The 57,671-nt window shown below is 50.0% G+C and carries 49 protein-coding genes and 1 tRNA gene (1 of these 50 running past the window's edge); 18 read left to right on the plus strand and 32 right to left on the minus strand.

The annotated features are described in order from the left end of the window. Window positions 1–181: 181 nt before the first annotated feature. A complete protein-coding gene (locus tag HAV38_RS06445) occupies window positions 182–958 on the minus strand; it encodes an enoyl-CoA hydratase (protein WP_168053643.1) in 777 nt (258 codons plus the stop codon). A gap of 242 nt (window positions 959–1,200) precedes the next feature. On the opposite strand from HAV38_RS06445, the gene HAV38_RS06450 reads away from it, so the two are divergent. Continuing rightward, window positions 1,201–1,638 carry a universal stress protein gene (locus HAV38_RS06450; protein WP_168053645.1) on the plus strand — a complete coding sequence of 146 codons (438 nt, stop codon included), beginning with the start codon at window positions 1,201–1,203 and terminating at the stop codon, window positions 1,636–1,638. Between the two features lie 94 nt (window positions 1,639–1,732). On the opposite strand, the gene mltA is transcribed toward HAV38_RS06450, so the two are convergent. Together mltA and apaG are read right to left on the minus strand one after the other, a co-directional pair. Next, on the minus strand, window positions 1,733–2,926 hold the full coding sequence (gene mltA, locus HAV38_RS06455; protein ID WP_375791690.1) for a murein transglycosylase A: 1,194 nt from the start codon (window positions 2,924–2,926) through the stop codon (window positions 1,733–1,735). A 280-nt stretch (window positions 2,927–3,206) separates the two neighbouring features. After that, window positions 3,207–3,581, minus strand: a complete 375-nt coding sequence (apaG, locus tag HAV38_RS06460; RefSeq protein ID WP_168053649.1) for a Co2+/Mg2+ efflux protein ApaG — start codon at window positions 3,579–3,581, stop codon at window positions 3,207–3,209. A 223-nt stretch (window positions 3,582–3,804) separates the two neighbouring features. Between apaG and rpe the strand changes: the two genes are divergently transcribed. From rpe to trpC, 6 genes are all read left to right on the plus strand, one after another. Then, entirely contained in the window at window positions 3,805–4,479 is a 675-nt protein-coding gene (gene rpe / locus HAV38_RS06465) for a ribulose-phosphate 3-epimerase (protein ID WP_168053651.1), read from the plus strand. After that, window positions 4,476–5,207: a phosphoglycolate phosphatase gene (locus tag HAV38_RS06470; protein WP_168053653.1), complete on the plus strand. Its 732-nt coding sequence runs from the start codon at window positions 4,476–4,478 to the stop codon at window positions 5,205–5,207. Before rpe ends, HAV38_RS06470 begins: the two co-directional genes overlap by 4 nt. A gap of 265 nt (window positions 5,208–5,472) precedes the next feature. Continuing rightward, a complete protein-coding gene (gene trpE / locus HAV38_RS06475; RefSeq protein WP_168053655.1) occupies window positions 5,473–6,987 on the plus strand; it encodes an anthranilate synthase component I in 1,515 nt (504 codons plus the stop codon). Beyond that, entirely contained in the window at window positions 6,987–7,550 is a 564-nt protein-coding gene (locus HAV38_RS06480; RefSeq protein ID WP_168053657.1) for an aminodeoxychorismate/anthranilate synthase component II, read from the plus strand. The genes trpE and HAV38_RS06480 overlap by 1 nt, the downstream gene beginning before the upstream one ends. A gap of 263 nt (window positions 7,551–7,813) precedes the next feature. Next, on the plus strand, window positions 7,814–8,851 hold the full coding sequence (gene trpD / locus HAV38_RS06485; RefSeq protein ID WP_168053659.1) for an anthranilate phosphoribosyltransferase: 1,038 nt from the start codon (window positions 7,814–7,816) through the stop codon (window positions 8,849–8,851). 205 nt (window positions 8,852–9,056) lie between these two features. Continuing rightward, window positions 9,057–9,860, plus strand: a complete 804-nt coding sequence (gene trpC, locus HAV38_RS06490; protein ID WP_168053661.1) for an indole-3-glycerol phosphate synthase TrpC — start codon at window positions 9,057–9,059, stop codon at window positions 9,858–9,860. Between the two features lie 176 nt (window positions 9,861–10,036). Here the strand turns inward: trpC and HAV38_RS06495 are convergent, their stop codons facing one another. Further along, on the minus strand, window positions 10,037–10,915 hold the full coding sequence (locus HAV38_RS06495; protein ID WP_168053663.1) for a DMT family transporter: 879 nt from the start codon (window positions 10,913–10,915) through the stop codon (window positions 10,037–10,039). 1,991 nt (window positions 10,916–12,906) lie between these two features. Between HAV38_RS06495 and HAV38_RS06500 the strand changes: the two genes are divergently transcribed. Both HAV38_RS06500 and HAV38_RS06505 read left to right on the plus strand, forming a co-directional pair. After that, the gene (locus HAV38_RS06500; RefSeq protein ID WP_245182239.1) at window positions 12,907–13,572 is read left to right on the plus strand and encodes a nucleotidyltransferase domain-containing protein; all 666 of its coding nucleotides are present in this window, start codon (window positions 12,907–12,909) and stop codon (window positions 13,570–13,572) included. Continuing rightward, complete coding sequence (locus tag HAV38_RS06505) at window positions 13,541–13,972, plus strand: hypothetical protein (RefSeq protein ID WP_168053665.1); 432 nt, start codon at window positions 13,541–13,543, stop codon at window positions 13,970–13,972. Before HAV38_RS06500 ends, HAV38_RS06505 begins: the two co-directional genes overlap by 32 nt. A 98-nt stretch (window positions 13,973–14,070) precedes the next feature. Here HAV38_RS06505 and HAV38_RS06510 read toward each other — a convergent pair whose 3' ends face one another. Beyond that, window positions 14,071–14,268: a hypothetical protein gene (locus tag HAV38_RS06510; RefSeq protein WP_168053667.1), complete on the minus strand. Its 198-nt coding sequence runs from the start codon at window positions 14,266–14,268 to the stop codon at window positions 14,071–14,073. Here HAV38_RS06510 and HAV38_RS06515 point away from each other — a divergent pair. The 4 genes from HAV38_RS06515 to HAV38_RS06530 all read left to right on the plus strand — a co-directional run bounded on the left by HAV38_RS06515 (window position 14,267) and on the right by HAV38_RS06530 (window position 24,613). Beyond that, window positions 14,267–16,195, plus strand: a complete 1,929-nt coding sequence (locus tag HAV38_RS06515) for a type I restriction-modification system subunit M (RefSeq protein ID WP_168053669.1) — start codon at window positions 14,267–14,269, stop codon at window positions 16,193–16,195. The genes HAV38_RS06510 and HAV38_RS06515 overlap by 2 nt on opposite strands. Next, window positions 16,192–17,460 carry a restriction endonuclease subunit S gene (locus tag HAV38_RS06520; protein WP_168053671.1) on the plus strand — a complete coding sequence of 423 codons (1,269 nt, stop codon included), beginning with the start codon at window positions 16,192–16,194 and terminating at the stop codon, window positions 17,458–17,460. Before HAV38_RS06515 ends, HAV38_RS06520 begins: the two co-directional genes overlap by 4 nt. Window positions 17,461–17,548: 88 nt before the next feature. Continuing rightward, window positions 17,549–20,737 carry a type I restriction endonuclease subunit R gene (locus HAV38_RS06525; protein WP_168053673.1) on the plus strand — a complete coding sequence of 1,063 codons (3,189 nt, stop codon included), beginning with the start codon at window positions 17,549–17,551 and terminating at the stop codon, window positions 20,735–20,737. A gap of 129 nt (window positions 20,738–20,866) precedes the next feature. After that, window positions 20,867–24,613 (plus strand): TniB family NTP-binding protein, encoded by a 3,747-nt coding sequence (locus tag HAV38_RS06530; RefSeq protein WP_168053675.1) that lies wholly within the window; start codon window positions 20,867–20,869, stop codon window positions 24,611–24,613. An 899-nt stretch (window positions 24,614–25,512) separates the two neighbouring features. Here the strand turns inward: HAV38_RS06530 and HAV38_RS06535 are convergent. Beyond that, window positions 25,513–28,641 (minus strand): NACHT domain-containing protein, encoded by a 3,129-nt coding sequence (locus tag HAV38_RS06535; protein WP_168053677.1) that lies wholly within the window; start codon window positions 28,639–28,641, stop codon window positions 25,513–25,515. Window positions 28,642–29,196: 555 nt separating this feature from the next. Between HAV38_RS06535 and HAV38_RS06540 the strand changes: the two genes are divergently transcribed. After that, window positions 29,197–29,949, plus strand: coding sequence for a hypothetical protein (locus HAV38_RS06540; RefSeq protein WP_168053679.1), 753 nt, complete (start codon window positions 29,197–29,199; stop codon window positions 29,947–29,949). Window positions 29,950–30,154: 205 nt separating this feature from the next. After that, window positions 30,155–31,903: a retron Ec67 family RNA-directed DNA polymerase/endonuclease gene (locus tag HAV38_RS06545; protein ID WP_168053681.1), complete on the plus strand. Its 1,749-nt coding sequence runs from the start codon at window positions 30,155–30,157 to the stop codon at window positions 31,901–31,903. A gap of 715 nt (window positions 31,904–32,618) precedes the next feature. On the opposite strand, the gene HAV38_RS06550 is transcribed toward HAV38_RS06545, so the two are convergent. The 12 genes from HAV38_RS06550 to petA all read right to left on the minus strand — a co-directional run bounded on the left by HAV38_RS06550 (window position 32,619) and on the right by petA (window position 41,158). Continuing rightward, window positions 32,619–32,891, minus strand: a complete 273-nt coding sequence (locus tag HAV38_RS06550) for a hypothetical protein (RefSeq protein ID WP_168053683.1) — start codon at window positions 32,889–32,891, stop codon at window positions 32,619–32,621. A 13-nt stretch (window positions 32,892–32,904) separates the two neighbouring features. Continuing rightward, window positions 32,905–33,915 (minus strand): TrbL/VirB6 family protein, encoded by a 1,011-nt coding sequence (locus HAV38_RS06555; RefSeq protein ID WP_168053685.1) that lies wholly within the window; start codon window positions 33,913–33,915, stop codon window positions 32,905–32,907. A gap of 44 nt (window positions 33,916–33,959) precedes the next feature. Next, window positions 33,960–34,238 carry a hypothetical protein gene (locus tag HAV38_RS06560; protein WP_168053687.1) on the minus strand — a complete coding sequence of 93 codons (279 nt, stop codon included), beginning with the start codon at window positions 34,236–34,238 and terminating at the stop codon, window positions 33,960–33,962. Window positions 34,239–34,435: 197 nt separating this feature from the next. Then, window positions 34,436–35,062: a helix-turn-helix domain-containing protein gene (locus HAV38_RS06565; RefSeq protein WP_168053689.1), complete on the minus strand. Its 627-nt coding sequence runs from the start codon at window positions 35,060–35,062 to the stop codon at window positions 34,436–34,438. Then, on the minus strand, window positions 35,059–35,295 hold the full coding sequence (locus tag HAV38_RS06570) for a plasmid-related protein (RefSeq protein WP_168053691.1): 237 nt from the start codon (window positions 35,293–35,295) through the stop codon (window positions 35,059–35,061). The genes HAV38_RS06565 and HAV38_RS06570 overlap by 4 nt, the downstream gene beginning before the upstream one ends. A gap of 287 nt (window positions 35,296–35,582) precedes the next feature. Further along, a complete protein-coding gene (locus tag HAV38_RS06575; protein ID WP_168053693.1) occupies window positions 35,583–36,626 on the minus strand; it encodes a tyrosine-type recombinase/integrase in 1,044 nt (347 codons plus the stop codon). Window positions 36,627–36,723: 97 nt separating this feature from the next. Beyond that, window positions 36,724–36,799 (minus strand) — tRNA-Thr (locus HAV38_RS06580). Window positions 36,800–36,824: 25 nt separating this feature from the next. Next, window positions 36,825–37,334: a ClpXP protease specificity-enhancing factor gene (locus HAV38_RS06585; RefSeq protein ID WP_168053695.1), complete on the minus strand. Its 510-nt coding sequence runs from the start codon at window positions 37,332–37,334 to the stop codon at window positions 36,825–36,827. A gap of 317 nt (window positions 37,335–37,651) precedes the next feature. Then, window positions 37,652–38,263, minus strand: a complete 612-nt coding sequence (locus HAV38_RS06590) for a glutathione S-transferase N-terminal domain-containing protein (RefSeq protein ID WP_168053697.1) — start codon at window positions 38,261–38,263, stop codon at window positions 37,652–37,654. A gap of 84 nt (window positions 38,264–38,347) precedes the next feature. Continuing rightward, window positions 38,348–39,112 carry a cytochrome c1 gene (locus HAV38_RS06595; protein ID WP_168053699.1) on the minus strand — a complete coding sequence of 255 codons (765 nt, stop codon included), beginning with the start codon at window positions 39,110–39,112 and terminating at the stop codon, window positions 38,348–38,350. 19 nt (window positions 39,113–39,131) lie between these two features. Beyond that, window positions 39,132–40,538 carry a cytochrome b gene (locus HAV38_RS06600; protein WP_168054180.1) on the minus strand — a complete coding sequence of 469 codons (1,407 nt, stop codon included), beginning with the start codon at window positions 40,536–40,538 and terminating at the stop codon, window positions 39,132–39,134. Next, entirely contained in the window at window positions 40,538–41,158 is a 621-nt protein-coding gene (petA, locus tag HAV38_RS06605; RefSeq protein WP_168053701.1) for a ubiquinol-cytochrome c reductase iron-sulfur subunit, read from the minus strand. The genes HAV38_RS06600 and petA overlap by 1 nt, the downstream gene beginning before the upstream one ends. Window positions 41,159–41,470: 312 nt before the next feature. On the opposite strand from petA, the gene mscL reads away from it, so the two are divergent. The 3 genes from mscL (at window position 41,471) to HAV38_RS06620 (ending at window position 43,518) form a co-directional block, all read left to right on the plus strand. Further along, window positions 41,471–41,875: a large conductance mechanosensitive channel protein MscL gene (mscL, locus tag HAV38_RS06610; protein ID WP_168053703.1), complete on the plus strand. Its 405-nt coding sequence runs from the start codon at window positions 41,471–41,473 to the stop codon at window positions 41,873–41,875. A 333-nt stretch (window positions 41,876–42,208) separates the two neighbouring features. Continuing rightward, window positions 42,209–42,796: an RNA polymerase sigma factor gene (locus HAV38_RS06615; protein WP_221313847.1), complete on the plus strand. Its 588-nt coding sequence runs from the start codon at window positions 42,209–42,211 to the stop codon at window positions 42,794–42,796. Next, window positions 42,793–43,518, plus strand: coding sequence for an anti-sigma factor (locus HAV38_RS06620; RefSeq protein WP_168053705.1), 726 nt, complete (start codon window positions 42,793–42,795; stop codon window positions 43,516–43,518). Before HAV38_RS06615 ends, HAV38_RS06620 begins: the two co-directional genes overlap by 4 nt. Before the next feature lie 87 nt (window positions 43,519–43,605). On the opposite strand, the gene HAV38_RS06625 is transcribed toward HAV38_RS06620, so the two are convergent. From HAV38_RS06625 to HAV38_RS06695, 14 genes are all read right to left on the minus strand, one after another. Beyond that, complete coding sequence (locus tag HAV38_RS06625; protein ID WP_168053707.1) at window positions 43,606–44,769, minus strand: phospholipase D-like domain-containing protein; 1,164 nt, start codon at window positions 44,767–44,769, stop codon at window positions 43,606–43,608. 183 nt (window positions 44,770–44,952) lie between these two features. Further along, a complete protein-coding gene (locus HAV38_RS06630) occupies window positions 44,953–45,771 on the minus strand; it encodes an endonuclease/exonuclease/phosphatase family protein (protein WP_168053709.1) in 819 nt (272 codons plus the stop codon). Window positions 45,772–45,894: 123 nt separating this feature from the next. Continuing rightward, window positions 45,895–46,350: a dihydroneopterin triphosphate diphosphatase gene (nudB, locus tag HAV38_RS06635; RefSeq protein ID WP_168053711.1), complete on the minus strand. Its 456-nt coding sequence runs from the start codon at window positions 46,348–46,350 to the stop codon at window positions 45,895–45,897. Window positions 46,351–46,612: 262 nt separating this feature from the next. Further along, entirely contained in the window at window positions 46,613–48,418 is a 1,806-nt protein-coding gene (gene aspS, locus HAV38_RS06640) for an aspartate--tRNA ligase (protein ID WP_168053713.1), read from the minus strand. Window positions 48,419–48,577: 159 nt separating this feature from the next. Further along, window positions 48,578–49,201, minus strand: coding sequence for a DUF502 domain-containing protein (locus tag HAV38_RS06645; RefSeq protein WP_168053715.1), 624 nt, complete (start codon window positions 49,199–49,201; stop codon window positions 48,578–48,580). Window positions 49,202–49,280: 79 nt separating this feature from the next. Further along, entirely contained in the window at window positions 49,281–49,670 is a 390-nt protein-coding gene (locus tag HAV38_RS06650) for an FmdB family zinc ribbon protein (RefSeq protein ID WP_168053717.1), read from the minus strand. A gap of 203 nt (window positions 49,671–49,873) precedes the next feature. After that, window positions 49,874–50,953 carry an ABC transporter substrate-binding protein gene (locus HAV38_RS06655; RefSeq protein ID WP_168053719.1) on the minus strand — a complete coding sequence of 360 codons (1,080 nt, stop codon included), beginning with the start codon at window positions 50,951–50,953 and terminating at the stop codon, window positions 49,874–49,876. Between the two features lie 88 nt (window positions 50,954–51,041). Next, window positions 51,042–51,854 carry an ABC transporter permease gene (locus HAV38_RS06660; RefSeq protein WP_245182241.1) on the minus strand — a complete coding sequence of 271 codons (813 nt, stop codon included), beginning with the start codon at window positions 51,852–51,854 and terminating at the stop codon, window positions 51,042–51,044. Between the two features lie 25 nt (window positions 51,855–51,879). Beyond that, window positions 51,880–52,824 (minus strand): ABC transporter permease, encoded by a 945-nt coding sequence (locus tag HAV38_RS06665; protein WP_168053721.1) that lies wholly within the window; start codon window positions 52,822–52,824, stop codon window positions 51,880–51,882. After that, the gene (locus HAV38_RS21855; protein WP_245182243.1) at window positions 52,817–54,034 is read right to left on the minus strand and encodes an ABC transporter ATP-binding protein; all 1,218 of its coding nucleotides are present in this window, start codon (window positions 54,032–54,034) and stop codon (window positions 52,817–52,819) included. The genes HAV38_RS06665 and HAV38_RS21855 overlap by 8 nt, the downstream gene beginning before the upstream one ends. 64 nt (window positions 54,035–54,098) lie before the next feature. Beyond that, entirely contained in the window at window positions 54,099–54,740 is a 642-nt protein-coding gene (locus tag HAV38_RS06680) for a methyltransferase domain-containing protein (protein ID WP_168053723.1), read from the minus strand. Between the two features lie 217 nt (window positions 54,741–54,957). Continuing rightward, complete coding sequence (gene ubiB / locus HAV38_RS06685) at window positions 54,958–56,538, minus strand: ubiquinone biosynthesis regulatory protein kinase UbiB (RefSeq protein WP_168053725.1); 1,581 nt, start codon at window positions 56,536–56,538, stop codon at window positions 54,958–54,960. 174 nt (window positions 56,539–56,712) lie between these two features. After that, complete coding sequence (locus HAV38_RS06690; protein ID WP_245182244.1) at window positions 56,713–57,378, minus strand: ubiquinone biosynthesis accessory factor UbiJ; 666 nt, start codon at window positions 57,376–57,378, stop codon at window positions 56,713–56,715. A gap of 183 nt (window positions 57,379–57,561) precedes the next feature. Then, window positions 57,562–57,671, minus strand: partial view of a Tim44 domain-containing protein gene (locus HAV38_RS06695; protein WP_168053727.1) — the final stretch only. The gene runs 826 nt beyond the window's last position; only the last 110 of its 936 coding nucleotides appear in the window; the start codon falls outside the window, past its right edge — the gene reads right to left on this strand; its stop codon occupies window positions 57,562–57,564.

Consider the following 57,671-nt stretch of genomic DNA (forward strand, 5'->3'; position numbering starts at 1 on the left):
ACAATTTAAAACCAAATTAACGCTGACTACCTGCGTAAAACACCGCATTTACCACCTCGTTTCCGCCTCCAATTTCGCCCGCAACACCGCTTGCACCGTGTCGTTTATTGCGCGTCCTTTTCAACAGAGGCCGAACTATAGCAAGGCAGTTCACCAATGGCAAGCGGTTTTGTAACAATTTTTAAAGATTTTTGAAAACGGCTGGACGCTTCTCTAAAAACGCCTGCATTCCCTCTTTCTGGTCTTCAGTAGCGAAGGTGCTATGAAACAATCGGCGCTCGAAATGGACGCCTTCCGTCAAGGTGCTTTCATACGCCAGATTGACGGACTCTTTAATCATCATTATCGCTGGCAGGGACATATTGGCGATCACTGTGGCGGCAGTCAACGCTTCGGCCATCAATTGATCCAGTGGCACTACACGCGACACGAGTCCTGCGCGTTCTGCTTCAACCGCGTCCATCATGCGCGCGGTCAGGCACATGTCCATCGCTTTGGATTTTGATATTGCACGCGGCAAACGCTGGGTTCCACCAGCACCGGGAATCACGCCCAATTTAATTTCTGGCTGACCGAATTTGGCGTTGTCGGCGGCAATGATAAAATCGCACATCATAGCCAGTTCACAGCCCCCGCCCAGCGCAAACCCGGCGACTGCGGCGATGACCGGCTTCCGGATGCGGCGGATTTCTTCCCAGTTGCGCGTAATGTAATCGCCTTTGAATGCGTCCATATACGAGTAATTGGCCATTGCGCCAATGTCTGCACCTGCTGCAAAAGCTTTTTCGCTACCGGTGAGAACGATGCATCCAATCGCTTCGTCTGCGTCGAACGCTTTAAGAGCATCACCCAACTCAGTCATCAACTGATCGTTAAGCGCGTTCAACGCCTTTGGACGATTTAAGCGAATCAAACCGACTTTTCCTTGCGTTTCAACCAATATAGCTTCGTATGACATTGCGTCTCCTAATAATAAATAGTAAGTTTGAACAATACTTGATTGTAGCGCCTTAAAAGAACAGGCACGATTGTTATCGCCTACGAAGTGGCTAGAAAGGAGATATCGACCGCCCGCTACCAGCGACGGAATTTATCCATTCATGTAGTGTCTAAGTAATGCCGGAGAAGAATCTATTTTTTTCGGCAAGAGTTGCGAGATTAAAAGCGTCATATTTCTTGAAAACCAAAAAAGAGGACACGATGTTCAAAACTATACTGGTGCCAACAGACGGATCAATTCTGTCGGATAAAGCAATCGTCGCCGCGATTGAATTTGCAAAATTTGCTAACGGTAAAGTTATTGGATTGTCAGTCGCCGAGCCTTATCCATTTTCCCCCATGGCGGAAAGCACGATGGCGGCAGATCCCGGCACCTATGAAGAAAATATGTTGGCGCTGGCGCAACTCCACGTTCAAAAAGTTGCCGATGCAGCTAAAGCGGCGGGTGTTCCATGCGAAATACTTACCGCGCAAGCATTTAATCCCGATGAAGAAATTATCACCGCAGCAGAAAAATACGGCTGCGATGTCATTTTCATGGCTTCCCATGGCCGAAGCGGGCTAAGTCGCCTATTTTTGGGGAGTAAAACGCAAAGGGTGCTCGCGCATTCGACTATTCCGGTGCTGGTGTTGCGATAATTGCACTTTTTGTCGAAAGCACGAGTCATATATGTAGAGTCATATATAGAGAGCTATATATGAGCAAAATCTCGCGCAGCGACTCAACCCAAAATTAGCGCGTTGCAACGGGAAACAACTTCGGCAGCAAAACCCACATTGCGCCCCGTTGCTTCATTCTTCCAGCTTTATCTCCGGCCTCGTCCCCATAGCCCCAAAACAAATCGGCCCGCACGGCACCTTTAATGGCGCCGCCAGTATCCTGCGCCACCACTAACTGCTGCAGGGCTTTGGCGCTATTCGGCTGGGTCGTGGCAAGAAACACCGGTACACCCAAAGGAACAAAATGTGGATCAATCGCAATCGAACGTTGCGCCGTCAAGGGGACGCCTTGTGCACCTTTGGGTCCCTGACTCGGGTCGAGTACTTTCTCCTCTTTAAAGAAGACGTAACTAGGATTGGAATTCAGCAATTCTTGTTGACGGGCAGGATTAGCTACCAGCCATGCTTTGATTCCTTGTGCGGAGGCTTGCGCTAATGTCAACTCACCCTTATCAATCAAATAACGCCCAATCGATTTGTAGGGATAGCCGTTTTGATCAGAATAGGCGACCCGCAATATTTGCCCATCGGTCAACTGAACCCGCCCAGAACCTTGAACTTGCAGAAAAAAAGCATCTACGGGATCGTCCACCCACACGATTTCCTTACCACTCAAACTTCCCGATTTATCCAATTCAGCTCGGTTTGGATAGGGCACCACCTTATTTCCTACCAACCGACCGCGCAAGCGCAGTCCTTTTAGTTCAGGATAAACAGCTGCCAAATCTATTGTCAGCAAGTCGTCCGGCGCATGATAAAGCGGCGTTTGATACGCACCGCCGCGCTTACGGGCACCACGCAACAGTGGCTCGTAATACCCGGTCACCAGGCCGTTGTCGGTTCCGTCTGCATTTATTACTTGGTACGGGGTAAAAAATGCCTCGAAAAATGACCTCACGGCACTTTCACTCGTCGCGTCCAAACCCCGCGCAATAGCACATGGCTCAGCCCAACTTGGCCTTCTGCCCATGGCTGAGCAAGAGGTGAGGAAAGCGGGCATCGCCTGGCGCACGTCGTCATTTTTCCAACCTGGCAAGGCCGAAAACGTACTCAAGCGCAATGTGCCGGCAGGCACTTTAATATCTGGCAACGCGCCGGTATAAGGTGGCGCCGGTATGGGATTTTCGATGGCAGACGGCGAAATTGAGACAGTCGGTTTGACCAAAGAAGGCGCCGTCGAACATGCTGCTAAACTGAGGGCTAACATTAAAGTTGAAGCGCGCGCTGCAACGCGAGAAGAAACACGAGCAGGAACGGTTAAACTTATGCACTTGAATGACATTGAGGGTTCTTTATGTGGTTAATAATACTTGAGGCGAGTTTTGCCTTCTTCTTATTTGTTTTTATTGTCTGGTGGACTATGTCGGGCAGAAAACCGGATCAACCGCCGCCCCGTAAACCCACACCACGAAAAAAATAGCGGGGAACGAGACATTACATAATGTAGCGCCTTACGCTTATTTAACGCTTATTTAACGCTTAATGCATCAATGTAACGTTCGTGGCAGCGATAAAACAAACTCCGGCACCCGCGCCTCGAATTGTTCGCCGTCTTCGGCTACACAAAAGAATTCCCCAAACATCGACCCTTGCGGGGTCGTCAGCGAGGTGCCGCTGGTGTACTCGAAATTTTCACCTGGCTGCAGCAAGGGCTGGTGACCAATCACACCAAGCCCCCGCACTTCCTGAACTTCGTTCTTCGCATTAGTAATCACCCAATGACGTGAAATTAGTTGCGCTGCGACCTGACCGGTATTCTTGATCGTTATCCCATAGGCAAAAACATAGTGATTACGATCCGGATCCGATTGTTCTTCCAGATATTGGGTTTTTACAGTGACAGTAAATTCATAAGCGGGCATTCAAATTCCTCTAATTTCAAGCAATGGTTTAGTGTACTCACAGAATAAGTCATCCTCAACCCCAAGGCGACCACAAGTCAATCTGGTGTTTCCACACCAATTCAGCAAGAACGCAATACGAAGACAACGAAAACTATGGGCATGCGGCAATCCTGACCATCCCAAGGCGCCTCTCAGAGTAAAATAGCGCATCTTTTATGCATCATCTCACTGAGTGCCCGTCATGCCAAATAAACCTACCTACCGAATAGCTCCCAGTATTCTTTCCGCCGATTTCTCCCGCCTGGGCGAAGAAGTCCGCAATGTGGTCAGCGCTGGTGCCGACATGATCCACTTTGACGTCATGGACAACCATTACGTTCCCAACCTGACGATCGGACCACTCGTCTGCGAAGCCATCCGCCCTCACGTGCAGGTCCCTATCGACGTTCATTTGATGGTAAAACCAGTAGATCGCATTATTCCTGATTTTGCTAAAGCTGGCGCAAATATCATCACCTTCCATCCTGAGGCATCGGAACATATTGATCGTTCCCTGCAATTGATTCGCGACCATGGCTGTAAAGCCGGCCTGGTGTTCAACCCGGCAACACCTCTGGATTATCTTGAGCATGTTATGGATAAGCTCGACATCATCCTCATCATGTCGGTCAACCCTGGCTTTGGCGGACAGTCGTTTATCCATGAAGCGCTCAGAAAAATTGCTATCGTCCGCCGTCTCATTGATGATTCCGGTCGCAATATCATGCTGGAAGTTGACGGCGGCATCAAAATAGAAAACATCGCACAAGCAGCTGCAGCTGGTGCCGATACTTTTGTCGCTGGTTCCGCCATTTTTGGTAAGCCGGATTATAAGTTGGTCATTGACGCCATGCGCGGCGAGCTAGCAAAGGTATGACCCTGCGCGCCGCCGGGTTGCCCCCTCATGCAGAGGAGCAAGCACGAGAATTAAAGCCGTTGACAGGCATCGCGGCCGTCATTATCGATTTGGACGGCACGATGCTGGACACCGCACCGGATTTTCATGTAGCGATCAATCGCATGCGTGCAGATTTTGAATGGGCGCCATTATCGTTGCAAACGATTAGCAGTTTTGTCGGAAAAGGCTCGGAAAACCTGATTCGTCGGGTCCTTAGCGTCGATTATGCCGATGCAAAGGTCGAGTTGCATTTCGACGCTGCACTTGCCGCCTATCAACGTCACTACCTATCCATCAATGGACATTACGCAACTTTGTATCCAGACGTGATTACCGGACTTCAGCAAATGCAGGAGATGGGATTACGGATGGCCTGCGTGACGAATAAGCCGGTCGCATTTGCGCTACCCTTAATGGAAGCCACCGGTTTGAGCCGTTTTTTTGAAGTCATCTATGGAGGCGACTCTTTCTCAAGAAAGAAACCCGATCCATTGCCGTTTCTCGAGGTATGCAGGCTATTTAACCTGCAACCGGCGCAGATTGTCGCTATTGGTGACTCATCCAACGACTCTGAAGCCGGTCGCGCTGCTGGTTGCAAAGTGTTGAATGTCCCTTATGGCTACAATCACGGACAGCCTATACAAAATGTCGATTCGGATGGTATAGTACCTACGCTACTCTGTGCGGCTAATCTTATATCGCTCTAACCGAGACTAAATCAAGACACGATCGTCTTGGTCAAATGTATTGACCATATTCTTAATTACAAATATTCTTAATGATGTTTCTCCAAGAAAAACGTACTGTCCCACTAGCCGCCCCTGAGGCCTGGCTCTGGCGACGCTGGCAATCCTGGGCAAAGTGACCCGTTGATCGCCGCTGTCTGTCGCTTTGCTTTCTTAAGCACATTGCAGACAACGTTTTTTTGCAATAAACCGCCGCTGTTCTACAATAGCGGTCTGGAGAGAAACAATGACCGAACTCGAATTCAAATCGCTGGCCGCACAAGGCTACAACCGCATTCCACTGATCGCTGAAGCGTTGGCTGATCTTGAAACGCCTTTGACGCTCTATCTTAAGCTGGCGCAAACCCAACAAGCAGGCAAAAATACGTTTTTGCTTGAATCTGTCGTGGGTGGCGAACGCTTCGGGCGGTACTCGTTTATTGGACTGCCCGCGACAACGTTAATGCGCAGTTTTGGTACTCGTATTGAGGTCGTCAAGAACGACAAGGTCATCGAGAGCAAAGAAGGCAATCCGCTAGATTTCATCGGCGAATTTCAGTCCCGCTTTAAAGTAGCAATACGTCCAGGTATGCCGCGTTTTTGCGGGGGTCTGGCCGGTTATTTTGGTTATGATACCGTCCGCCATATCGAAAAGCGTCTGGCGCACTCCACGCCTAAAGATGATCTGGGCTTGCCCGATATCCAATTGCTGCTGACTGAAGAATTGGCGGTCATCGACAATCTTTCCGGCAAGCTATACCTAATCGTCTATACCGACCCCACCCAGTCAGAAGCATTTTCCAAAGGCCGTCAACGCCTGAAAGACTTGCGAACGATGTTACGCCGTCCGGCAGACGCGCCGGTAACTTCTGCATCGGTACGAACTGAAACCATCCGCGATTTTAAAAAAGAAGAATACCTAAAAGCCGTGGCCAAGGCCAAGGAATATGTGATGGCAGGCGACTTGATGCAGGTACAAATTGGCCAGCGCATCAAAAAACCTTACGTTGATTCGCCGCTAATGCTGTATCGCGCATTGCGCTCGCTCAATCCGTCCCCTTACATGTACTTTTATAATTTCGGCGACATGCAAATTGTCGGTTCATCGCCAGAAATTTTGGTACGAAATGAACAAACGGCTGCGCCCACAGCTACCGCCGAAGGCAAACGCAAAGTCACCATCCGACCACTGGCCGGAACCCGTCCGCGCGGCTCAACCCCGGAACGCGACGAACAACTGGCAATAGAATTACTCGCAGATCCAAAAGAAATCGCAGAACACGTCATGCTGATTGATCTGGCGCGTAACGACATCGGACGCATCGCAGAAACCGGCAGCGTCAAAGTGACAGATCAGATGGTGATCGAAAAATACTCGCATGTTCAGCACATCGTTTCAAATGTCGAAGGCGTCCTGAAATCAGGACTGTCTAACCTGGACGTCCTAAAAGCCACCTTCCCTGCCGGCACACTTTCCGGCGCGCCCAAAGTACGGGCAATGGAAGTCATCGACGAACTGGAACTGACCAAGCGCGGCATTTATGGCGGTGCATGCGGATACCTGTCGTTCGGCGGCGAGATGGATGTCGCCATTGCGATTCGCACCGGCGTCATTAAAGACGGCATGTTATATGTGCAAGCCGCCGCCGGTATCGTTGCCGACTCGGTCCCAGAAACCGAATGGGAAGAAACTGAAAATAAAGCCCGCGCAGTACTACGCGCAGCCGAACAAGTGCAAGATGGTCTGGATGGAGAAATCTGATGCTACTGATGATCGACAATTATGATTCCTTCACCTATAACCTCGTCCAATATTTTGGCGAGCTCGGCGAAGATGTCCGCACCTTCCGCAATGATGAAATTACATTTGACGAAATCGCTGCGTTAAATCCCGAGCGTATTTGCATATCGCCTGGCCCATGTAGCCCCAAAGAAGCTGGTATTTGTGTTGAGTTGCTGCAAAAACTGGGCGGTACGCTGCCGATCCTTGGCGTTTGTCTCGGTCATCAGGCCATAGGTGAAGCCTTCGGTGGAAAAGTCATACGCGCGCAACAAGTCATGCATGGCAAAACGTCGCCAATCCACCATACCGGTGTCGGCGTCTTCGCGGACCTGCCAGATCCTTTTACTGTCATTCGCTACCACTCGCTGGCGATTGAGCGCGCATCGTTGCCGGATTGCCTGGAAATCACGGCGTGGACCGATGACGGTGAAATCATGGGCGTGCGTCATAAAACAATGGATATCGAGGGTGTGCAATTTCATCCCGAGTCAATTTTGTCCGAACATGGCCATGCGTTATTAAAAAACTTTTTGCAACGTTAATTGTTACGGCTGGATTTATTGCTGACTCTATCGGACTCTATTGGACTCCACCGGCTTATATCGTTCAGAGATGATGGTGAGTCCGGCGTATTTTGTCCCGCTATTTTGCGCGTGTAAATTTCAACTTTTAATCAGATGCGACGTTGTAGAGTGGCAATATTTAATGCATTGCTTTCTCAATGCCGATCCTGCCGTCGTCTTACGTTCAGCATCCAAGCGTTACGTTTTCCACTACTTATTACGAACCGCTTCAAGAGGAATCCATGCCGATTACTGACCAGGAAGCACTCTTGCGGTGCATCGAACATCGTGAAATTTTCCACGATGAAATGTTATATCTGTTCCGCAAAATCATGAGAGGCGAAATGTCGCCCGTGATGATCGCCGCCCTCACCATGGGACTGCGCGTCAAAAAAGAAACCATCGGTGAAATCGCCGCTGCCGCGCAAGTAATGCGTGAATTTGCCACGCCGGTCCCCACCACTAATACAAGTAACCTGCTCGATATTGTAGGCACCGGCGGTGACGGTGCGCAAACATTCAACATATCAACAGCAACCATGTTTGTGGCCGCTGCCGGTGGAGCGCGCATTGCAAAACATGGCGGCCGCAGCGTCTCTTCGTCATCCGGCAGTGCCGACGTACTGGAATCGTTGGGCGTCAATATCAACCTCACGCCAACGCAAGTTTCCCGTTCAATTGATCAGACGGGGATTGGCTTCATGTTCGCCCCTAATCATCACGCAGCGATGAAATATGCTGCGCCAGTGCGCAAGGAGCTTGGGGTGCGCACCATATTCAACATTCTGGGACCACTTACCAATCCGGCCGGCGCACCCAACATTTTGATGGGCGTGTTTCATCCCGACCTAGTAGGAATTCAAGTCCGCGTGTTGCAACGGCTGGGAGCACAGCGCGCAGTGGTTGTTTGGGGGCGCGACAATATGGATGAGGTGTCCCTCGGTGCAGCCACGCTGGTCGGGGAACTGATCGATGGCGAAATCCGCGAATACGAAATCCATCCGGAAGATTTTGGCATGCCAATGATTGCCAGCCGCAATCTTAAGGTCGCCAATTCAGGCGAATCGAAGGCAAAAATTTTTGAAGCACTCGACAACGTGCCCGGCCCTGCGCGTGACATCGTCGCCCTCAATGCTGGCACCGCACTGTATGCCGCGGGTGTGTGCAATTCAATTGCCGACGGTTTGATCAAAGCGCGGGAAGTCCTGGCTTCCGGCACCGCGCGTTTGAAATTAGAACAATTCATTACAGCCACGCAAACGTTGGGCGCTGAAACCTAAAGAAAAGCCTTCCAGCATGGCGCCGGGGATCGGTACCACTCTGCGTTGACGATGCCGCTCCGACGACCCGGACAAAAATGGAATCTTCAGAAGCTTTAACGATTATGTGCAAGCACATATTATTAGCTGTCCGCATACCTATGCAAATACGAGCGCACAAACAGCGCACATGCGGGTACCAGAATTAAAGAAAAGGAACATCAGCATGTCCGATATTTTAGATAAAATTCTCGATGTCAAAGCCGATGAAATCGCCGCGGCAAAAAAGCGGCAGGATCTGGCGAGCATTCGACGTGAAGTCGAAACCGACACCGGCGCCAAAGTAGCCATCCGCGGCTTTGAGGCTGCACTGCGGGCAAAAGTAGATGCTGGCAAAGCAGGCATTATCGCTGAAATCAAAAAGGCGTCGCCATCCAAAGGCGTGATTCGCCCCGATTTCCATCCTGCAGATATCGCCGTCAATTATGCGCTGCACGGTGGCGCCTGCTTATCGGTGTTAACGGATGAGAAGTTCTTTCAAGGTTCGCCAGAATACATGCAGCAAGCGCGCGCCGCCTGCGCCCTGCCCGTATTGCGCAAAGACTTCATGATCGACCCGTACCAAATCTATCAGGCCCGTCATTGGGGTGCGGATGCTATTTTGCTCATCGTCGCCGCACTGGACCATGGCTTGATGGCAGAGATGGAAGCGCTCGCACTCGACCTGGGCATGAGCGTATTGGTCGAAGTCCACAACGCCGAGGAGCTCACTGCCGCCCTCAAACTAAAGACGCCGCTGCTGGGAATTAATAATCGCAATCTGCGCACGTTTGAGACATCGCTGGAAAATACGCTGCTCTTATTACCCCATATTTCATCAGACAAACTGGTTGTTACCGAATCCGGTATTCGTACGCCAGATGATGTAAAACGCATGCGCGACGCCAACGTTAACGCCTTTTTGATCGGCGAAACATTTATGCGTGCGCCAGAACCTGGGGTTGAGCTGGCACGTTTGTTCAATGACTAATCCGAAGTTAAAAATTATATAAATAATATAAAAATCGGCATGAAGTATTCCAGCGGGTACGCATTACGAACGGCAGCACCGCACGCTGAGCGTGTGTTAAGAAACGATGCTTAAAGCCGCTAAGCACTCGTTAACAATCCATCGCTCAGCGCATTCAAGATCAATGCGCAGCAACTTTACGGCCCGCTAACACGAACGCTCGAAAATTTTACTTTTCCGCTTCCTAATGCAGTCCCGAGCAAGATCACAACGCTCCCTACTATCATGTTCAGACTGACGGCTTCGCTAAGAAAAAGTGCACCCCACAGCACACCAAAGATAGGAATCAAAAAGGTCACGGACGTAGCATAAGCGGCGCTGACATTTTCGATCAATCTGAAATATATGACGAACGCAAAACCTGTACACACCACACCCAACGCGAGCAAAGCTGACCACGCCGATAATGAAATGCTCCCCGCCGGCCAATAGAAAAGAGCAAACGGCAACAGCACGACCGTTGCAAAGAATTGGCTACCCAGAGCAACCACAAACGGAGGAATACCCGCCAAGCGCTGCTTGGAATAATTGGCTGCGAACCCATAAGACAATGTGGCCAAAAGCACCGCACCGATAGCCAGCCAGACTTCCGGCAAACCATCCCCGATTTTGTCCCACACTAAAATTATTACGCCTACCAATCCCACCAGCAAACCCAACACTTGCGATCTATCTAACGGAATTTTTAGCCAAATCATCGCTATCAAAGCAGTCCATAATGGCGTCGTCGCGTTCAAGATGGAGTCGAATCCCGCATTGATATAAAGGGTCGAGTACGCAAACAAACAAAACGGTATTGCCGAACCAAAAACGCCGACCACCAGTAAAGGCCAAGCCCTGCTTCGCAATTGTTGACGCGCAACCTTCGAACGAACAACCGGCAGCAGCACTAGCGTGGCAATCCCCACTCGCAAAAAAATTAATGCAATCGGACCAAATTCCGGCGCGCCTATACGCATAAATAGAAAGGAGGCGCCCCAGATGGCGGCCAGCAATATGAGTTCGACAATTTGCATTTTTTGGGTTGGGTTTGGTCTGATTCAGTTTTAGTGATTTAATGCGCTTGTGAGAAGGACACTACGCTCTCTTCTCGTAACAAAGATTTTAACGAAATTAACCGCACGCGTCTGGCCAAATTCGGACATAGATTCCGGTTGCGTGAGCGTAATACGCAGGCGATTGCTATCTTCTTGGCTTGGCTTGGCTTGGCTCGGCTAGGTAGCTGGTTGGGTTTGAATGTTATGAAGGGGATATTTACAGCAGGCCTACGATAAGTTTTACGTACATCATCTTCTAAAGAACAGTGCTGAAGAAATCATAGTGACTTTCCTATTCCACAAAAGCAAATGCCTCCCGTAAAATCTACGGGAGGCATTGTGTGTATTGGTGCTGGCTGCAGGACTTGAACCCGCCACCCCCTGATTACAAGTTAGCAACTATTATAGTAAGTCTTTGATATTTAAGGAAAACCTACCGTAAGCTGAAGTAATCAAAAAGAGTTTAGAATCAGTAACTTAGCGTAATTTGGCGGAGACAAGAAAAACGTATGGATGTACTGCAATCGTACTGAATTTCAATTTGCCGATGCCGAGATTGACGTCGATTTCTCAAGTAATGAAGATGAAATCGACGTTGTGCATATGCAACACCTCGAAAAGACTTCCACAAATTATTCGCAAAGATCGCCTTAAAACGTGCACCGCGCCGAACTCGATTCCTTGAAGATAGTGCTGCCAAGAAGACCGTTCGGATTGGTGAAAATAAATAATAACGTATCTGCTAAATCGTTGATTTAAAAAGTATTTGACGATTTTTAATATTTATTATCTTCTGCGTCAAATAACAAAATTAACCGTTCATCCGCCTTATGTCGCTTGCTATCGGGCAAATGTTTCTGGCGTCGTCGAGCCAAGCGGGTAGTTGCGATCAGTGGGATAAACCAAAGTTTTTTCAAGGAAAAACCGATGCCCTCGGGGGCATGCTCACGCAGAGGTCGCACCGAGGGCTTGCGATACTCGCATGGTACGTCAAAAGACGTTAGCCTGCGTGTGCCACGGTGTGCCAACCTATCTCTTGTTCTCCCTGCGCGTCCATGGCTACCGAAGCGAAAACTGCTCTATCTGGTATTTGAGCATCCGCCCCCTACACTGGGACTTAGGCCCTTAATCACAGGTCGTTGCGTTGCCCCCCTCCCACCAGTTAGCCCATATCATTGAAGTGATTCGCAATGATCGTCTTAATGTAGGTACATTTTCTTTCAATTGCGCTTTGTTTCGCTTGGTTGAGCAATGACAGTCAGGGGAAAATGGGTCCAAGCTGTATGGAAAAAAATGCTCCCCGCGCACGGCGTAGGGGTGGAGCACGGTGTAGCGCTCCCGATTCTCTTCGTCAACCACCACGCGAGCGGCTCAGAAACAAATAAAGTTTCCCCAGCCATGCATACAGCTCAAAAGAGGGTCACGGGGTAGCGATCCCGGCCCTCTTCGTCAAACGCCACTTGCGCGGCTTAGAAGCTTCTGCGAATTGCATTGAAAATCAAACAACCCCATTTCCTGGTGTACACGACAAGCGACTGCTGCTAAGGAATCGGAATCACCGATAATAGTTTGGATAGGAAAGTCATGTCCTTAATTTGAACATCAAATGAATGTCTTTTTTGGAGACGCGATGGAAACTTACTATTTATAAACACTAGCGCGGCTGGAAGCGTCGGCCTTGGTGACCGTGCGGCGAGTGGGAAATCAAAAGCATTACCAGGCAAACCACGAAGCACCAATATTTGAAGAGCTACGCAGTATTGTTCTAAAAACGTTCGGTGCGGCGGATGGGGAGAAATTTTTCCCAATTGCCCAACAAGTTGTGCAGGTTACCCACATTCATATTCATACAACCGTGTGCGATAACCCGAAGTTAATCGTATTTTTTTGGTTTCTTTGGCAAGCGCACTCTAGGGCATGTTAGGAGACCCGCACCGGAAGCTGTTGTGTTTTGAGGTGCGGGCGCACACATGCCGTTCACGCCATGCATGATTGGTTTGACAATACCTATATTGGGTATTAATATGCCCATTATGGGTATTTACGCAGACGCACTATTTACGAAGACGCAACAGCGAGTGCTGGCAGTTATATACGGCCAGTCACAGCGGTCGTTTTATGCCAATGAAATTATCGGATTAGCGGCGATTGGTTCTGGCGCCGTGCAACGCGAGCTAGCGCGGTTGGAGGCCTCAGCCCTAGTGACCGTGCGGCGCGTAGGAAACCAAAAGCATTATCAGGCCAACCACGAAGCCCCAATATTTGAAGAACTGCGCGGTATAGTTTTGAAAACGTTCGGCGTGGCCGATGTATTACGCGCAGCGCTTCATTCAGTGTGGCCGCTAGTGGATTTTGCGTTTGTCTACGGTTCATTAGCCAAGGGTACAGAGCATGCCAACAGTGACGTCGATTTGATGGTGATTGGAGCAGTGCCGTCAAATGCAGAGTTACTTGAAGCGCTATTGCCCGCTCAAGCGCAGCTGGGACGCGTTGTGAACCCGACTCTCTACACACCGGACGAGTTTGCCCAACGCGTGCGCGATGGTCGGTCATTCATTGTCCGGGTACTGGAGCAACCTAAAATCTTTGTCAAAGGGTCCGAACATGATATTACCCGCCTCGGCAGCGCTGGCTAATTTAGCGCGCATTGGTAAGCTCAAAGCGGAACCGCCCGATGCTCGGGAGCGGGCTGGCTTGTTGCGTTCTGCCAGCGTGCGCTTGTTGGATGCCAGACAACCTATGCTTTCATTGGAAAGCCGTTTTGATCTTGCCTACAATGCCGCCCATGCTGCTGCATTGTCCGCCCTGCGGGCCCATGGCTACCGTAGCGAAAATCGTTACCTAGTATTTCAATGTCTAGAGCATACGCTTGGATATAAACCGGAACAGTGGCTGTTGCTTAACCACGCTCACAAAAAACGCAACTTAGCCGAATATGAAGGTGACCTCGATGTTACCGTGGGCTTTGTCGAAGAGCTGATTGAACATGTCTCAAACTTGATTGCTGCTGCCCAGGCGCTTGAGTCTGCATCATGATAACGAAAGTATTCTCCCAATCGGCATTGGTGTCGACGCTGCAGGTTGGCGAGCAGTGTAAATTAAGACGGTAATCCGGTGACATATGACACATGTAATTAATCGCGACGGTCGCTCACGATGGACCAGAATGAGCGGTCACGATGCGCAAGAATATCCATCGGCTTAGCATCACGGCATTGACGGAAAAGGACGCATTGCAACACCATATCAATGAACTCAAACAGCGTCAGGCGTCGCTCGCCGCGCATTGTTGGTCGCTGGAACATAACGAAGAAAATGGACAATAACATCATGAACCAACAAAACCTTGCCGATTTCATCTGGAGCGTTGCCGACACCCTGCGCGGCGATTTCAAGCAGTCTGAGTTTGGCCGCATCATCCTGCCCTTTACCGTCTTGCGCCGTTTGGAGTGCGTACTGGAACCCACCCGCAAACAGGTGCTGCAACAATACGCCGGCTTAAAAGGATCGCAGGTTGATCTGGATCTGGTCTTGCCAAGTACCGCCAAGGCGAGTTTCTACAATACTTCCGAATTCAGTCTGGCCACGGTCGGTTCCACCAGCACCCGTGCCAACCTGGAAGACTTCATCGCCAAATTCTCGGCTAACGCGCGCCAGGTGTTTGAGCACTTCGCTTTTGACGGCTGGCTTACCAAGCTGGAAAATGCCAATCTGCTGTATCTGGTCACACAAAAGTTTGCCACCATCGACCTGCATCCGAACGTCATTAGCAATCACGAGATGGGCTTGGTGTTCGAACATCTGATTCGCAAGTTTGCCGAATCGGCCAACGACACTGCAGGGGAGTTTTTTACCCCGCGCGATGTGGTGCGGCTGGTGACGACCCTGGTGTTTTCCAGTGACCACGAAGCGCTCAATGGTGAAGGCGTGGTGCGTACCGTGTACGACTGCGCCGCCGGTACCGGTGGCTTCCTATCCTCGGCTATCGAGCAGGTTGCCGAGTGGAACCCTAGCGCTAGGCTGATCCCGTACGCTCAGGAACTGAACCCCGAGACCTACGCGATCTCGGTGGCGGACAAGCTGATCCAGGGTTACGACACCAAAAATATCAAGCTCGGCAATACCCTCTCCAACGACCTGCTGCCACAGGAGCAGTTCGACTACTGCCTGGCCAATCCGCCGTTTGGGGTGAAATGGGAAAAGGTACAAAAGCAGGTGCAGGATGAGCAAAAGAATCTCGGCTTTGGCGGTCGCTTCGGCGCGGGCTTGCCGCGTGTCGGCGATGGTTCTCTGCTGTTCCTGATGCATTTGCTGTCCAAGCGCAAACCGGTAGCACAGGGTGGCAGCCGCATCGGCATCGTGCTGTCCGGCTCGCCCCTGTTTAACGGCGGGGCGGGCTCGGGAGAATCGGAAATCCGCCGCTGGATACTGGAAAACGACTGGTTAGAGGCCATTATTGCGCTGCCCAATGACCTGTTCTACAACACCGGCATTGGCACCTATGTGTGGGTGCTCTCCAACCACAAGGACGCTAGCCGCACAGGCCGGGTGCAGCTGATCGACGCCACCGCGATGCACGCGCCGATGCGCAAATCGTTAGGCAGCAAACGTAAGTTGCTGTCGGAAGAACAGATCGCCGAGATTGCTCGCCTGCACGATGGCTTTGTCGAAGTCGCTGCAGCCAAGATTTTCAACACCACCGACTTCGGCTACCGCCGCATCACCGTCGAGCGCCCGCTGCGCCTGCGTTTTGCTGTCACAACGGAAAACCTCGCCGCCTACCGCGACACCAAGGGTGCCGAGCATGTCGATGCCTTCGCTTCGTTGCTGGAACGGGGAGGACATTTTGATGACCTGCTCAACTTCCTGAAGGCTGCCAAGGTGAAAAAGCTGGGTAAGGGAGCACAGAAAGCCGTGTTTACCTGCTTCGGCACCAAATGCCCCGAGGCCGAGCCGATCAAGGATGCTGACGGCAAGCTGCTGCCCGATGCTGACTTGCGCGAAAACGAGAACGTGCCACTCAATCGAGACATCAACGACTACTTCAAATGCGAAGTGCTGCCGCATGTGCCGGATGCGTGGATCGACGAGACCAAGCGCGACGAGAAGGACGGCCAAATCGGCATCGTCGGCTACGAAATCAACTTCAACCGCTACTTCTACCAGTACCTGCCGCCGCGCAAGCTGGTAGACATCGACGCCGATCTGAAATCAGTGGAAGCGGAGATCGCCGCGCTGCTGAATGAGGTGACGGCATGAGCCATTACAAGTCGTACCCGGTACACAAGGATTCCGGCGTTGAGTGGCTGGGCCTAGTGCCCAAACATTGGAGCGTTGTGCCATTCAAGTGGCTTGCAGTCATTCAAAATGGAAAGGACTATAAGGACGTTGAAACCGACGAGGAGGGCTTTCCGGTAATTGGCTCTGGCGGGGAGTTTGCGAGGGCATCGAAGTCTTTGTTTAATGGCGAGTCTGTTCTTTTGGGAAGAAAGGGCACGATTGATCGGCCGCTCTATATCAATGGGCCTTTCTGGACGGTTGATACAATGTTCTACACTTTGATCGGCCCTAAGGCAGTAGGAAAGTACCTCTACTATTGCTCATTGACCATTCAGTTTGATAAGTACTCAACCAATACAGCTCTGCCGAGCATGACCCAGGAGGTCCTGGGTCAAATCCCATTTGCCGTGCCTGAGATTCAGGAGCAGCGCACGATTGCTGCCCACCTCGATCGCCAAACTGCTCGCATCGACGGTCTGGTCAATACGAAAACCCGTTTTATCGAACTGCTGCGCGAAAAGCGGCAGGCGTTGATCACCCACGCGGTCACCAAGGGTCTTGACCCCACCGCAAAGATGAAAGATTCCGGCGTGGAATGGCTGGGGGAGGTGCCGGAGCATTGGACTGTTAAGCAGCTCGGATACTTCGCCGATGTGCTTAGGGGAAAATTTACGCATAGGCCACGTAATGATCCCGCCTTCTATGATGGCGACTTCCCGTTCATCCAAACTGGCGATATAACAGGCACATCTCGATACATTACTAGCTACAAACAGACGCTGAATGAACGGGGTATTGCAGTAAGTAAAGAGTTTCCAAAAGGAACCTTGGTAATGGCTATTGCGGCAAATATCGGAGATGTCGCGATTCTTAATTTTCCTGCCTATTTCCCTGACAGCGTCGTGGGCCTCCTTCCAACAGGGGAAAACGATTTGATGTTTCTGTTTTACCTTATGCAAGCGATGAAACAGCCAATGCTGACGACGGCATCCATCAGTACACAAATGAATCTGAATATTGAGAAAATCGTCGCATTGGTAGCCGCCCAGCCGCCGTTACACGAACAGGTACAGATTGTTGCGTATATTGATCGCGAAACAGCCCGCATCGACACGCTTACCAGCAAAACAGAACGTAGCATCGAACTGCTCAAAGAGCGCCGCAGCGCGCTGATTACCGCCGCTGTTACCGGCCAGATTGACGTTAGGGAGAACACCGTCCGGCAAGATCAGCTGGCGGCTTGATAAATACTGAACGCGTGCGGTTGCTGGTTAAGAGGAGTCCATTTTCTCTAACCAGACCTGACGAAAATAAAAAATAGAAAGCATCGCCATGAGCCAGATCCACCACGAATGCGAACTTGAACGCCATATCGTCGAGCAACTCACGGCAGCCGGTTGGCTGCTGGGAAAGTCCACCGGCTATGACCCGGCCAGGGCGCTGTTCCGGGAAGATGTAATCGGCTGGCTTCAAACCAGCCAGCCGCAAGCCTGGGCCAAGCTTAGCAGCCTGAACGGCGCCGGCACGGAAGTTGCCGTGCTGGATCGCTTGGTGAAGATGCTGGAAAGCAAAGATGGCGGCACGGTGAATGTGCTGCGCGACGGCTTTGCGATGGCAGGCGGCGGCACCTTGGCGATGAGTCAGGCGCTGCCCGAGGATGAGCGCAACCAGACAGTGCTGGAGCGCTATGCCGCTAACCGCCTGCGGGTCGTGCCGCAGCTGCGCTACTCACTCGACAAGAGCGACGAGATCGACCTGGCGTTCTTCATCAACGGCATTCCAGTGGCCACCGTGGAGCTGAAAACCGACTTCACCCAGTCGGTCGAGGCGGCCATGGACCAGTATCGGCAGGATCGTCCGCCGAAGAATGAGAAGACCGGCCGCGTCGAGCCGCTGCTGGCGTTCAAGCGTGGCGCGGTGGTACATTTCGCGATGAGTGACAGCGACATCCGCATGAGCACCAAGCTGGCTGGCGACTCGACCTTTTTCCTGCCGTTCAACCGGGGCAACGATGGCGCGGCGGGTAACCCACCGGGCGCGAACGGCAGCTATCCGGTGAGTTATCTGTGGCAACGGGTACTGCAAAAGGACAATTGGTTGCGTATCTTCCATCGCTTTGTACTGCTAGAGCGCAAAGAGATGCAGGACGTTAACGGCACAACCACTTTCAAAGAAAACCTGATCTTTCCGCGTTTTCACCAGTGGGAAGGCGTGACTAAGATGGTCGATGCGGTGCGGGCGGAGGGAACTGGCCAGCCTTATCTGATTCAGCATAGCGCCGGTTCCGGCAAAACCAATACCATCGCCTGGATGGCGCATTCGCTGATCCGCGTGCGTCGACCAGATGGCGAACCGTACTTCCATAGCGTGATTGTGGTGACCGACCGCACTGTGCTGGACAAGCAGTTGCAAGACGCCATCGGCCAGATCGAACATCAAACCGGCGTGGTGTGCGCGATTGACCGGCAGCAATCGAGTAAGCCGAAAAGTCAGCAGTTGGCTGACGCGATGCTGGCCGGTGTGCCGATCATCGTGGTGACGCTGCAGACCTTCCCTTGGGCACAGAAATTAATCCTCGCCGAACAGAGTTTGCGGGATCGGCGCTTCGCCATCATCATCGACGAGGCGCATAGCTCGACCGGCGGCAGCAGCGCCGATGATTTGCGCTATGTGCTGACAGGGCAAAGCGAAGAAGAATGGGAGACGCTGAGCAAGGAGGAAAAGCTGTCGGTATGGCAGTCTTCCCGCCAACGCCCAGGTAATGCCAGCTACTTCGCCTTCACCGCCACGCCCAAACACTCCACGCTGAGCCTGTTCGGTCGGCCGCGTCAACCGGAGCAACCGGTATCCAAAGACAACCCACCCGTGCCGTTTCACCTGTACACGATGCAGCAGGCCATCGAAGAGGGCTTCATCCTTGACGTGCTAAAAAACTACACCAGCTATGACGTCGCTTTCCGTATCGGTTCTAAGTTTGCCGAGAGTGACGATGAACGCGTGGACGAAAAGAGCGCTAAGCGCGCCCTGGCCAAATGGCTGTCGTTGCACCCGACCAACGTGGCGCAAAAGGTGGAGCTGATCATCGAACACTTCCGCGCCAATGTCGCCCACCTGCTGGGTGGCCAAGCCAAAGCTATGGTGGTCACTTCTTCAAGGGCCTCGGCGGTGAAGTACCAGCTGGCCCTGGATCGTTACTGCCAAAGCAAGGGCTATCAAGGGATTCAGGCGATGGTGGCGTTCTCCGGTGAGGTCGCGAACAAGGATGTGCAAGATGGCCAGTTTTCCGAGGATCATCAGTTCAGCGAAACCAACATGAATCCTGGACTGAAAGGGCGGGAAATGCGCAAGGCATTCGATACCCAGGATTATCGGGTGATGATCGTCGCCAACAAATTTCAAACCGGCTTCGACCAGCCCAAACTGGTGGCCATGTATCTGGATAAGAAGATTTCAGGTGTGGAAGCGGTACAGACCCTATCGCGCCTGAATCGCACGTATCCGGGCAAGGACAAGACCTTTGTCCTAGACTTTGCCAACGAGTCGGAAGAAATCGTCGACGCATTCAAGACCTTTTATCGCGATGCCAAGGTGTCGGATGTGCAAGACCCCAACATCGTGTATGACATCAAGCAGCGCCTGGATGGCATGTTGATTTACGAAGCGAGTGAAATCGCGGCCTTTGGCGATGCCATCGTGAATAAGAGTGTTACGCATCAGAAACTGTATTCCCTGACCCAGGCCGCCACCGACCGCTTTAACGGCAAACTGAAGGCATTGAATGATGCCATCGACAAATGGGATGAGGCCTGGCGTATTGCGAGCGATGCAGACGATCAGAAAGGCATGGCGCACGCGGATGTCCAGAGATCCGAACAGACCAAGGCGCGGGATGAGCTGATGATTTTTAGCGAGAGCCTGACCAAGTTCGTGCGCAGTTATGAATATGTGGCGCAGCTGGTGGAATTTGGTGACCCTGGCTTGGAAGCGTTTGCCAGTTACGCCCGCCTGTTGCGCAAGCGTCTGAAAGGCATCACGCCGGAGCAGGTGGATTTGGGCGATCTGACGTTGACGCATTACAAAGCTATAAAGGGTGATACGTTGACTGGGCTTTTTGCGGTTGAGCAGATACCGGAGCTATACGGGATTACCGATAATGGCTTACGTGATGGCCGCGACCGTGAAAAAAAATATCTATCTGAGTTGATTGAAAAACTGAATGATGCTTTCGGCAAAGACATCAGTGACAAAGATAAGGTGGCCTTTGCGGTGCATGTGTCTGAGAAGCTACGCGATGACGAGATGGTGATGGCGCAGGTGCAAAATAACAGTCGGGATCAGGCGATGAAAGCCAATCTGCCAGCCGCTGCCGTCGCTGCAATCGTTGAGGCAATGAGCACCCATCAGAGCATGGCTACGAAGCTGTTGAGCGACGAAGTGACGCGGGATCTGTTCTTTGGCGTTGTGTATGAAATGCTCAAGAAGGACATGAGCGGGGATTTGCTGACTGCCGCTCGCCGATAGAAGGGCTCGCAGATGGACCGTGAAGCCATTTAAGGAACTTGGGGTTCGAGGTCCCATGCCAGTAGCCGGGATTTCAGTTGGTAGAAGTAGATCGCAAACTCATCGTAGCAAGCTAAACGGGAAACGCTAATGAAGAAACCTCTGGTATCCATCGAACCCGCCGCGATCAAATTACTCAATCCCGCAGAGGGTGTTCGGCTAATACGCGATCTGCTTTGGAGCGAGGTGACGCGACTAGGAATTCCGCGCCAGAATGTTGTGATCTCTTCGGACATCACGGTGAAGGACGGTGGAATTGACGCCAGCGTTGAAACCGAGGGAAGCTACGATTCGATTTTGGTGCCAGGCGCGTGCCATTTTCAGATCAAGACCGGTGAATCTTTCAAGCCGTGGCAAGAGGCCCAGATTCGCGCTGAGTTGTTTGGAGCCAGCCCTGTTGCTCGCGCAAATTTGGGAGCGGCCGTCCTTCAATGTGTGGAATCCGGGACCGCTTATGCGCTCGTCACCTTGGGTCATGACCTCACCACCGAGCAACAGGCGCAGGCAAGTGGATTTTTAAGGAAGTTTTTTGAGGATTGTGGTTTTGGCGATCCCCAGATTTCGGTGCTCGGAGTAACGCAGATCATAAGCTTATTGACCCTTCACCCGTCGCTTTGCCTCGATCTCAATGGGCTTGGTGACCTTCCGTTTCAGACCTCGCAATCTTGGGCCGATAATTCCGATATGACGAAGCAGTTGGCACTGGGTGATTCACAGGAAAGCTTCATCGGTGAATTGCAAGCGGCGTTGGATGGCGCCGACATTCAGCATGTCCGAATCGTTGGAGAACCTGGCATAGGCAAGAGCCGTCTCGTATTAGAGGCCATACTGCGACACCCTGATTTTTTAGCCAACACGCTTTATGTCAGGCAGGCGAGCGACTTTCAGAACAGCCCACTTTTCAATGAACTGTTGAAGAAAGGTCGGAATTACTCCGTCCTGCTTGTAGTCGACGAGTGCGACGATGCGGATCGTTCAGCAATTTGGCGCGCCTTAAAGGGCCGCGAGTTGATCAAGTTGGTCACGATCGACCATGGCCCGGAAGCTAGCGGTGGACAAGGCATGCAAACATTGCAGGCGCCCCCGTTGGAAGCCGCGCAAGTTGAGGAAATTCTTCGGTCGTATATCGGCGATAAGGTCGGGTTGCGAAACTGGGCCGAGTGGTGTGGTGGATCGGCCAGGGTGGCGCATGCATTGGGTGAAAATCTTAGGGACAATCCAGAGGATATTTTGCGAACGCCCGGCACGGTTCCAATCTGGGACCGCTTCATATCGGGATACGGCCAAACGCGCGGCGACGAGTCCGGCAGAGTGGTATTGCGGCACATCGCTTTGTTTGAGAAATTTGGAGCGCGGATTCCGGTTCAATACGAGGCTGAATTTATAGCAAAACTTGTAGGGAAAACTGATCCTTCGATCACGCAGGCGAAGTTTGACAGCATCGTTGGCTATTACCGAAAGCGTCGCATCCTTCAGGGTGATCGCACTCTACGAATAGTGCCACCGGCGCTTCAAGTGTATTTGTGGAGGGACTGGTGGGAAAATTACGGCTCGGGAGTCGATCTCAAAGAAATGATGAGCAATATGCCCAAGAGCCTCTACGGCTGGTTCATGCGGCCTTTCGTCTACGCCCATGGAGTGGAGTCCGCGCGCGACATTGTGAAAGCAATACTGGATCCTCGTAGTGGCCTGTTCGCCGATCGTGAGTTCCTGACCTCCGAGACGGGCTTGGCATTCATCAGTTTGTTGGCGGAAGCGGACCCCGCCTCGACCCTGGCGCTGTTGAAATCGACGTTTTCAAAGTGGCCTGACGACGAACTTACTGAATTGAAAAAGGGGCGGCAAAACATTGCATGGGCTTTGGAGAAAATCGCGGTATGGGAAGGTCACTTCCGCCAAGCAGCAAAAGTCCTGCTTCGATTGTCATTAGGAGATACGTCCACCAACTCGAACAACGCGAAAGGCATTTTCACCGCTCTATTTTCTCCGAACGGCGCGGCCACAGAAGCTCCGTTTGTAGATCGTGTTTCTTTGGCAAAGGAATTTTTGACAAGCGGTGATTCATTTGAGCGCTCGATGGGGCTTTTGGCCAGCGCTGAGGTGTTCAGCAATCGCGGAAACTCGCGAATCATCGGCGTCGAGTATCAAGGTCTTAGGCCAGAGGTGAAATTCTGGCAGGCCAAGGTTTGGAGCGAGCTGATTGATCCATGGCGCTCAATGTTGGGCGACTTAATGCAGGTTCGGGCTCAGGGCGATTCAGCTTGGAGAGCCGAGGTCGACAAGGCGCTGCTGTCATCCATCGAAAATTTGGCACGGACCAATGTTCTTCATGGTGAAATCATTGACGCCATGAACGAACTTTCCAAAGTTGATGATAATTTCGAAGAACTGACACAACTGGTCCTTCGGCTTTTGCGGTATCGGAATCCCGAAGCCCCGGAAGACTTCACGCGTGCGCTAACGGCCCTCTCGACAAAGCTTGTTGGAACGACGTTTTCGGAGCGGCTGCGCCGATATGTGTTGAGCACCATTTGGGAGGACGACTACCCGTCAGATGACGATTCCGATGAGCCAAGTAAAATCGCCTCGCGCATCCGTCTGGGACTGGCGCAAGAAGCAGCACGCGACGATATTCTTCTCGCGGATGCCTTGCCTGTTCTTTTCAAAAGCAAGGGGTATCGCGTCGAGCAATTCGGATTTGACGTTGCCGGCGCGTTGGCGGACTATCGATTTGATGACGCGGTGCTGACTCAAACGCGCCTTGCGCAAACGCCTGTATATTCGATGTTCTTGTCCGGCTATCTTCGCGGCGTCCATGGCATGAATCCGACTCGATGGGAGGCGTTGGCGGAACAGTTGATTTCCGATCCGCAACGATGGATTTTGCTGGCTGTTGTCTGCTCGGGCATGACAGAGAAGATCTTTGATTCGGTGCTGGGCCTATACAAGTCAGGCGCGATGGATTCCGATTGCCTGGTCGTACTAGGCCGGAACTCGACGCAAAGTAATGTTGGCGTTGCCAATATTAGACGCGCGCTGAGCGCGATGTTGGAACGCAGGGAAGAAGGTTTCTATCGGTTTGCCGTTGAGATTGCGGAGCGTAAACTCTGCCATTCGCTCCCGCCACACGCAGATGACGAGGCATTGGCATTCAGGATTTTGTGTGACGACTGCGCGCTTGCCCACAGTATGAACACAATGGATGAGCACTATTGGCATGGGCTTGCGAAGCGTTTCAGGGCGCAATTTCCGAATAGTGATGGGGAACTCATGGGACGTTTGATATGCGCGTCCGCTTCATTCCATGGCATTGCCGCCAGTGGCCATGTGTCGAAAGTCGCCGGCGAAATCTGCGCAGCGAATCCTGCGCAGGCTTGGGCGCTGGTGTCGCAAGAGCTGCTCGGTGAACGCGCGCACATAATGATACGCTGGCTTGGGGAAGGTGGATCGCACGGCCGCCCAGTCGAACTGGCAATTTTGAATTTCCGAGTCGAAGACATTTTCGAATGGATTGATACCGATCCTGGTCACAGATCCCTAATGATTACCGAGACCTTGGTCCCAAGTCTTGAGCAAGGTCCGGCTGGAGACCTTACGAAAGCGTTCTTGGCGAAATACGGTGAATTGGAGCATGTCGGAGGTTCGGTGATGTCGAGATTCTCTATGGGAAGCTGGTCTGGTCCGCGCAGCCAACACTGTAAGGTGAAGCGAGATCGAGCGAGGAAATGGCTGACTGAGACCGACTCCTCCAAGGTTCAGGACTGGTTATCGGCATACATCGAAAGCTTAAGCCAAGAAATTGAGCATGCGCTCATTAGCGAGGAACGGTATTTCTAATCGAGCGCTGCTAAATCTTTGATCGACCGCTCGCGAACATGGGGTACCCCGCAAAACACCACCGTCATTTCATCTGCAGCTCGCGCATTTTTAGCACGGGCCTTGTAACCGGCATTTATAGGCTTTTTCCCGCAACAAGGTAACGAGTAAGGCCCGAAATTTCGTCATGTGTGACGAAACGAGGACCATGCAAGGTGGGCCACCTTGCCTACGCTAGTCTATCCTGCATTAGCTAGAGCCAACTTCAATTTCTTCGTCATGCCGAAGAACCGCATCGACTTCTACGGAAAAAACTTCAGGTAAGACATTTTTAGCCATGCATCGTTTCAATATTAACGATGCGATGAGAACAATTTATATTGCAAATTATGCAATGTATCGGCACGTAAGTTACGTCTGGCCGCAGAAAAAATGGATCGCCATGCCGAGGAAATCATACATTTTCAAAGACATTGTAACGGCCAATAACGTGCCGATATATGGCTGTTCCCGCACTTATTCGCATCGGCGTTAAACACCGTGAAGAGATAATTTTCACGGTTATAGAAAAATGAAATATGAAAAATCTGCTAACCGGTAATTAAAAACAGCGGGAGACACGCAGATCGTCACGATTGCTGCCGCCCCGGCCGTCATCGACAGCCATGTAGCCCGAACATGCCATTGTCCAAAAACAGGCGCGAGAACGGAAGGACGCGCTAATGCGCGGCCACACATCAATACAGGAAATGCGCGAGGCGATCAAGCGTGCGGGTCGCGACTTACCTATCATTTCTCAAGTAGCACGCATGGGCATACTAGACGCTGCAGCATTCCGCGAGCGTGCAGCAAAAGGCCTGCCACTCGTCATCACCTGGCTCATCGGTAAGTGGCCGCTGTCCGCTCTTCCACCACAAACGCTACGCGACCGCTTTGGCGGGCTGCACGGGTGCGCGCGGGTTGGGGACTGTGTCAATACCGCTTTCGCGCCTGACCTCGCGCGCTTTGCCAACATTGGGCTCTAAATACATAGAGAGAACCCGACGTCCGACTAGCTCAGTCACCCGCTGTCTACTTGAAGGGTCAGCAGAGGCTTTAAGCAAGGGGAAATGCTCAGCTAGGTTCGAGTCAAGAGCCAAGGGTAAAGCTAGAAGAAGCGCAGAGGCTGTTCGAATATCGGAGTCGTTATCTATCAGGAAAGTCGGAGCTCTATTCAGCCAAACAAGTGCTTCTGAAAAGCTTTCCGCATTCAGAAGAATCTCAGTGTCAGAGGTCAAGAAAGGTATCTTCCTCAACTCCTCCAGCCGTCGCATTCTACGCTTTGAATTCCTGTGACCTATGCACATCATAGCTAAGCTCGCAATCAGGACGAGAACTAAGCACGTTGGAAGTCCAATTTCCATATATCGTGAAGCTACCGAAATTTTAATCCCTATAAGGCTAAGGAAAAAATATATACCATTGCCTAGAATCCAAGGAAAAAGGCCGAGCAATGAAACTGAAGCTACCATAAGTATGATCCTTAGCCCCACACCCCCAACCGATATGAATTGTTCTTTGGTAAAAAAGGTTGAGAATTTCAGCCGCACTCCCTCAACTCGGTTTTTATACATCAGTAGGAGCGTGCCAAAAAAGGCAACGTAAATAATAGCCGTAAACCAAAAATATGGGGAAGCAACAAACTCATGAATCCGGTTATCCACATGGCTAGAATCGACATTAAATATGGGATTGAAAATTTTTTGAACTGCTCGCATAAAGAAAGGTATTGGAAATACTATAAACGCAAAAACCCATTCGTCCCCCCCTTTATACTGTAACGTCGGCATACGCCTATCCAGCGATTGAGTGAATAAATTCACGATTCCAAGCCGCACAAGAATGCGACGTAACAAAATGGTTTGGAATGAAACGACCCACGCCACCTTGCTTAGCTTGGAAAGCAGGGGGCGTAACATGAGACATCTATGTGTTACGTACGATGCACCCACAGCCGTTGGTAATTGAGCAGCGAGAGCCTCTAGGCGAAGTCTAGACACGGTATCGCGAGCGGAGAGAGCTTCCGTGGCTAATTTTTTGCGGATAAGACGATTTAGTTCGAGAGAAGCGTCCCTCAAGTACACGCACTGTTTAAATGCGATTGCCCCTAGTTCCGTAAGCTCGTCTTCCAACGCTACACGCAAATAGCGAGTTAAAACTACCTCGGGTAATAATCCCCCCAACTTAATCGCCATGTACCTATCATAATAGTCACCATCGGTCCAACGTGGTTCCAACAGGTGGAAGATCGCCGTTGATAATTCGTCCGGAACGTCTATAAGTCGACGCGCTAAACCCTCTTGAAGAATCTCTAGGATCCGTATGAATGGCTCTGTACTCCAGTCAAAATAACCAATAGCGTACTGGCCGATTTGTTTTCTACACAACTTGACTTGGTTTAAGCTCCTCTTAACAAGAATATTAGTAGCGGCTTGCAATATTGGAAAAATAGCCTCAACACTTTGCGTTTGCAGTAAAGTCACCGAATATTCACGCCATTGCGGCTCTAGTAGCAAATCCACGGGGGAAATATATGTGGGGTTTGAGGCGAGAAAGTTCGCAAAAAGAGTCTCTTGGTACCGCCGATGAGAAAAAGCAAATCTACGATCTCCTTGCCTAGCAGTGGCTACGTCATTACGTCCTATTTTTACATCAACGAGTGCGGAAATTAAACTCTGCAGTTGATCTAAAGAAAAACGATCTTCTAGTACTGAATAGATTTCATCTATTTTGGGCGCGAGACTAAGGGCTGAATTTTCTGCAAACGCCACAGCTAATGTTCTAGCCCCCTCAATCAGTTGCTGGCTTGTTAAGTGATATTTTTTGAGAATATACTCGGGCTCTCGGCTAGCTAAACGCTCAATATGAGATGTTAATAATTGGTGATCATTCACGGGTTGAGCACCCTCGTCCTTAACGTAGCGACATAGAAGTGTTAAAAACAGTGGGTTATTGCCAAGTTTGCTTCTATCTGTGGCCAAATGCTGGTGCACGAGTTCGATTTGATCGGCGTCTAAAAACGAATTCTTAACTAGTTCACTTTGTCGCTCGGAACCGAGCGGAAGGATACGGAACTTCTTCCAAGGTAAGGCTTCTGGGCCTTTGTATTCCCGAGAAGCAAGAACACTACGGCATTCCCCCATGCCATCTAAGAATTGCCTAATTGCTTGTGAATATTGCCTTACTGCTGGACTACCCGTTGCTGCGTGTAGAACATCAGGTATTTCATCAAATGAGTCGAATAAAAAAAACCATATTCCGTTCTCTTTATTATTTTGCCAATTTTCGCGTACATACGTTGAAGTATCGGCATCACCCCGACGGATGTTGTCTGACACAAATTGTTTAATTAGGTCAGCATCAATAGAAATACCAGGTGCTGCTTCCAACTCGCGTAAATTTAAATACAAAGGAATAATTATTTTCTGATTTTTTGAATTTCTTCCCCGCCCTGCAAGCTGCTTAGCGAGATGACGCAATGCGACGCTTTTTCCGCTACCTGGATCGCCAACAAGTAAAATTGTGCGCTCCGAACTGGAGTCGATCGCACTGATAAGCGAGGAAACTCTTCGAATACCTGCGAACTTCTTTTTCCGCAGCTTATCAACAGCTGAAATATAGTAACCACCCTCGGTTTCGACCTCCGCCTCGAGGTCGGTAAAATATTGATCATTCCAATTCTCTGCTTTTGCCATATAGGCTAAATCGGCATCGAGTACTGAACAGAACTGCTGACGCCTTCTAATATTTCTTTTTTTCTCAGTGCCAATAACAAGAGCAAGTGAACTATTTTTATATGCCTCACTTAACTTTATCAAACCTTCTATTGCTGTTGTTAGTGCTTTAAAGAAAAGGTAGCCAACCACCAGCAGTATGGCTAGTAACAGACATACTGCGGCTAGTCGCCCCCAAGTTTCTCCGGAGACAATGTTGTTTGTAATAAAGTGGTACACCTCCTGAGCGAAGGCTAAGATTTGGCCCTTGAAAATTTCTGCGTTATCGTCTGCCATTGAATATCTTTGCAATTTCTAATTTTTTAAGGGAATGAAATTTTTCATGTGGGTCATAAACAAAAACCAATTGCAACAATCCTGCCATATAAATTACTAAATAACAACTTTAACAACTGCTGTTGCGCTAAAGCGGTGTATTAGTGGGGCCGACGATATCGGTGTAGCACGTCTTCTAATCTTCTATAAACGTAACTCTGTCGGCAATGCCGCACTCACCGACTTAAATAGGCAAATTGGTAAATAGAGCGTCTTTTTACCGTGGGATCAACCGACCGCGAGGATGTTATGCCTAACCGGATTTGGCTGTATTTCGGCCGTTGGACAGGTGAGCCGAGAAATGCAGCTCGAAGTTGTTTTCGGACAATTCTCTCAATATGTCGAAAATAGATCAACACGTGATTTAAATTAAAACAATGATAAGCAATGTTTTTATGCTATCGTTGTACTGAGGCTTTAGTTTAATAATGGTTAAAACGCTCGCCTTTTGGTGAGAGTTCCTGGTTCGATTCCAGGTTGCCAAAGGAAATTCCATAACTTACTGCAGAGTGTCCTTTGGCAACCAATTCCCCGCTTTATTTATCCGACGCAGAGATACAAGTAGTCTTTAGCGCTCAAACAATAAACGTTCGCTCCTTGAATGCGGCGTGGATACATTTAAGGCGCACAATCAATCGAGATCTCGTTCCCATCAACGAGACAAGTATAAAAACCCATACGCAATTATTAGGTTTGCTTTATTGCTCTTGGGCAGAGTCTGTTTTTCTCAAGCTAATTCATACACCAAGAGGCTTTAGTGGTGGGCTAATTTTCCAAATTCAGCAATATAAAAAAGAAAAAGGGGTTTCTGCAGCATGGCAAAAATGCTTGGAGTTAGGCCTACGGGAAGTTACAACCGTTAGAGATGCGGGTGATCTTGCAAATATTAAACAAAAATTAATCCGGCTTATTGAGCGTTACATTGAAGAACCTGCGCTTCTCAGGAATAAGATGGCGCACGGCCAATGGATCATTGCGCTAAATCGTGAAAATACTGCCGTAAACCAAGTAATATCCGAAAAAATTGAAAAGTTGGATGTCGTTCAACTAATGATATTAAAGGAAGTAACGGAAATACTTGTTAGTTGCATTGAACTGCTAATTCAATCGCCTCACAAACATTTCCGGAGCACGATCTGGGAGCACATATCAACGCATGATGAGCAGTTAGCTAAGCTAAGCAAAAGAACTTTGTCAGAACATGTAGCCCGACTTACAGCTCGTGCCCCGCGTTCTGCCAAATTAGTAGCGAGCGCCTGTGTAGTATAGTAATAGAGTTAAATTAGTACTCTAACGACAACTTCCGTATGCTAAAATTGAGTCGGATTCGCGGATAGATTTTTTGCCATGTTTCATGGCATGTGAAATGAATGTCCCGGGATATGCCCTCGGTATCCCTCTATTACCGCTATGATGCGCTTGCTATGTTCGCATAGGAGTATCCGCGAATTTCTCATAACTAAGTTCGCACCTTATGCCGAGTCTAAAACAATTACAAGCAACGACATCACTCAGAGAACTAGCGCCCCTGTTGGATATAAAACCGGGAATGTTATCGTACTTACTTTACAAAAAACCTAAGCTAGACCTTTACAAGAAATTTACCATCCCGAAACGCCATGGTGGCGTTAGGGAAATTAACGCGCCTGAAGGCGATCTTAAGCTACTGCAATATCGATTATCTCTTCTACTTCAAAAATGTATTGTTGAAATAAACGCTGAACACGGACACGCAGAAGACGATGAACACCTAGGTATTGCACACGGGTTTAAGCGATACCACTCGATCATGACGAATGGCCGAGCACACGTGACTCGTCGTTACGTCTTCAATGTGGATCTCCACGATTTCTTCGGTAGCATGAATTTTGGTCGAGTACGCGCATTTTTTCTCAAAAACAACAACTTTAAATTGCACGCCAATGTCGCGACGGTTATCGCACAAATCGCTTGCCATGAGAATAAACTTCCTCAAGGCAGCCCTTGTTCTCCAGTGATATCGAATCTAATTGGACACACTATGGATATACCGCTTGCGCGACTGGCGAGGGATGAAGGCGCGACCTACACGCGATACGCAGACGATTTAACATTTAGCACGAACAACCCAAGTTTTTCGCACAAGATTGCAGTACAGGGATGCGATCAAAAATGGCTGCCGGGCGAGAGTCTACAGCGCATTGTCACAAAGAGCGGATTCAGCTTCAATGCCCAAAAGACCCGAATGCAATACCGAGATTCCCGGCAAGAGGTTACAGGTCTGACTGTCAATCGTAAGGTAAATGTTCCCGCCACATATCGATACAAGGTTCGTTCGATGGTGGACAAGCTTTTCAAGACGGGTGAGTTTGAATTCATTTATAAAAAGCTAGACACTCTTGGAAAAGAGGTTGCCTTCAACTACCAAGGGAAGCGAAAACAACTTCTTGGAATGCTTTCATACATCGATCAAGTTGACCGATTCAATAGCAAGCTTTGTGAGAAGAATGGACTAGAGCCTCATCCCACAACCGGACGGACAACACTTTTCAGACGTTTTCTTTACTTCGACGCTTTTTTTGCTCCTGTTGAACCTATTATTGTTTGCGAGGGTAAGACGGACAATGTGTACTTGAGATGCGCCATCAAAAATCTTGCCGCCGCGTACCCAAAGCTCGTTGTCGCAGGTACAAAGCCCCTGCTCAAGGTTCGTTTTCTAAAGTATGCCGAGCGACGAACGAGCCAGATTACTGAACTCACCGGAGGTGTAGGGGGCGTGTGCAACCTTTTAAAGCACTATCACGATGACGTAAGGACAAAGTTCAAGGCGCCTGCACCAAAGCATCCAGTCATCGTTTTTATAGATAACGATAGTGGAGCCGATAGCATTTACGGTGCTATTGCTGGAATCACGAAACAACCCAAGCCCGCTGGGAGAGCAAGCTTTATTCATGTTATCGCCAATCTTTATGTGGTCCCAACCCCGTTAGGTCCTAAAAACAAAAAAACAGCGATAGAAGATTTTTTTGACAAAACGACACTGGCAACAAAACTAAGTGACAAAACATTTAGTCGAGATAACAAGATGGAAAATTTAAAGCATTATGGAAAGGCGGCATTCGCCATAAACGTTATAGCTAAGAATGCTAATACCGTCAATTTCAACAAATTCGCACCTCTCCTTGATCGAATGGTCGCTGTAATCGACGATTATGCAAAACGACTTAAAGTTCCACTAAATTAGTCGGAAATGTTACTTTCTTCTGCTGCACGCCATGACATGAAGACAGAATATTGCTGGAAAAAATTGAACCAGAGCTCTAACTATGGGCAACTCTTTAAAGAGCAGCTAGAGTTCGTTTGCTTTGAGCCAATTGATAGCAGAAAAAGATTTCCGCGTGGTTCTTTATAGAGCCTGAGCTTTGTAAGTACTTTACAAAACTACCTTCATATATCTCGCTATGTCTCGGGATTATCCCATTAATACCTCCCTGTCTATATCAACTCCTCTCACTGTTCAGATAAGTTATGGGTACGTTTAGTCATGAATCTGGATGAGGAAATTGTTAAATTGTACAAATCAGGACCCATCAATAATTAACAGTAAATAAATAATGATCTTGGTTTATCGATGGTCGACGTAGGACCTGACAGCGCCGAAGGTGCTGCACCTTGACCACGCTCGTCTATCCTGCATTAGCTACTACCTTCTCGGAATTTTTCGTCATGACGAAAAAATGCGTATTTTCCACTACGGAAAAAGAAAGTTGGCGACAAGAATTTGCGATTAATTTGCGTTAGGCGCCGCGGGAAAAACATCTCTTAAATGCCTTATGTTAGTTTTTCGCTTGGCGCATCGCTGCAACCAAAATAGCCAAAAAAATCGGGCAAATATCTGCTGGCCGAAAACCGCCTGCGCGTAAGTGGCATTAAGGATAAGGAAGGCTGGGGAGATGAGATTAAACCATAAAGATGAGTTGAAAGCCGTCTGGTGCAACCAGCATGATTAGCACGTCATACAACCATAAAACAGCAGTCATTCCGAGGCCAATCCATAGAAAGGCAAATAGCGGCGTGGTTTCCTGTCGCATGAATGTGAAAATAAATAGTGTGCAAAAAAGTGAAATTCCGGCGATGCCACCACAGCCGACACGAATGACTGGCCGAACAAATAGCAATGCTGTGAACAAAATAAACTTGAGCGTGTGAATAAGTGATTGAAACAGGTTCATATTTATATCTCCATTAATTCGAGGATATGCTGTTGCGCTGACGACCCTTGTAAGCGCTGTAAGCCCGACCACCAGTAGCACTCCACCCTACTCGCGCGGCCTTTTTTGTACCGGCTGCAGCGGCTTGTTTACCGCCGCGATAACCGGCGCTTGCCAAATCACGCGCGGGACGTGAGAAGACCGATAATCCTAGGCGGCCCATGCCATATGACGACATAGACACACCTCCGGCAAGACCTGCGGCGATGCTGGTAATTTGCGCTAGTACGAGGCAGCTAATTATTCCAGACGCAACCATGGGAATAAGCTGATCGATAGAGCCGTTTTGCTGCTGGGCTGCAATCCCTGAAAATCGCTCAAAAATCTTTAGTACAAATGCGTTGGCCGCGATGATCAATACGTTCACCATTCCATAATTTGTTATCTGCTGAATCCAGGAATTGAAGAAGTTTGCGGTCGACTGAAAAAGCAGTGAAAGGATAAACAGCGGACCAACGGAGATCAATAACGCAAGCGCTACCTTGCTCAGGATTAGCAAGAAGCAAGTGTAGGCGGTAACAGCAAGGGTTATACCCCATGTGCAAAACGCCGCAATATAGAGCCCGAAGTCACCGCTTAGTATTCCACCCTTGTCATACATTTGTTTGCCTGCAATAAAACCCTTCATAAGCAAGCTATCAAGGAGCGAAGAAACGGTTCCGCTTGAATTGCCACCGATGGCATTTGCCAAGTCCTGTGGCGCATCCCAGGCATTCTGAATGACGTAGGTTGAGTATGTTGCGACGTTTAAAGCTACACCGAATATGAATGCGATTTTAAGCATCCTAACGGCCATGTCTGTAATGGGCTCTTGAATCATTCCACGCATGCTTGTGAGCCCCCATATGATGACGTACACGCTAAGAAGGGCGTACGCGGCCGGGGCAATGGCAGATGCTACGACTTCCACTTTTTGGCCAACAAATTCAATGCATGCCGCATCTACAAATTGAATAACATCCTGATACACGATTGCCATTTTCATTTCCTTTCCGTACTAGTGTTTGTCCGTAGTAGCGCGGTATTCCTTCAAGAAGACGCTATTGTCGATAATGCCCATCCGCTGGTATCCAAGGTCAAGAACGGCGAAATATTAGGCACATCCAAAAGTGCATCGAGAACGAGATCGATTGAGCGGAAATAATGCGGACTGCCATCGCGTCGTACGACTGAGTAGGACTCTGATCCCAAAGTGATCTTTAGCGAAAACCCATGTCGCATGTCTGGATAAATCAGCGACTCTGCAATCACATCATCGCGATCGCATAGCCTCGATATCTGGTCAAACGTTATAATGTCTAAAGCCATATCGGACCTCTTCTCAGGTTCTGTTGTGGTCAGGCTGCAATCTGGTGTCCGCCACATTGCAGCCGCTGTAGATATCAAAAGAGCGCGCGGCTTCGCTCTCTTTATAAGTAAACATCTCTCTCTTTAGTAGCTCATGGGTGAACCCTATTACCGCCCAAAAGGGTTCATGGGTGGGCCCTATTCGACTTATACACAGCTCATGGGTGATCGGTGTCACCGGTGGGCTGTGTATAAGTCCCTGGCGCGATTGCACCGACATTTTTGAGCAGAACAACTAATTGCTCTCTTAAACTGGGTTGGATTTGGTCTAATGTCGCCTGCAGGTTGAAAACTACGCCGCCACTAGCGACATTATTAACGTTGACCTGTAATCTCTCGATATGAACAATGCTCGCGTTCTTTATATCGCGGCTCCGCAAAGCGCCCTTCAAATCGGCGACGGACTCCCTCACCGTTGAGGGCTTGTAGTCCCAGCTCGCCTTCCCAGTATTGCTTCCAGACTCATCCTGGATGTGCACAATTTCATGTATCCGATAATGACTGGAGCGTCCAACTAGGGAGCTAGAGATATAACCGAACGACACAAGATCCTTGATAAGCCGTTTAACCTGCGAGACTGACAGGCCCGATTGCTCAGCGATTGTTTCATGGCTGGGAAATGCATCACCGGTGTGATAATTGCTGTGCGCTTTGATGACGAGATAGACCTTGAGCGACGAACCAGTCATTTCCGCAAGTCCCCCTCCATCAATCATCGAGCGGAAAAAATGAAACCACTGCGTTTCCGCTTGGAAAAGTTCACCTTGAGGTTTGGCGGGAGTCATTTCACCACCTGACTTGACTCGCCGATTTGAGACAATGCCTCGATCACTTGTAGCGTGCGGAAATAAACACGGCGACCAAACTTGACGCGGGTTGGTCGCAAAATACGCGACATCTCATTATCCGAGCACAAACTAATGCGCAAACCTTCTGCGCTTCGATGGAGTATTTCGGCCAACTGACCAATTGTCATATATGGGCCAAACTTGCCGAGCAAAAGTTCTTCTGTAGTCATAGCCTTGGTTACCGTAATGTTTCGTTTTATTACGAATGTACAAGGCATAATCTATAGACCTTCACCACTGCCTGTCAAATGCAAGTCATTGATTTAAAAGACAAATTTTAACTTCTTGTATCGACAATTTTGCCAGTTTTGTAGCGACAATTTTTAATGTCTTGTTGAACGGCTTTTCGGAAAGTTCAATTAAATCAAGCACAAAGAGAAAACACGGATATTTGTTTTCATCTTCGATTTAAGGCGGAATTATTGTTTTGTATCAATTTGTAACAAGCGGTTTATCCTTATTCATCTTGCAATCTATCGAGTTTTTTCACTAAATCTTCCGCGCGCAGGTGCGTATATCTCCGCAACATTTGCATAGACTTGTGACCGCTTATCGATGCCACTTCCTGATCGCTTAGTCCTGCTTCAACCAATCTGCTGACGGCCTCATGCCGTAAGTCGTGAAAATGGAGGTCTACAAATCCAAGCGATTTTTTGATATCTCCCCAGATTTTCTTAAATTGGTACGGGCTTCGCTTGCCATCCTTGCCCGGCTCACCAAAAAATATCAAGTCAATACCGCTAGGACGAAGGGGATTTTCCAACGCTGTTTTGAAGACTTCAGTTGCTACGCGAGTGAGTGGCACAGTGCGGGACGAATCATTTTTTGTATCGCTCAGACGCACTACACGCCTTTTTAGATCGACGTGGGAATGGCGTATGCCGAGAATTTCTGACTGTCGCATACCGGTTTCTATCGCAATCATTACGATCCATCCCAGCATGGGGTTGCTGTGCTGTTTGACGGTGTTGAGTAACTGCTCTTGCTCCGTGACTGTTAAGCGCCGGTCACGCCCTTCTCCGGGGCTTGGCTTGCGAATATTCACCACTGGGTTGTATGTGATTCCGAGCCCCCATTCCTGAATGGCAATCGTAAAGAGATGACTTAACAGGGCGAGCTCGATGCGCACCGTATTGTTTGCCTTCCCGTCAGCGAGTCGCTGATCTCTGTAAGACGCGACCAGCTCACTGCTTACGGCTGCGAGAGAATATTTACCAAAGAATTTATCCAGATGTTTTGCGGAGCCGGCCTCACTACTTTGGGTCTTCAGCTTTTTCGTCGTGGAGACTTCAGAGATATAACGTTTGAGTGCCGCGCCAAAGGTCATTCGTTCAGAGGGTGATCGAGAAATAAAAACGCCACGTACCATTTCATCTTCAGTCCGACGCGACCAGTCATCGGCGTCGCGCTTTGTGCGGAAAGTCTTGGAAGTAGTTGGCCAGCCGATCTTGCGAATGAGTGCCTTCCAGGTACCGGAAGGGGTCTTAACGATGGTTGCCATTTGGCCTTTGCGGATGCTGAGTGTACTGATACTGTACTTTTAGCGTTCCACAAAAGCAAATGCCTCCCGTAAAATCTACGGGAGGCATTGTGTATATTGGTGCTGGCTGCAGGACTTGAACCCGCCACCCCCTGATTACAAGTCAGGTGCTCTACCAGATGAGCTAAGCCAGCAAAAGTGCGAGAACAGAATTATACATTACTTAATTCGAGTTAGGGTGGGTCTTCCACCTTTTTTTGGTGGTTCAGGATCTTTTTCTGGATCCGCACCATTTGCGTTCTCAGGTGTGCTTGTGCCTGGCGATGGGACCGAGGTCAATGTCGGTACGCTGGATATTGGTGATGCCTTGCCAGGCGCGCTGTGCATAGCTGCGTCGGCAGATTTCCCATCCGTTGGTATGGCAACTTCAAATGCCATGCCCTGCCCGTTTTCACGTGCGTAGATGGCTATGACGTTTTCTACGGGAACCGATATTTCACGGGAGACCCCGCCGAAGCGCGCGCTGAAATTGACAAATTGGTTGTCCATTTTCAGGCTGCTGGTAGCTTCAAAGCTGATGTTCAGAACGATCTCGCCATTTTTCACGAACTGCTGTGGTACACGCGTGTTGGCATCTACCTTGGCTGCGAGGTGGGGAGTGAAGCCGTTGTCGGTACACCATTCGTAAATGGCGCGTAGCAAGTAGGGCTTAGTAGAGGTTTCGGACATTATCGATGCGAAAGAGGTGCTAATGTGAGCATGAAATTTGGTGTATGCGGTCAACCAAATGTACGGGTTGCAATATAGCGCAACGCTACGGTAATACAGTTACAAAACAGCCGAGATGCAGTTGCAATACTTCGATAAGACAATTTACTGCAGACAAATTACGGACACTTAGCACGATAAAAATGCCCCGTGCCAGTTACAGGGAAGCGACAGAGCTTCCCAATACATCCGATATAGATCCCGCAGTCGCGGCGTTGGTGGCAACCCCGCGACTGCGTAATATAACCTATTTTAACAGGCTATTAAAACGTGATCGATTAACGACGCATGACCTTTTCTGAAGGGGTCAATGCTTCGATGTAAGCGGGACGCGAAAAGATGCGCTCTGCGTACTTCATCAAAGGTGCAGCAGTCTTCGATAACTCGATACCGTAGTGATCCAGACGCCATAGCAATGGCGCAATGGCGACGTCCAGCATCGAGAACTCATCACCCAGCATGTATTTATTTTTTAAAAACAAAGGCGCCAACGTCGTGAGTCGATCACGTATTTCTGCGCGTGCGACTTGATGAATTTTTTCTGCGCCTTTAGTTTTTTCGTTTTCGAGAACGTGCACGTGAACGAACAGTTCTTTTTCAAAATTGAAAAGCATCAGACGTGCACGTGCGCGCATCAACGGATCTGCCGGCATCAGTTGCGGATGGGGAAAACGCTCATCAATGTATTCATTGATAATATTGGACTCATACAAAATCAGATCGCGCTCAACCAGAATAGGCACTTGGCCATAGGGATTCATGGTCGAGATATCTTCCGGCTTGTTGAATAAATCAACATCGCGGATCTCAAAGTCCATGCCTTTCTCGAACAAAACGAGACGGCAGCGTTGCGAAAATGGGCAGGTTGTACCTGAATAGAGAACCATCATTTTTATAGTTCCTTAAAAACAAAGGGGTGAGGCGCGATACGGCTCACCCGAAAACGCATGCCCGCAAAATCGCGAGCATGTATGTTATTTCACTTCTTTCCAGTACGACGCGTTCAAACGCCAAGCCAGAACGAAGAATAATCCCAGGAATAGTAGAACCCATACCCCAAGACGCTTGCGCGTTTCCTGGGAAGGCTCACCCATCCATTCAAGGTATGACACCAGGTTGGCAACTGCAACGTCATATTCTAAACGGGACAGTTTTCCTGGGGTGACTTGTTCGAATTTTAAAAATTTATGCTCGATCTTGCCTGCTTCTTCTGGATCCTTAATATCTTCATACTTGGCAGTACGAACACCTTCCAGCTCCCACAACACATGCGGCATCCCTACGTTCGGAAATACCATATTGTTCCAGCCGGTTGGACGGGTGTCGTCCTTATAAAACGTACGCAGATAGGTATATAACCAGTCAGGACCGGAACCTGCTTCAGATGCTTTGGCGCGCGCAATCACCGACAAATCCGGTGGTGCAGCGCCAAACCATTCTTTGGCGTCCTTGGGCGACATCGCGACATGCATCAAATCACCGACTTTATCGCTTGTAAACAATAGGTTGGCTTTGATCTGATCTTCCGTCAAGCCGATATCGCGCAGGCGGTTATAACGCATCGACGCTGCGGAGTGGCAGTTCAGGCAGTAATTCACAAATAGCTTGGCACCACTTTGCAAAGCCGACATGTCTTTGGTGCGATCCGGGGCCTTATCGAGCGGATAGCCACCTTCGCTAGCAAAAGCCAGCGCTGGCAGTAGCACAAGAGTCGCAAGCAAACTTTTTAGCAATTTCATGTAATGTCCTCTTCGCGGCTTAATGCGGATGATAAGTAACGCGAGCAGGCACTTGCTTGAATGTGCCCATTGCGCTCCACCATGGCATCAACAAGAAGAAGCCAAAGTAAATGAAAGTACATACCTTGGACACGACGCCACCTAAAGCCGATGGCGGTTGTACACCAAGATATCCGAGGATTACAAAAGTAATCCCGAACAGGATGTAGACGTATTTGTGCCAGTCAGGACGATATCGAATCGATCTGACTTTGGAATGATCAAGCCATGGCAAGCCTGCCAGGATAATGACCGAAACGCCCATCATCACTACTCCGAAGAACTTCGCATCAAACACGAACATCGCTGCAATAACGACCAGACCAATTACCGTAGCGGCCAGCTTGACCATCGCGGAAAGATTCGACTTCAACCATAGCAATGCGACAAAAGCAGCGACGCCCGCTTGCAGATAGATAATAAAGTCAGATGTCACAGCACGCAAAATCGAATAGTACGGTGTGAAGTACCAGACCGGCGCAATATGCGGAGGCGTTTTGAGCGAATCGGCAGGCACGAAATTATTGTATTCAAGGAAGTAGCCTCCCATTTCCGGGCCGAAGAATACCACAGCGCTAAATACGATCAGGAACACTGCAACTGCCATCACGTCATGGACAGAGTAAAAAGGATGGAAAGGGATACCATCTAACGGTACGCCATTGGCGTCGACTGTGTCCTTGATTTCCACGCCGTCCGGATTGTTGGAGCCGACTTCGTGCAGAGCAATGATATGCGCGACCACGAGGCCGATCAATACCAGAGGAATAGCCACCACGTGGAACGCAAAGAAGCGATTTAATGTTGCGTCAGACACAACATAGTCACCGCGAATCCATAGCGACAGATCAGGACCGATGAAAGGAATCGCGCCAAAAAGGTTGACGATAACTTGCGCGCCCCAATATGACATTTGGCCCCATGGCAACAAATAACCCATGAACGCCTCGCCCATCAGGCACAGGAAAATACCGACGCCGAACAACCAGACCAGTTCCCGCGGCTTACGATATGAACCATAGAGGAGACCCCTGACCATATGAAGATAAACGACGATGAAAAATGCTGATGCGCCGGTCGAGTGCATGTAGCGCACCAGCCAACCCCAAGGCACATCACGCATAATGTATTCAACCGAAGCAAATGCCAGCGTAGCCTCTGGTTTGTAATGCATCACCAGAAAAATCCCGGTAACGATTTGAATCACCAAAACCAGCAAAGCGAGCGAACCGAAGGCGTACCAGAAGTTAAAGTTCTTCGGTGCGTAATATTCGGACAGATGCGCCTTATAGGTGGATGTCAGAGGAAAACGTGCATCGACCCAGTTCAGCGCTTTTTCAGCAATCGGCGCGTTGGCCGGTAGCTTTTTTTCGTGGAATGCCATGATTAAGCCTCACCTTTCTCGTCTTTACCAATCAGAATCCGAGTATCCGACAAATACATATGCCGCGGCACATCCAGATTGTTTGGCGCAGGCTTATTCTTAAATACACGGCCAGCCAAATCGAAAGTCGAGCCATGGCATGGACATAAAAAACCGCCCTCCCAATCGTCGGGCAACGAAGGCTGCGCACCTGGCGTAAACTTGGACGATGGCGAGCAACCCAGATGCGGGCAAATCCCCACCAGCACCAAGGTCGATTCATGACCAGCGTGACCACGATTGTTCGCTTTGTTCTTGCAATAGTCAGGAAGGTCCATTGTGTATGGCTTGAGCGACTCCGGATCGGCGACTTCAGAAGCTGTTTGCTCCAGTCCCTTCATTTGCTCCGGTGTACGTTTCATGATCCAGACTGGCTTCCCGCGCCATTCAAAGACTTTCATCTCTCCTGGATTAATTCCAGAAATATCCACCTCAACGGGCGCTCCCGCAGCTTTTGCACGCTCCGATGGCTGGAAGGTAGACACAAAGGCCCCCGCTGTGGCCAAACCAGCCACACCACCCGCCGCACATGTAGCGACGAGCAAACCACGCCGACCTGAATCGACCTGCTTTTCGATACTCATACCAACCCCAATCAGTCAAAATACGAAACCTGCGTGAAACTTCTAGCAACCCTCGATTATAACGAAGCTGCACGCTGTTTTAAAGGAAATAGATACTTTGGTACTTAAATTCACGGAACTTTTTTTGTATGCCCGTTGAAATCGGCACATTCGATCATTTTTCTTTATCGTGGGCATGAATTTACCGCAAGATATTGTTTAAAGAATAAAAAATTATATTTATTCAACACTTTTATCAACCTTGTTTAACCCTTTTGAAGAGCGCCCAGTATAAAATAACTTTTTAATGCAAAATTATCTATAGGAAACCTCATGAGCATGCTGGGTGAATTTAAGGCGTTTGCAGTCAAAGGTAATGTCGTTGACCTCGCCGTAGGTGTGATTATTGGGGCAGCATTTGGGAAGATTGTCGACTCGCTTGTACAAGACATCATCATGCCCATCATAGGCAAAATCGTTGGTGGGCTTGATTTCTCTAATTATTACGTCGCCCTAAACGGTCAACCTGCAAGCATGACGCTGCTAGAAGCAAAAAAAGCCGGTGCAGTTTTGGCTTACGGCAATTTTCTGACTATTTTGCTCAATTTTATTATATTAGCCTTCATTATTTTCCAGATGGTGCGTTTGGTGAATAAGGTCAGAACTGCTGCCGCCCCTGCTGCGGATCCTGAAACCACCATTTTATTGCGGGAAATTCGCGACTCGCTAAAAAAATAATCGCGATCATGCACCCCGCACGGCTCTGTCATTTGGGCTCCTTCTTTTATTTATCAACAAAGTCAACATTACATCGCTCCCCTTCCATTTAAGCCTGTTTCGATGGCTGGCGTACGGTCTGAATGTCGTGTCATTAGGCGAAAACAGACGGGATCCAAAAAAGCCGAGTAAAAAGTTGCCATCCGGACAAGCCTAAGCTAATCTGTTCGCCTAAGTGCTTGTCTATCACAAGCGTTAATTGCCCTGCTCCTTAACCGTTACCCCTGACTGCAGGCGTACGTCGGGATATAAAGCAAACGCTGAATCACCCAATATCTTGCGAAGGAAATCAAATTGTCTTCCACTGACCTACAACCGGCTCAATTGAAAACCTGGCTTGCCGCCGTTGCTCAAAAGGATGCGAGTGCCTTTCGATCGCTCTACGATGCAACATCGCCGAAACTGTTTGGCTTTGCGCTGCGTATATTAGTTAAGCGAGAAGCCGCGGAAGAGGTCTTACAGGAAAGCTTCATCAACATCTGGAATAGTGCCAGCAGTTATCAAGCAAGTCTGGCTGCGCCGATGACCTGGATGACAACAATCGTACGCAACAAAGCTTTTGACATTCTACGTCGCACCGATCACGACGTAGAGATTGACGCGGACACATTCGACAAGGAGGTAATAACCGCCATGGAAAGCGCTGACCCGACACCACTGGAAGCGCTAGAAATGAGCGCCGATTCAAAGGCACTTGCACACTGTTTGGCGCGCCTTGAGGGGCTACATCGGCAGGCAATAGCATTATCTTTTTACCATGACCTCTCTCATAGCGAGGTTGCAGACCAAATGAAGCTCCCCATCGGGACCATAAAAACCTGGATCCGGCGAGGACTAGAGCGTTTACGGACCTGCCTCGGCAAGCTGGAGCAAAATCAATGAACATTCTTAAAAACCAGGCATTATTAGAGAAGTTAGCAGCAGAGTACGTGCTTGGCACATTGCGCGGCAGAGCACGGCACCGCTTCGAAAGTTATATGGTGGATAGCGCCGCTTTGCGTCTGATGGTCGCGGAATGGCAAGATCGTTTACACCCGATGGCAGAACTTGCGCCTGCCGCAAAGCCATCGACCGGCGTCTGGCTTACGATTGAAAAACGCCTCGGCTTGCAAATCCTGGCTGTGCGACAACGCAAAGCATCGTTCTGGCTTTCCTTACGGGAGGACTTGAGTTTCTGGCGTGGACTGGGTCTGGTATCGACCACAGCGGCACTGATTTTGGTATCGTTATTGTTGACGAAACAATTAGCACCGCTTCCTGTCGCGCCAGTTACGTCGTATGTTGCAATGTTAAGCGATGACAAGGGGACGCCGATCGCAGTGGCAACAGCCGCACAAAATGGTCAATTGGTCGTAAAAGTTATCGCACCGCAATCGGTAGCGGCCAATAAGAGTCTCGAATTATGGGCGGTTCCAAAGGAAGGGCCACCACGTTCACTGGGCTTAGTTGCCGCAAACGGCAGTGTGACGTTACCTTTACCGCCTAATGCGACGCCGCAGTCGATCCCGCTATTGGCTGTAACGCTAGAACCAAAGGGCGGCTCTCCTAATCCGAATGGACCAACCGGGCCAATTATATTTAAGGGAGCATGGGTACAAATTTAGGTAACAAGTCTAGATGACTGGTTAAAACGGCGCCTCTGTTGATGCGCCGTTTTTTTGGTGTGAACCGAACCCGCCGGAGAGCATGACTTACTTTCCGTTGCCCATGGTGATGAGGCTCATGGCAAAACGATAGATCAAAAATGCCGATCCATGCCAAAAACGGCGATGCCAGGCGATGCTCTCAAATTCCGCCAAGTGCACTTCCACGCCATCGACAATCCCGGCCTCAATTTTTTCTCGCAGCGTTCTGGTAAACTCAATGTCGCGGATAACCACGTTCGCCTCCTGATTAACCAGGAGGCTCAGACCATCATAGTTGCTGGACCCAACGGTGGCCCAGTCATCGTCTATTACTGCGACTTTGGCATGCAGCTCGGTCTTCCGATATTCAACGATACGAATTCCCGCTTTCAAGAGCTTAGGATAATAGGAGTGTGTCACCGCGTCTTGCAACCGATAATGTCCGACCCCCAGCAGCAAAGTCACCTTGACGCCACGTTGCGCCGCCACGACCAGCGCCATACGCAATTTATGGCCCGGCGCAAAATAAGGATTTGCCAATAACGCGCTATCACGCGCATGTCCCAGCGCCTGCATATAAGCGCGTTGTATCGTGCGGCGATTACGCAGGTTGTCGCGGATAACCAATCCAGCTAGCGCTGGCGCATGGGCGGTAGGACTGATTTTGACACGCGTGCGGCGGAACTCTTCCCAGCGTGCACGCAATTTCATTCCGCCCATGCGCAACCATTGCGCCTCAACCTCTGCATGCACACTAAACACCAGAGGCCCCACTATCCGCACAGCAAAATCCCAGCGCGGCGCACTTAAAGGCAAGTGCCGAGAGTCGTCAGTAAACATATCGTCATTAATGTTGATCCCACCCACGAACGCTATCTGCCTGTCAATCACACATAATTTGCGGTGGGTCCGGACCACGCCGCGGCGAAACCACGGATTAAAAACCCGATGCTGAATCGGCGTATGAAGAAACTCTTCTTCTAAAAAAGTGCTATGCGCGCGCCCCGTGCCGATCCAGTCGGTAATAACCCTGACCGCGACGCCGCGCCGGGCCGCGTCCATCAACGCGACTTTAACCCGTTGCGCTGTGTCGTCGGCCGCAAAAATATAGGTCTCAAGAAAGATCTCATGCTGCGCGGCATCGATAGCACCGATTAAGGCAGGAAAGAATTCTGTACCACTTTGTAAAAGATCGATGTGATTATCAGCACTAAAATTTACTGTCAGCATAGCGCTAAGTTAACCGAGCACAGTGGGAAGTAGTCATGAGGGGCATGATGGTCATGATTATTGGGGAGAGGCCGGTTAAAGGTGGGACTGCATAATAGTTACCGCAAATTACCGTTAGACGGCAGAGCAGTATTGCATTGCTATGCAATCGGCATCAGGGGTGCTGACGCTTCCAGCAAAGCACTATTTCAACTGCAAGGTAGCCACAATCGGCGCATGATCGGATAACTTGGCCCAGGCGGGTCCATGCAACACCTCCGCCGAGTCAACTGTAAATCCACGCAGATAAATACGGTCTAGCCGTAACCAGGGCAATGCAGCGGGAAATGTTCGGGCCGGTTTAATCTTGGGTGATGAAGCCCCCTTAAGCAACTGTTCACGTCCCATCAGCTTGCGCAAATAATAGCCAAGTCCATGGGCACCTATGCGCTCGTCGAAAATTTCCGCGACATCCAAACGCATCCGTAGCAACTCGCTTAACCGATTGCCCCAGTCGTTAAAATCGCCGGCAATGATCAGGGGCGCCTCGGGTGGCGAAGAACTACGCACGGCCTCAATCAATGCGGCGGTCTGACGACGACGTCCGCCACCAAACAAACCCAGATGAACGACATAACAGTGCACGTCGGCCTCCGGCGTTTTTAAGACGCAATGGAGGATACCGCGTGCTTCATAGGAGTGATCGGACACGTCCTGATTGGTTTGCGAAGCGATGGCAAAACGACTTAATAAGGCATTACCATGGTGCCCATGATCGTACACCGCGTTCATGCCGTAGGCAGCGTGGTGCGAATCGCCTGCCAAAAAATCCTGCTGCGACTGTTCCGGCCAATGCGCTGCGTGGCGCGCTGCCATTAAATCGTGACGCCCCTGCACTTCTTGCAGAAAAAAAACGTCCGCTTCCATTTGCGCCAATGCCTGCTTCAGCGCATGCACGCGCGGGCGACTACCGAAAGATGAGACGCCCTTGTGAATGTTATAAGTGGCAATGCGTATTTTCATGGCGTCCTTTCTGAAGAAGATGAAAGCTCCACCGCATCATCGATCAACAATACGATACATAGCAAAAGCAAAGAGCAGAGAAAAATTCAGCCCACGCAAACCGCTTACCCAAGCCGATTTCACTTAACCAAGATAATGGGGAAGATGCAATATAGCCTCTGCATTTGACGGTGAAAAACATAAATCTGCGGCGGCCCGGTGAGGCATCCAGCGATATTCAACATGCTCTCGCGGTGACAATACTATGCGAATATCGGCCGGCACCTGAAGGCTGAATACATGCTCGGTATTGGTCGTGACGCCCGGCGCATAGCGATGCCGCCACATCGGGTAGATTTCATACACGTTAGAAAGATGCCAGTCACGTAATTGTGGCGATGGTACGAGATCAGACCCGACGATGATGCCCGTCTCTTCCGCGACTTCCCGGATGGCGGTCTGTAACGGAGTTTCCGCTAACGTGTCTTTGGACCCGGTAACCGATTGCCAAAAATCAACTTTATCGGCCCGTGAAATCATTAAGACTTGCAGATCTACGGTATGGATGACAACAAGAACTGATTCGGGAATTTTATTCATGCACACAATAAAAAAATACCATTATTAGGAGCCAACCTGTCAGCGTGATCTTGAAATACACACCTTTTGTGTCGCACAAAACTGAACGCTAAGGTGATCGACGCGCAAGAACAATGGCATAGCTTGCCATTACCGCGTATAAACGCGACGGCTTCCTCAACTATAAACCGATTTCGCCGAGCCATAAAAAAAGCGCGGGAAAACCGCGCTTTTTAATTGTTTACCGCGACATCAAAGGATCTCCTGCATCGTCAATCAGCTGCTAAGAAACCACTTTTGCTTCTGGTGCACGCAGACGGATATGAAGTTCTTTCAATTGCTTTTCTTCGACGGCCGATGGTGCCTGCGTCAGCAAACACTGCGCACGCTGGGTTTTAGGGAAAGCGATCACATCGCGAATCGACTCAGCACCCGTCATCATCGTAACGATCCGATCCAGACCGAAAGCTAGTCCACCGTGCGGCGGCGCGCCGTACTGCAAAGCGTCGAGCAAGAAACCGAATTTTAGTTGCGCTTCTTCGGCATCGATTTTTAGTGCGCGGAATACTTTACTTTGCACTTCGGCACGATGGATACGGATTGACCCGCCGCCCAGCTCCCAACCGTTAAGGACCATATCGTAGGCTTTAGCGATGCACTTGCCCGGATCGGTCTCGAGATAGTCTTCATGACCATCTTTGGGCGCGGTAAACGGATGATGACAGGCGCTCCAACGGTCGCCGGCTTCATCGTATTCAAACATCGGGAAGTCGACGACCCACAATGGACGCCATGTATCATCGAACAAGCCGACCTTTTTACCGAACTCACTATGACCGATCTTGACCCGCAATGCACCGATAGCGTCATTGACGATCTTGGCCTTATCTGCACCAAAGAAAATCAGATCGCCGTCTTCCGCACCGGTTTGAACAAGGATCTGGGTCAATGCTGCGTCATGCAAATTTTTGACAATCGGCGACTGCAGGCCGTCACGACCCTTGGCTTTTTCATTTACCTTGATGTAAGCCAGACCGCGTGCGCCATAAATAGCAACAAATTGCGTGTAAGCATCAATTTCTGAACGCGGCATCGCTGCGCCACCCGGAACACGCAGTCCTACTACGCGGCCGTTTTCCATATTTGCGGCGCCTGCAAACACCTTGAAATCCACGTCTTTCATGACTTCGGTCAGGTCTGTAAATTCCAGCTTTACACGCATGTCCGGTTTATCAGATCCGTACAGCGCCATCGCGGTCGCAAAGTCCATGACGGGGAACGGGTTTGGCAAGTCAATGTCGAGAGCGTTCTTGAATACCAGACGAATCATGCCTTCAAACATGTCGCGAATTTCTTGCTCGGACATGAACGATGTTTCGCAATCAATTTGCGTAAATTCTGGCTGACGATCAGCGCGCAAATCTTCATCGCGAAAGCATTTTACGATTTGATAATAGCGGTCAAAGTTGGCTACCATCAACAACTGTTTGAACAGTTGCGGCGATTGCGGCAGCGCGAAAAAATGTCCTGCGTTAACGCGGGACGGGACCAGATAGTCGCGCGCGCCTTCCGGGGTCGACTTGGTCAACATCGGGGTTTCGATATCGATAAAGCCGTTAGCATCCAGAAATTTGCGTACTTCCATCGTTACCTTGTAACGCAAACGCAAATTGTTTTGCATTTGCGGACGGCGCAAATCCAGCACGCGATGGGTCAGACGCGTGGTCTCCGACAGATTGTCATCATCGAGCTGAAACGGCGGCGTCACGGATGCATTCAGCACTTCCAGCGTGTGAGCCAGCACTTCAATCTTGCCTGAATTCAGGTTATTGTTAACAGTACCATCGGGGCGATTACGAACCACACCGGTGATCCGCAGACAGAATTCGTTGCGGACGACTTCTGCGTTTTTAAAAACTTCAGCCTCTTCTGGATTGCACACAATCTGCACCAGACCTTCGCGATCACGTAAGTCGATAAAAATCACGCCGCCATGGTCGCGACGCCGATGTACCCAGCCGCACAGGCTGACGGTCTGATCAAGAAGTGCCTCAGTGGTGAGGCCGCAATAGTGGGTTCGCATGGACATAGTCAATTCTTCCGAAGTTCAGGTGTTAAGTTCAATGTTATTGAGAACGGTTATAAAAAACACCGTTTTACATACTTGGCGATTGCGCGGGTATCAACTGGTTCGAGCGATCGGGCCGGATCGACCCGCATAGCGCAAATTAAGTACGCGGCTTGCAATCTATACAGCGTCGCCAATGCGTTTTTTGTCCACATGCTCCGGCGGTGAAACGACGCCCATCGAGATGATGTATTTCAGTGCTTCGTCAACGCTCATATTCAGCTCAACTGTATCCGCGCGCGGCACCATCAGAAAAAACCCAGAAGTTGGATTCGGCGTCGTCGGAATATAAACACTGACATAATCGCCTTGCAAATGATTTTTCACATCACCGCCGGGAATACCCGTTAAAAAAGCGATCGTCCACGATCCTTTACGCGGGTATTCTACCAACAATGCCTTACGGAAAGCATTTCCGGAGGTTGAAAATAGGGTGTCCGAGACTTGCTTGACGCTGGAGTATATCGAATTAACTACTGGAATCCGCGTCAATATCGCCTCCCATAACGCCACCACCTGCCGACCGATAAAGTTGTGCGTCGCTAAGCCTGTAAAAAATATGATCAACAGCGTCAGGATCGTGCCGAGACCGGGAATATTAAAACCGATCAATGCCTTGGGACGCCAGTCTGCCGGAAGGAACAATAGAGACTGATCCATCGTTCCAATAATCAGATTCAGTACCCACAGCGTAATCGCCAGTGGCACCAAAACCAGTAATCCGGTTATGAAATATTTGCGCATGATTTTCTTTAACGGGCCCAACCCCCCCACTGGCGGGCTGACCCAAGACTGTTTAGATAACGTGCTTAACGCAGTGCTGTCAGGTTGCTGCGGAAGACGGTGTTTTGGATGCGATTGCGGGTGCGCTCTCGCTTTTATTTACGGCGGCCGGTGCAGCGGTCACCCCGGCTGCGCCATTTGCTGGTGCAGTGGCCCCGGTAGCCGGGGCGGGAGTTGAACTTTCGGTGGAGGAAGAAGAGGAAGACCCCTCGTCTCCCGCGCTCGCCGCTGCTTTACCAGTCGCTGCTCCCCCACGAAAATCGGTGACATACCAACCGGTTCCCTTAAGCTGAAACCCAGCAGCGGTCACTTGTTTCTTGAACGACTCTTGGTGGCAAGTCGGGCAAATAGTTAGTTGCTCATCCGACATTTTTTGCAGTACATCTTTAGCAAAACCACAAGCTTCGCAGCGATAGGCATAAATTGGCATGGTAAATTTCCGCGAAAAGCGTATAAAACCCTGAATTATAAAGGTTTTTCCACAATCCACACCTTAACGCTGCGACAGTCAAAAATTGATACAAAAATTTGAATGCCCGAATTGGCCACCCTCGCGCTCAATGCTGGTACAGAGCCGTAAAAATAACTGCCCCAAACCTACAAAATGATGTCCTCAGGTGATCAAGCCGCACCTCAACGCGCTCTAATTTCGGTCCACAAACGATTTAACGTCCGACGTTGCTTACCATTAAGATCCTTCAGCATTTCCAGTTTGCTGACTACGTTTTTCGGCGGAAATATTGCAGGATTGCTGGCAATCTCTGGCTTGATGTATTGGGCTGCGTCGGCATTCGGATTGCCGGTTCCGATCAAATTAGTCAATTCGGCGGCGTTCTTGCCTTCCATCATGAAGTTCATAAATTTCAGGGCAAGATCAGGGCGCGGTGCATCCTTATGAATCACCATGCTGTCCAGCGCTAGCACCGCTCCCTCTTTTGGCAAAGCTGCCCGGATCCGGAATTTGCGAGCAGCCTTCTGCGCATCAACATCTGCCTGAAAAATATCACTGGAATAACCGTGAACCACCCAGACATTGCCAACCGTCAGCTCTTTGATATAACTGGTGCCGTTAAACGCCGCCCAAAATGGTTTGGCGCGCAAGATGACGTTTTTCGCCTCCTCCCAATGCTTCTCATCGGTGTCATTGGCAGAGTAACCGCGGTATTTCAGTGCCGCTGCGATCAATTCGTTGGCAGAATCCAGTACGGTGACTTTACCTTTGATCTTGGCCAGGATCGCAGGATCAAAAATTGTCGCCCAACTATCTACCGGGATTCCGAGTTCTTTAATTTTTTGCTCGTTATAACCTAATAAGGTAACGGTGTAGGCATACGGAACTGAGTATTGATTACCCTTATCAAATGCCGTATTGAGGTACGTCGGATGAATGTTTTTCAGGTTCGGCAGTTGCGCCTTGTCCAGCGGTTTTAAAGCTTTTTGCTGGATAAGAGCGTCTAACGCGTTGCCCGTGGGCACAATAATGTCGTAGCCTTTGGCACCCGCCGCCAACTTCGCCAGCATTTCTTCATTGTCGCCATAATAGGTTTGTATAACTTTGCATTGGCAAAAGGCTTCAAAGCGCTGCACTGTTTCCGGCGCGATGTAGTTATTCCAGTTATACAAATGCAACTCATCCGCAGCCTTGGCCGAGACCGTTGCTGTCCCTCCAGCAATACCCGCGACCAGCAATACTGCGGAAAACAAATTTTTCATGGCAATCCTTGATGATAAATTAGTTATGTAAAGATACATGACACCGTGCATAAATACACGATCAATGACTGGTATGAGCTATCGAATATTACGAAGGCGAGCGCAACGCGCTGGGCGCCAATTTTGAGGCAACCACAATGAGAAACAACGTCAACACCATTAATAGTGTGGATACAGCATTGACCTCTGGCGTGACCGCAATTTTAATCATCGAATAAATCTGCAGTGGCAAGGTCGAGGCGTTGGCCCCGGCGGTAAAAAAGGTAATGACAAAATCGTCAATCGACAGGGTAAATGCCATCAACGCACCCGCCAGTACGCCCGGCAGGATCAGCGGAAGCGTCACCAGACGGAATGCCTGTAGCGGCGTTGCGCCACAATCACGGGCAGCCTCGGTCAGGCTTTCATCCATCCCGGATAAGCGCGAACGCACCACGATGGCCACAAAACCAATACAAAACGCAATGTGCGCCAAAGTGATCGATACCAGTCCCAAAGTGATGTTGAGCATCACAAAGAACAGCAATAGCGAGACGCCAATCAGAATCTCGGGAATCGCAATCGGCGTCAGCACCAACAGTGGCAGTAATTTTAGCTTGTAACGATGCATCGCAAAACCGGCCATCGTGCCCAGTACGGTCGCTACGCTACTGGCGACGATGGCGATTATCAGCGAGTTGGCTGCAGCGTTCAACATTTCCGCATCGCTAAATAATTTGCGATACCAGTCAAAGGTGAAGCCGACCCATTCCGCATTTAGCTGCGAATCGTTAAAAGAGTACACCATCACGATAATCAGCGGGACATATAAAAAAGCATAAACCGCCACCGCTACGATCCACAGCGCGTAGGTCCGCTTATCCGTGCGACGGAAATCCATGCGACGTAAATTAGCCATCATTTTGTCTGGTTACCTTGTGGTTGCCTCATTTTTGCCTGCGCGGACGCGACACCAACACAGCCAGACCTGCGACCAGTAGCGCAGCGACCGTCAACACAATCGACAGCACACTGCCAAATGGCCAATCCCGAGTCTCTAGAAACTGTTGTTTGATAACATTGCCGATCATCATGCCACCCGTCCCGCCGAGTATATCCGACACCGCAAATATCCCCAGAGCAGGGATAAATACGAGCGCGGCGCCAGCATAGACGCCGGGTAGCGACAACGGAAAAGTAATTCGCCAAAACCGCTGCCAGGCCGTAGCACCCAAGTCTTGTGCGGCATCCAGCAGCGCGGAATCATGCTTCTCAAGATTGGCGTAGAGCGGTAACACCATAAACGGCAGGTGGACATAGACCAATCCAACGATGACGGAGAAGGCGGTGAATAACAAGGTCACCGGCTGCATCCCCAGCATTCCTAGCACTGCGTTTAGTCCGCGGGTCAACCCTGACTGCGGGCCTAAAATAATCATCCATGCATACACGCGGATTAAAAAGTTGCTCCAGAATGGCAATATCACCAGAAGGATCAGCAAATCCCGGTATTTTTTGGCGCTACGCGCAATCAGTATCGCGACCGGATAAGCCATGATCAGGCAACAAAAAGTAGTGATCAGCGCATACGTCAGCGATTTTAAAAAGATCGCTGTATAAATAAAATCAGAAGCAAAACGCGTATAGCTTTCAAAGGTCAGCGTGAGTTTACCTGCTGCATCAATAATCGGTTCCAACCCACCATAATCACCAGCGGTGCGGAACGATGCAAATACCATGATCAAACTGGGAATCGCGAAGAAGACGAGCAGATACAACAACGGAGGACCGCTAATCAGCCAGCGCGCCAATCGTCCAGTCGGCGATGAAGAGTGTAGCGAGGGCGATGGCTGGGCGACCTCACCAGAACTACTCTGAGCGCTCTCACGCATATAAAAAATGTCCCGCGTCAAAACTCCACGCCACTTCTACCGTATCGCCGACTTCAAAAAACTTGGCACGTCCCGCTGCGGAGTTTGCCAACAGGGCTTCGATCGTGGCGCCGCCTTCGGTTTGTACGATGTAGACCGTGACATCGCCCAGATATAGCAACTCCTTCACGTAGCCTTTGAAATGATTGTCTGCGCTATTCTCGCAAATGACAGCACTAATGCGGATTTTTTCGGGGCGCAGCGCCAATGTTCCCTTGCGACCAATCTCAGCATCGGGCGGTAAAGCTGCCGTTACGCGGCCCAATCCAGCAACCATTAGCGACATTTGGGGAGGGGTCTTTGGTGGCATCGTGGTCACCACATGCACCGCTAGCCCGCTGGTATTTTCACGCTCGGCGGTGTCGCTGGCCCCATTGGCCACAATGACTTCGCTCAATTCATTGCTCGCATCAAGCGCACCGATCGCACCGATCGCACCGATAGTGCCATCAAACAAATTACAGGTGCCGATAAAATCTGCAACGAATCGGGTCCGGGGATAACTATAGATGCGCGACGGCTCATCCAACTGCTCTACCTGACCGTGATTAAGTACGGCGATGCGGTGCGATAAAGCTAGTGCCTCGGTCTGGTCGTGCGTCACGTAGACAAACGTAATGCCAACTTCTTTTTGCAAATTGATGAGTTCAATCTGCATTTGTTCTCGCAGTTTTGCATCCATTGCCGAGAGCGGTTCGTCCAGCAACAGCAACTTGGGACGCGATACCAGCGCGCGCGCGACCGCAACGCGTTGCCTTTGCCCGCCCGATAATTCGTGCGGAAAGCGCGCACCAAAACCGATCAGGCGCACATCTTCCAACGCCTCGACAACCTTTTGTTTGATCTCGGGGGGCGACATTTTCGCCATCTTGAGCGGGAAGGCGATATTCCCCGCGACAGTCATGTGGGGAAATAGTGCGTAATTCTGAAATACGGTACACACCGGACGCTGCTCTGGAGGAATCCCGACCAAATCGACGCCATCCAGAATTATCTGCCCGGCATTCGGCAAATCGAAGCCGGCGATCATGCGTAGCAAAGTCGTTTTGCCACAACCGGACGGACCAAGGAGCGTGAAGAATTCGCCCGCCTCAATCGACAAACTGATGTTATTGACCGCGGTAAAATCCCCAAAACAGCGACTTACGTTACGAATTTCAAGCAAAGCCATGTCTTTTTAATCCGGAAAGCAAAACCGCAGATTGTAGCAAAATTACCCTTAATTTACGCGCATTTCAACGACGGCGGTGCCACACTTGCCAACGCTCCTTATCGGCGAACGCGGGAATCGAATCCATGACGGCCTGATCTTCGATCAACTCAAAATAGGGATGCAATAACCGTTCCAGCAGAGCACGGTCAATACCGAACGGCGGGCCTTTCGGACTATCACCAAAAAAGAAGAATCCTGCTAATGTTGCACCGGCAGGCAACAACGCTGCCCAGCGTTGAACCACATTCGGGCGCAATGCTGGCGGTAATGCACATAAAAATGCGCGTTCATAAATCAATCCCAAGGGATGATCCGGCACAAACGTGAAGAAGTCAGCTTGCTTTACCCGCGCGCCCCAAGACCCGAGCGCCATCTGCGCCGCGCGGACTGCCGCCTCAGAAAAGTCTATCGCCGTCACATCCCAGCCCGCGCTCGCCAAATAGGCGGCTTCATATCCGACGCCGCATCCCGGAATCAGCGTCACAACTGGCGCGGTGCGCAAGATGTAATTCTGCAAAGCCAGTGGCACCCCGCCTTTATCCCAGGGCGTAAAAGAATGCTCGAAGCGTTCGGTCCAGAAGTCAGAGGTGGAAGAATCCCGCGTCTTAAACGAAGGTATCGCCACGGACGATGGATTGGATTTCGGTATTGTAGGGTCTGTCATGCCGCATTAAGGTCCCGATGAGAGCAAAAATAACCCTGCTAATTGAAGAGGGAGAACTGTTAACTACCCTGTACTCGCCGCCGGTTTTTACCCGGTTAACTTTTATGCCTCACTTTATGCCTAACATCAACGCTGTAACTTCTAAGCTCTATCTTCCGCGCACTCATTCTGCACGACCAGCTTCTAAGCGGCCATTACCTGCACAGCTAAAAGGAAGTTAGCCGCCGAAGAAGAAATAACCCCAACGCTGATAAATCAGCATGAGCAAAACGCCGCCCATTATTCCCCCGCCTAAATACACCACTATCCCGAGCAAATGATTGGTGCGCTTTTGCTCAGCGATGGACAGCAATAACAGCCTCTCATCATGGCGGTTGTTGCCGTCAACGACCTTCGACAACGCATGGTGTATTAACCGAGGCAACTGCGGCAGCAATTTGCTATAGCGCGGTGCTTCGATTTTAAGATGTTGAATCAGTCCGCGCCAGCCGATTTGCTCGCTCATCCACCGCTCTAAATATGGTTTTGCGGTTTTCCACAAATCCAGCTCAGGGTCCAGTTGGCGTCCGAGACCTTCAACGTTAAGTAAGGTCTTTTGCAACAGCACCAGTTGCGGCTGCACTTCTACATTAAAACGGCGCGAGGTCTGGAACAATCTCAGCAGTACTTGCCCAAATGAAATATCTTTCAGCGGGCGATCAAAGATCGGTTCACAACAAGCGCGCACCGCTGATTCCAGCTCGTCCACCCGCGTTTCTTTAGGCGCCCAGCCGGACTCTATATGTGCTTCTGCCACCCGCTTATAATCGCGCTGAAAAAATGCGAGAAAATTTTGCGATAGATAATCTTTATCAAAGTCGTTCAGTGTGCCAACGATCCCGAAATCCAGTGCTATATACCGGCCAAACGTCGCCGGTGCAACGGACACCAAGATGTTTCCTGGATGCATATCTGCATGAAAAAAACCGTCTCGAAATACCTGTGTAAAGAAAATCTCGACACCGTCACTAGACAACTTTTTCATATCAACGCCAGCGGCGCGTAAGCGGTCAAGCTGCGAAATCGGAATGCCGTGCATGCGCTCCATTACAATGACCGATGACGAACAATACTCCCAGAACATTTCAGGCACCATCAACAAATCGGAATCGGCAAAATTGCGTCTTAGCTGACTGCCGTTAGCGGCTTCCCGCATCAGATCAAGCTCATCATGCAGGTATTTATCAAACTCACCGACGACCTCACGGGCCTTCAGCCGTTTGCCGTCCGCCCACAATTTTTCAACCAGCTCGGCGGCCAGGCGCATCAGCGCCACATCATCGTCGATGGATTTTTTCATGCCGGGACGCAGCACTTTTACCGCGACCTCACGACCGTTTTTGAGCGTGGCAAAATGGACTTGTGCAATCGAAGCAGACGCCACAGGCTCACGCTCGAAACTGGCGAAGAGTTGGTCAGGGTGGGCCTTTAATGATCTCTGAATTTGCGCAATCGCCAGATCGGAACTAAACGGCGGTACGCGATCCTGCAAACTCGCCAGTTCGTCCACTATGTCGCCCGGCAACAAGTCGCGCCGGGTCGAAAGGACCTGACCGAACTTGACAAAAATCGGACCCAATTCTTCAAGCGCCTTGCGCAACCGCTCACCGCGTGGAGCTGACAAATCACGCCAAAATAACAACGTGTTAATCAATCTGGAAATACGCGGCTTGGCAAATCCGGACATCACGATATCGTCGAGCCCATAACGTATGGCGACCCGTGCAATCTTTGTAATCCGTGCAAGTTTTAAAATCATTGGTACCCAGCTTTCAACTTAATATGTGCATTTGATCTATTTGGAAACCGGTTGCTCGGTCCGAGGGCAGGCATCAGGGTGCGATGGCGGCGCTGAAAAATCTAGCGTCTGTAAATTTGTTCTTTCAGCGACCATTCCGTCCGCCACGTTTTCGTGCAGGTTTCACGCCGACTACTACTTCGACGGTGGTCCATTTCGCGAACGTTCGAGGCGCTCAACCCGCTTGATCAGCCGCTCCATATCGTCCCGCAAAATCGTCACCTCGCGCGTAAAATCTGACACCGCATGCGGACGCACCAGTAAAGGTTTTTCTTCAAGAAAATATTCCGCCAGATTCTCAGCCAACTTTTGGTGAGTCGTCTTTACCGTATGCAATGTAGCCTTGGCGGCAGAGACCATCCGCGTGGCGGCAATATCGCCGACCCATTTGCTCAGGTCCTGCTCAGCATCCCAGCGTATGCCCATGCCCACTTGAGAAATTACACTGGCCAGGTCGGCATCGCCCTCAATATTAACGTAAGAAAATGCCCGTTCAGGGTTTTGCGCCATCAATGGCAAATCGGACAGCTTCATTCGAATAGTGACATTGGGCGCTATCGACGCTCGGGTTTCCGCCGCGGTATCTTCCGTAGTGTGGCCCAAAGACGCGCTAGCCGCAGTATGCAGAGCATCGAAGACCGGCGTCTGCAACATGCCGTCATCCGTGATTTGCCACTTGAACACGATCGCGCCACTATCGATATACGCGATTTTTCCGGCATGCGCGGCAAGTTTTCGCTGCGCCCAAGGCTCTTGGGCGAGAAGATGGTTAATGGCTACGGTAATGGGCGTAAAGTTCAAGGGGAAGTCCTGATCACAAAACAAAACCGCCCGTGACAATTCAGGGGCGGTCCAAGTTTATCAGAAGCGGTTTAAAACCGACGGCGCATCGCGCATTAGAGGGTTATTTATAACAAATATTAAAGCGATCGAATAAATGCCCAAATTGCTGAACGCACTGCGCTCAGCCTACCGCTATCCACATTAATTAACCTGCTGAATCCCTGCAAGTATCCAACCACCCTGACCCGATACCGGCTTGGATAAATTCCACACCTCCGTGAATGGCTCGGCGGATGCTTCCGGTGCTTCCT

The sequence above is a fragment of the Glaciimonas immobilis genome, from assembly GCF_011947285.1.
Classification (GTDB): Bacteria; Pseudomonadota; Gammaproteobacteria; order Burkholderiales; family Burkholderiaceae_D; genus Glaciimonas; species Glaciimonas immobilis.

Excerpts from the sequence above, each read along its gene's own strand:
- HAV38_RS06445 (WP_168053643.1), bottom strand. The coding sequence starts at position 958 with ATGTCATACGAAGCTATATTGGTTGAAACGCAAGGAAAAGTCGGTTTG.
- HAV38_RS06450 (WP_168053645.1), top strand. The coding sequence starts at position 1,201 with ATGTTCAAAACTATACTGGTGCCAACAGACGGATCAATTCTGTCGGAT.
- mltA (WP_375791690.1), bottom strand. The coding sequence starts at position 2,926 with ATGTTAGCCCTCAGTTTAGCAGCATGTTCGACGGCGCCTTCTTTGGTC.
- apaG (WP_168053649.1), bottom strand. The coding sequence starts at position 3,581 with ATGCCCGCTTATGAATTTACTGTCACTGTAAAAACCCAATATCTGGAA.
- rpe (WP_168053651.1), top strand. The coding sequence starts at position 3,805 with ATGCCAAATAAACCTACCTACCGAATAGCTCCCAGTATTCTTTCCGCC.
- HAV38_RS06470 (WP_168053653.1), top strand. The coding sequence starts at position 4,476 with ATGACCCTGCGCGCCGCCGGGTTGCCCCCTCATGCAGAGGAGCAAGCA.
- trpE (WP_168053655.1), top strand. The coding sequence starts at position 5,473 with ATGACCGAACTCGAATTCAAATCGCTGGCCGCACAAGGCTACAACCGC.
- HAV38_RS06480 (WP_168053657.1), top strand. The coding sequence starts at position 6,987 with ATGCTACTGATGATCGACAATTATGATTCCTTCACCTATAACCTCGTC.
- trpD (WP_168053659.1), top strand. The coding sequence starts at position 7,814 with ATGCCGATTACTGACCAGGAAGCACTCTTGCGGTGCATCGAACATCGT.
- trpC (WP_168053661.1), top strand. The coding sequence starts at position 9,057 with ATGTCCGATATTTTAGATAAAATTCTCGATGTCAAAGCCGATGAAATC.
- HAV38_RS06495 (WP_168053663.1), bottom strand. The coding sequence starts at position 10,915 with ATGCAAATTGTCGAACTCATATTGCTGGCCGCCATCTGGGGCGCCTCC.
- HAV38_RS06500 (WP_245182239.1), top strand. The coding sequence starts at position 12,907 with ATGCCGTTCACGCCATGCATGATTGGTTTGACAATACCTATATTGGGT.
- HAV38_RS06505 (WP_168053665.1), top strand. The coding sequence starts at position 13,541 with ATGATATTACCCGCCTCGGCAGCGCTGGCTAATTTAGCGCGCATTGGT.
- HAV38_RS06515 (WP_168053669.1), top strand. The coding sequence starts at position 14,267 with ATGAACCAACAAAACCTTGCCGATTTCATCTGGAGCGTTGCCGACACC.
- HAV38_RS06510 (WP_168053667.1), bottom strand. The coding sequence starts at position 14,268 with ATGATGTTATTGTCCATTTTCTTCGTTATGTTCCAGCGACCAACAATG.
- HAV38_RS06520 (WP_168053671.1), top strand. The coding sequence starts at position 16,192 with ATGAGCCATTACAAGTCGTACCCGGTACACAAGGATTCCGGCGTTGAG.
- HAV38_RS06525 (WP_168053673.1), top strand. The coding sequence starts at position 17,549 with ATGAGCCAGATCCACCACGAATGCGAACTTGAACGCCATATCGTCGAG.
- HAV38_RS06530 (WP_168053675.1), top strand. The coding sequence starts at position 20,867 with ATGAAGAAACCTCTGGTATCCATCGAACCCGCCGCGATCAAATTACTC.
- HAV38_RS06535 (WP_168053677.1), bottom strand. The coding sequence starts at position 28,641 with ATGGCAGACGATAACGCAGAAATTTTCAAGGGCCAAATCTTAGCCTTC.
- HAV38_RS06545 (WP_168053681.1), top strand. The coding sequence starts at position 30,155 with ATGCCGAGTCTAAAACAATTACAAGCAACGACATCACTCAGAGAACTA.
- HAV38_RS06550 (WP_168053683.1), bottom strand. The coding sequence starts at position 32,891 with ATGAACCTGTTTCAATCACTTATTCACACGCTCAAGTTTATTTTGTTC.
- HAV38_RS06555 (WP_168053685.1), bottom strand. The coding sequence starts at position 33,915 with ATGAAAATGGCAATCGTGTATCAGGATGTTATTCAATTTGTAGATGCG.
- HAV38_RS06560 (WP_168053687.1), bottom strand. The coding sequence starts at position 34,238 with ATGGCTTTAGACATTATAACGTTTGACCAGATATCGAGGCTATGCGAT.
- HAV38_RS06565 (WP_168053689.1), bottom strand. The coding sequence starts at position 35,062 with ATGACTCCCGCCAAACCTCAAGGTGAACTTTTCCAAGCGGAAACGCAG.
- HAV38_RS06570 (WP_168053691.1), bottom strand. The coding sequence starts at position 35,295 with ATGACTACAGAAGAACTTTTGCTCGGCAAGTTTGGCCCATATATGACA.
- HAV38_RS06575 (WP_168053693.1), bottom strand. The coding sequence starts at position 36,626 with ATGGCAACCATCGTTAAGACCCCTTCCGGTACCTGGAAGGCACTCATT.
- HAV38_RS06585 (WP_168053695.1), bottom strand. The coding sequence starts at position 37,334 with ATGTCCGAAACCTCTACTAAGCCCTACTTGCTACGCGCCATTTACGAA.
- HAV38_RS06590 (WP_168053697.1), bottom strand. The coding sequence starts at position 38,263 with ATGATGGTTCTCTATTCAGGTACAACCTGCCCATTTTCGCAACGCTGC.
- HAV38_RS06595 (WP_168053699.1), bottom strand. The coding sequence starts at position 39,112 with ATGAAATTGCTAAAAAGTTTGCTTGCGACTCTTGTGCTACTGCCAGCG.
- petA (WP_168053701.1), bottom strand. The coding sequence starts at position 41,158 with ATGAGTATCGAAAAGCAGGTCGATTCAGGTCGGCGTGGTTTGCTCGTC.
- mscL (WP_168053703.1), top strand. The coding sequence starts at position 41,471 with ATGAGCATGCTGGGTGAATTTAAGGCGTTTGCAGTCAAAGGTAATGTC.
- HAV38_RS06620 (WP_168053705.1), top strand. The coding sequence starts at position 42,793 with ATGAACATTCTTAAAAACCAGGCATTATTAGAGAAGTTAGCAGCAGAG.
- HAV38_RS06625 (WP_168053707.1), bottom strand. The coding sequence starts at position 44,769 with ATGCTGACAGTAAATTTTAGTGCTGATAATCACATCGATCTTTTACAA.
- HAV38_RS06630 (WP_168053709.1), bottom strand. The coding sequence starts at position 45,771 with ATGAAAATACGCATTGCCACTTATAACATTCACAAGGGCGTCTCATCT.
- nudB (WP_168053711.1), bottom strand. The coding sequence starts at position 46,350 with ATGAATAAAATTCCCGAATCAGTTCTTGTTGTCATCCATACCGTAGAT.
- aspS (WP_168053713.1), bottom strand. The coding sequence starts at position 48,418 with ATGTCCATGCGAACCCACTATTGCGGCCTCACCACTGAGGCACTTCTT.
- HAV38_RS06645 (WP_168053715.1), bottom strand. The coding sequence starts at position 49,201 with ATGCGCAAATATTTCATAACCGGATTACTGGTTTTGGTGCCACTGGCG.
- HAV38_RS06650 (WP_168053717.1), bottom strand. The coding sequence starts at position 49,670 with ATGCCAATTTATGCCTATCGCTGCGAAGCTTGTGGTTTTGCTAAAGAT.
- HAV38_RS06655 (WP_168053719.1), bottom strand. The coding sequence starts at position 50,953 with ATGAAAAATTTGTTTTCCGCAGTATTGCTGGTCGCGGGTATTGCTGGA.
- HAV38_RS06660 (WP_245182241.1), bottom strand. The coding sequence starts at position 51,854 with ATGATGGCTAATTTACGTCGCATGGATTTCCGTCGCACGGATAAGCGG.
- HAV38_RS06665 (WP_168053721.1), bottom strand. The coding sequence starts at position 52,824 with ATGCGTGAGAGCGCTCAGAGTAGTTCTGGTGAGGTCGCCCAGCCATCG.
- HAV38_RS21855 (WP_245182243.1), bottom strand. The coding sequence starts at position 54,034 with ATGGCTTTGCTTGAAATTCGTAACGTAAGTCGCTGTTTTGGGGATTTT.
- HAV38_RS06680 (WP_168053723.1), bottom strand. The coding sequence starts at position 54,740 with ATGACAGACCCTACAATACCGAAATCCAATCCATCGTCCGTGGCGATA.
- ubiB (WP_168053725.1), bottom strand. The coding sequence starts at position 56,538 with ATGATTTTAAAACTTGCACGGATTACAAAGATTGCACGGGTCGCCATA.